This is a genomic window from Shewanella sp. 1CM18E (assembly GCF_023161665.1).
Taxonomy (GTDB): Bacteria; Pseudomonadota; Gammaproteobacteria; order Enterobacterales; family Shewanellaceae; genus Shewanella.
The window spans coordinates 350,732-408,402 of sequence record NZ_JALNTW010000001.1 but is presented as its reverse complement, the minus strand read 5'-3'; the positions used below and the strand labels follow the sequence as shown (position 1 = coordinate 408,402).

The 57,671-nt window shown below is 43.2% G+C and carries 52 protein-coding genes and 1 tRNA gene (2 of these 53 running past the window's edge); 28 read left to right on the top strand and 25 right to left on the bottom strand.

What is annotated here, in order from left to right:
* Nucleotides 1-60: transfer RNA gene (locus MSG37_RS01730), tRNA-Phe, on the bottom strand (it extends 16 nt beyond the left edge of the window).
* 404 nt (nucleotides 61-464) lie between these two features.
* On the opposite strand from MSG37_RS01730, the gene MSG37_RS01725 reads away from it, so the two are divergent.
* Nucleotides 465-1,013 (top strand): cytochrome b, encoded by a 549-nt coding sequence (locus MSG37_RS01725; RefSeq protein ID WP_248468840.1) that lies wholly within the window; start codon nucleotides 465-467, stop codon nucleotides 1,011-1,013.
* A gap of 122 nt (nucleotides 1,014-1,135) precedes the next feature.
* Nucleotides 1,136-1,708 carry a YceI family protein gene (locus tag MSG37_RS01720; RefSeq protein ID WP_248469135.1) on the top strand — a complete coding sequence of 191 codons (573 nt, stop codon included), beginning with the start codon at nucleotides 1,136-1,138 and terminating at the stop codon, nucleotides 1,706-1,708.
* An 89-nt stretch (nucleotides 1,709-1,797) separates the two neighbouring features.
* Here MSG37_RS01720 and MSG37_RS01715 read toward each other — a convergent pair whose 3' ends face one another.
* Entirely contained in the window at nucleotides 1,798-2,076 is a 279-nt protein-coding gene (locus MSG37_RS01715; RefSeq protein WP_248468839.1) for an oxidative damage protection protein, read from the bottom strand.
* A 2-nt stretch (nucleotides 2,077-2,078) separates the two neighbouring features.
* Nucleotides 2,079-3,143 carry an A/G-specific adenine glycosylase gene (gene mutY / locus MSG37_RS01710; protein ID WP_248468838.1) on the bottom strand — a complete coding sequence of 355 codons (1,065 nt, stop codon included), beginning with the start codon at nucleotides 3,141-3,143 and terminating at the stop codon, nucleotides 2,079-2,081.
* Between the two features lie 249 nt (nucleotides 3,144-3,392).
* Here mutY and trmB point away from each other — a divergent pair, with 249 nt between their 5' ends.
* The 5 genes from trmB (at nucleotide 3,393) to MSG37_RS01685 (ending at nucleotide 8,084) form a co-directional block, all read left to right on the top strand.
* Nucleotides 3,393-4,106, top strand: coding sequence for a tRNA (guanosine(46)-N7)-methyltransferase TrmB (gene trmB / locus MSG37_RS01705; RefSeq protein WP_248468837.1), 714 nt, complete (start codon nucleotides 3,393-3,395; stop codon nucleotides 4,104-4,106).
* A gap of 50 nt (nucleotides 4,107-4,156) precedes the next feature.
* Nucleotides 4,157-4,483 (top strand): YggL family protein, encoded by a 327-nt coding sequence (locus MSG37_RS01700; protein WP_248468836.1) that lies wholly within the window; start codon nucleotides 4,157-4,159, stop codon nucleotides 4,481-4,483.
* The gene (gene glsB, locus MSG37_RS01695) at nucleotides 4,483-5,397 is read left to right on the top strand and encodes a glutaminase B (protein ID WP_248468835.1); all 915 of its coding nucleotides are present in this window, start codon (nucleotides 4,483-4,485) and stop codon (nucleotides 5,395-5,397) included. The genes MSG37_RS01700 and glsB overlap by 1 nt, the downstream gene beginning before the upstream one ends.
* 578 nt (nucleotides 5,398-5,975) lie before the next feature.
* Entirely contained in the window at nucleotides 5,976-6,788 is an 813-nt protein-coding gene (locus MSG37_RS01690; RefSeq protein WP_248468834.1) for a YggN family protein, read from the top strand.
* Nucleotides 6,789-7,142: 354 nt separating this feature from the next.
* Nucleotides 7,143-8,084, top strand: coding sequence for a LysR family transcriptional regulator (locus tag MSG37_RS01685; protein WP_220781900.1), 942 nt, complete (start codon nucleotides 7,143-7,145; stop codon nucleotides 8,082-8,084).
* Nucleotides 8,085-8,686: 602 nt separating this feature from the next.
* Here MSG37_RS01685 and MSG37_RS01680 read toward each other — a convergent pair.
* The 8 genes from MSG37_RS01680 to MSG37_RS01645 form a co-directional block, all read right to left on the bottom strand.
* Nucleotides 8,687-10,540 carry a DUF885 domain-containing protein gene (locus MSG37_RS01680; RefSeq protein WP_248468833.1) on the bottom strand — a complete coding sequence of 618 codons (1,854 nt, stop codon included), beginning with the start codon at nucleotides 10,538-10,540 and terminating at the stop codon, nucleotides 8,687-8,689.
* Between the two features lie 165 nt (nucleotides 10,541-10,705).
* Nucleotides 10,706-11,857, bottom strand: a complete 1,152-nt coding sequence (hemW, locus tag MSG37_RS01675; RefSeq protein ID WP_248468832.1) for a radical SAM family heme chaperone HemW — start codon at nucleotides 11,855-11,857, stop codon at nucleotides 10,706-10,708.
* A complete protein-coding gene (rdgB, locus tag MSG37_RS01670; RefSeq protein ID WP_248468831.1) occupies nucleotides 11,857-12,456 on the bottom strand; it encodes an RdgB/HAM1 family non-canonical purine NTP pyrophosphatase in 600 nt (199 codons plus the stop codon). The genes hemW and rdgB overlap by 1 nt, the downstream gene beginning before the upstream one ends.
* A gap of 124 nt (nucleotides 12,457-12,580) precedes the next feature.
* On the bottom strand, nucleotides 12,581-13,015 hold the full coding sequence (locus tag MSG37_RS01665; RefSeq protein ID WP_248468830.1) for a DUF4426 domain-containing protein: 435 nt from the start codon (nucleotides 13,013-13,015) through the stop codon (nucleotides 12,581-12,583).
* A gap of 83 nt (nucleotides 13,016-13,098) precedes the next feature.
* The gene (gene yggU, locus MSG37_RS01660; RefSeq protein ID WP_248468829.1) at nucleotides 13,099-13,386 is read right to left on the bottom strand and encodes a DUF167 family protein YggU; all 288 of its coding nucleotides are present in this window, start codon (nucleotides 13,384-13,386) and stop codon (nucleotides 13,099-13,101) included.
* Nucleotides 13,386-13,934, bottom strand: coding sequence for a YggT family protein (locus MSG37_RS01655; RefSeq protein WP_248468828.1), 549 nt, complete (start codon nucleotides 13,932-13,934; stop codon nucleotides 13,386-13,388). Before MSG37_RS01655 ends, yggU begins: the two co-directional genes overlap by 1 nt.
* 27 nt (nucleotides 13,935-13,961) lie before the next feature.
* Nucleotides 13,962-14,780 (bottom strand): pyrroline-5-carboxylate reductase, encoded by an 819-nt coding sequence (gene proC / locus MSG37_RS01650; protein ID WP_248468827.1) that lies wholly within the window; start codon nucleotides 14,778-14,780, stop codon nucleotides 13,962-13,964.
* Nucleotides 14,781-14,898: 118 nt separating this feature from the next.
* Nucleotides 14,899-15,600 carry a YggS family pyridoxal phosphate-dependent enzyme gene (locus MSG37_RS01645; RefSeq protein WP_248468826.1) on the bottom strand — a complete coding sequence of 234 codons (702 nt, stop codon included), beginning with the start codon at nucleotides 15,598-15,600 and terminating at the stop codon, nucleotides 14,899-14,901.
* Nucleotides 15,601-15,635: 35 nt separating this feature from the next.
* Here MSG37_RS01645 and MSG37_RS01640 point away from each other — a divergent pair, with 35 nt between their 5' ends.
* The 3 genes from MSG37_RS01640 (at nucleotide 15,636) to hemH (ending at nucleotide 18,936) form a co-directional block, all read left to right on the top strand.
* Complete coding sequence (locus tag MSG37_RS01640; protein ID WP_220781891.1) at nucleotides 15,636-16,673, top strand: type IV pilus twitching motility protein PilT; 1,038 nt, start codon at nucleotides 15,636-15,638, stop codon at nucleotides 16,671-16,673.
* A gap of 17 nt (nucleotides 16,674-16,690) precedes the next feature.
* Nucleotides 16,691-17,803 (top strand): PilT/PilU family type 4a pilus ATPase, encoded by a 1,113-nt coding sequence (locus MSG37_RS01635; RefSeq protein ID WP_248468825.1) that lies wholly within the window; start codon nucleotides 16,691-16,693, stop codon nucleotides 17,801-17,803.
* 119 nt (nucleotides 17,804-17,922) lie between these two features.
* The gene (gene hemH / locus MSG37_RS01630) at nucleotides 17,923-18,936 is read left to right on the top strand and encodes a ferrochelatase (RefSeq protein WP_248468824.1); all 1,014 of its coding nucleotides are present in this window, start codon (nucleotides 17,923-17,925) and stop codon (nucleotides 18,934-18,936) included.
* 61 nt (nucleotides 18,937-18,997) lie between these two features.
* Here hemH and ruvX read toward each other — a convergent pair whose 3' ends face one another.
* The 4 genes from ruvX to MSG37_RS01610 form a co-directional block, all read right to left on the bottom strand.
* Nucleotides 18,998-19,423 carry a Holliday junction resolvase RuvX gene (gene ruvX / locus MSG37_RS01625; RefSeq protein ID WP_248468823.1) on the bottom strand — a complete coding sequence of 142 codons (426 nt, stop codon included), beginning with the start codon at nucleotides 19,421-19,423 and terminating at the stop codon, nucleotides 18,998-19,000.
* A gap of 40 nt (nucleotides 19,424-19,463) precedes the next feature.
* Entirely contained in the window at nucleotides 19,464-20,024 is a 561-nt protein-coding gene (locus MSG37_RS01620) for a YqgE/AlgH family protein (RefSeq protein ID WP_248468822.1), read from the bottom strand.
* Between the two features lie 39 nt (nucleotides 20,025-20,063).
* Entirely contained in the window at nucleotides 20,064-20,393 is a 330-nt protein-coding gene (gene yciH, locus MSG37_RS01615; RefSeq protein ID WP_248468821.1) for a stress response translation initiation inhibitor YciH, read from the bottom strand.
* Nucleotides 20,394-20,553: 160 nt separating this feature from the next.
* On the bottom strand, nucleotides 20,554-20,874 hold the full coding sequence (locus MSG37_RS01610) for a hypothetical protein (RefSeq protein WP_248468820.1): 321 nt from the start codon (nucleotides 20,872-20,874) through the stop codon (nucleotides 20,554-20,556).
* Between the two features lie 166 nt (nucleotides 20,875-21,040).
* On the opposite strand from MSG37_RS01610, the gene MSG37_RS01605 reads away from it, so the two are divergent.
* Complete coding sequence (locus MSG37_RS01605; protein ID WP_248468819.1) at nucleotides 21,041-21,604, top strand: DUF4136 domain-containing protein; 564 nt, start codon at nucleotides 21,041-21,043, stop codon at nucleotides 21,602-21,604.
* A 71-nt stretch (nucleotides 21,605-21,675) separates the two neighbouring features.
* Here MSG37_RS01605 and MSG37_RS01600 read toward each other — a convergent pair whose 3' ends face one another.
* Nucleotides 21,676-22,506 (bottom strand): hypothetical protein, encoded by an 831-nt coding sequence (locus MSG37_RS01600; protein WP_248468818.1) that lies wholly within the window; start codon nucleotides 22,504-22,506, stop codon nucleotides 21,676-21,678.
* 17 nt (nucleotides 22,507-22,523) lie between these two features.
* On the bottom strand, nucleotides 22,524-23,405 hold the full coding sequence (locus MSG37_RS01595; RefSeq protein WP_248468817.1) for a LysR family transcriptional regulator: 882 nt from the start codon (nucleotides 23,403-23,405) through the stop codon (nucleotides 22,524-22,526).
* Between the two features lie 84 nt (nucleotides 23,406-23,489).
* Here MSG37_RS01595 and MSG37_RS01590 point away from each other — a divergent pair, with 84 nt between their 5' ends.
* The 3 genes from MSG37_RS01590 to MSG37_RS01580 all read left to right on the top strand — a co-directional run bounded on the left by MSG37_RS01590 (nucleotide 23,490) and on the right by MSG37_RS01580 (nucleotide 26,028).
* A complete protein-coding gene (locus MSG37_RS01590) occupies nucleotides 23,490-23,903 on the top strand; it encodes a PACE efflux transporter (protein WP_248468816.1) in 414 nt (137 codons plus the stop codon).
* Between the two features lie 582 nt (nucleotides 23,904-24,485).
* Nucleotides 24,486-25,175 (top strand): OmpA family protein, encoded by a 690-nt coding sequence (locus MSG37_RS01585; protein ID WP_248468815.1) that lies wholly within the window; start codon nucleotides 24,486-24,488, stop codon nucleotides 25,173-25,175.
* A 28-nt stretch (nucleotides 25,176-25,203) separates the two neighbouring features.
* Nucleotides 25,204-26,028 carry a mechanosensitive ion channel domain-containing protein gene (locus MSG37_RS01580; protein WP_248468814.1) on the top strand — a complete coding sequence of 275 codons (825 nt, stop codon included), beginning with the start codon at nucleotides 25,204-25,206 and terminating at the stop codon, nucleotides 26,026-26,028.
* A gap of 128 nt (nucleotides 26,029-26,156) precedes the next feature.
* On the opposite strand, the gene MSG37_RS01575 is transcribed toward MSG37_RS01580, so the two are convergent.
* Nucleotides 26,157-26,795 carry a trimeric intracellular cation channel family protein gene (locus MSG37_RS01575; RefSeq protein ID WP_248468813.1) on the bottom strand — a complete coding sequence of 213 codons (639 nt, stop codon included), beginning with the start codon at nucleotides 26,793-26,795 and terminating at the stop codon, nucleotides 26,157-26,159.
* Between the two features lie 337 nt (nucleotides 26,796-27,132).
* Here MSG37_RS01575 and ltaE point away from each other — a divergent pair, with 337 nt between their 5' ends.
* A complete protein-coding gene (ltaE, locus tag MSG37_RS01570; protein ID WP_248468812.1) occupies nucleotides 27,133-28,149 on the top strand; it encodes a low-specificity L-threonine aldolase in 1,017 nt (338 codons plus the stop codon).
* A 123-nt stretch (nucleotides 28,150-28,272) separates the two neighbouring features.
* On the opposite strand, the gene MSG37_RS01565 is transcribed toward ltaE, so the two are convergent.
* From MSG37_RS01565 to MSG37_RS01555, 3 genes are all read right to left on the bottom strand, one after another.
* The gene (locus tag MSG37_RS01565) at nucleotides 28,273-29,139 is read right to left on the bottom strand and encodes a hypothetical protein (protein ID WP_248468811.1); all 867 of its coding nucleotides are present in this window, start codon (nucleotides 29,137-29,139) and stop codon (nucleotides 28,273-28,275) included.
* A gap of 136 nt (nucleotides 29,140-29,275) precedes the next feature.
* The gene (locus tag MSG37_RS01560; protein ID WP_248468810.1) at nucleotides 29,276-30,871 is read right to left on the bottom strand and encodes an alkaline phosphatase; all 1,596 of its coding nucleotides are present in this window, start codon (nucleotides 30,869-30,871) and stop codon (nucleotides 29,276-29,278) included.
* A gap of 89 nt (nucleotides 30,872-30,960) precedes the next feature.
* Nucleotides 30,961-32,433 (bottom strand): alkaline phosphatase, encoded by a 1,473-nt coding sequence (locus MSG37_RS01555; RefSeq protein ID WP_248469134.1) that lies wholly within the window; start codon nucleotides 32,431-32,433, stop codon nucleotides 30,961-30,963.
* A gap of 311 nt (nucleotides 32,434-32,744) precedes the next feature.
* Here MSG37_RS01555 and MSG37_RS01550 point away from each other — a divergent pair, with 311 nt between their 5' ends.
* Nucleotides 32,745-33,113, top strand: coding sequence for a hotdog domain-containing protein (locus tag MSG37_RS01550; RefSeq protein ID WP_248468809.1), 369 nt, complete (start codon nucleotides 32,745-32,747; stop codon nucleotides 33,111-33,113).
* A gap of 101 nt (nucleotides 33,114-33,214) precedes the next feature.
* Here MSG37_RS01550 and MSG37_RS01545 read toward each other — a convergent pair whose 3' ends face one another.
* On the bottom strand, nucleotides 33,215-33,439 hold the full coding sequence (locus tag MSG37_RS01545; protein ID WP_248468808.1) for a hypothetical protein: 225 nt from the start codon (nucleotides 33,437-33,439) through the stop codon (nucleotides 33,215-33,217).
* A gap of 532 nt (nucleotides 33,440-33,971) precedes the next feature.
* Here MSG37_RS01545 and MSG37_RS01540 point away from each other — a divergent pair.
* The 3 genes from MSG37_RS01540 (at nucleotide 33,972) to MSG37_RS01530 (ending at nucleotide 36,820) form a co-directional block, all read left to right on the top strand.
* Nucleotides 33,972-34,154: a hypothetical protein gene (locus tag MSG37_RS01540; protein WP_248468807.1), complete on the top strand. Its 183-nt coding sequence runs from the start codon at nucleotides 33,972-33,974 to the stop codon at nucleotides 34,152-34,154.
* A 504-nt stretch (nucleotides 34,155-34,658) separates the two neighbouring features.
* Nucleotides 34,659-35,885, top strand: a complete 1,227-nt coding sequence (locus MSG37_RS01535; protein WP_248468806.1) for a hypothetical protein — start codon at nucleotides 34,659-34,661, stop codon at nucleotides 35,883-35,885.
* A 101-nt stretch (nucleotides 35,886-35,986) separates the two neighbouring features.
* Nucleotides 35,987-36,820, top strand: coding sequence for a nucleotide-binding protein (locus tag MSG37_RS01530; RefSeq protein ID WP_248468805.1), 834 nt, complete (start codon nucleotides 35,987-35,989; stop codon nucleotides 36,818-36,820).
* A gap of 541 nt (nucleotides 36,821-37,361) precedes the next feature.
* Here MSG37_RS01530 and MSG37_RS01525 read toward each other — a convergent pair.
* Together MSG37_RS01525 and MSG37_RS01520 are read right to left on the bottom strand one after the other, a co-directional pair.
* Nucleotides 37,362-38,663: an NAD(P)/FAD-dependent oxidoreductase gene (locus MSG37_RS01525; RefSeq protein ID WP_248468804.1), complete on the bottom strand. Its 1,302-nt coding sequence runs from the start codon at nucleotides 38,661-38,663 to the stop codon at nucleotides 37,362-37,364.
* A gap of 413 nt (nucleotides 38,664-39,076) precedes the next feature.
* Nucleotides 39,077-39,439 carry a cytoplasmic protein gene (locus tag MSG37_RS01520; RefSeq protein WP_248468803.1) on the bottom strand — a complete coding sequence of 121 codons (363 nt, stop codon included), beginning with the start codon at nucleotides 39,437-39,439 and terminating at the stop codon, nucleotides 39,077-39,079.
* Nucleotides 39,440-39,896: 457 nt separating this feature from the next.
* Here MSG37_RS01520 and MSG37_RS01515 point away from each other — a divergent pair, with 457 nt between their 5' ends.
* From MSG37_RS01515 to MSG37_RS01505, 3 genes are all read left to right on the top strand, one after another.
* Complete coding sequence (locus MSG37_RS01515) at nucleotides 39,897-41,054, top strand: efflux RND transporter periplasmic adaptor subunit (protein ID WP_248468802.1); 1,158 nt, start codon at nucleotides 39,897-39,899, stop codon at nucleotides 41,052-41,054.
* Between the two features lie 93 nt (nucleotides 41,055-41,147).
* A complete protein-coding gene (locus MSG37_RS01510; protein ID WP_248468801.1) occupies nucleotides 41,148-44,282 on the top strand; it encodes a multidrug efflux RND transporter permease subunit in 3,135 nt (1,044 codons plus the stop codon).
* A gap of 153 nt (nucleotides 44,283-44,435) precedes the next feature.
* Nucleotides 44,436-44,696 (top strand): hypothetical protein, encoded by a 261-nt coding sequence (locus MSG37_RS01505; protein WP_248468800.1) that lies wholly within the window; start codon nucleotides 44,436-44,438, stop codon nucleotides 44,694-44,696.
* Nucleotides 44,697-45,089: 393 nt separating this feature from the next.
* On the opposite strand, the gene yiaY is transcribed toward MSG37_RS01505, so the two are convergent.
* On the bottom strand, nucleotides 45,090-46,238 hold the full coding sequence (yiaY, locus tag MSG37_RS01500) for an L-threonine dehydrogenase (protein WP_248468799.1): 1,149 nt from the start codon (nucleotides 46,236-46,238) through the stop codon (nucleotides 45,090-45,092).
* Between the two features lie 508 nt (nucleotides 46,239-46,746).
* Between yiaY and malQ the strand changes: the two genes are divergently transcribed.
* From malQ to MSG37_RS01470, 6 genes are all read left to right on the top strand, one after another.
* Nucleotides 46,747-48,984, top strand: a complete 2,238-nt coding sequence (gene malQ / locus MSG37_RS01495) for a 4-alpha-glucanotransferase (RefSeq protein ID WP_248468798.1) — start codon at nucleotides 46,747-46,749, stop codon at nucleotides 48,982-48,984.
* An 82-nt stretch (nucleotides 48,985-49,066) separates the two neighbouring features.
* Nucleotides 49,067-51,292: a 1,4-alpha-glucan branching protein GlgB gene (glgB, locus tag MSG37_RS01490; RefSeq protein ID WP_248469133.1), complete on the top strand. Its 2,226-nt coding sequence runs from the start codon at nucleotides 49,067-49,069 to the stop codon at nucleotides 51,290-51,292.
* A gap of 3 nt (nucleotides 51,293-51,295) precedes the next feature.
* A complete protein-coding gene (glgX, locus tag MSG37_RS01485) occupies nucleotides 51,296-53,482 on the top strand; it encodes a glycogen debranching protein GlgX (protein WP_248468797.1) in 2,187 nt (728 codons plus the stop codon).
* Nucleotides 53,479-55,956 carry a glycogen/starch/alpha-glucan phosphorylase gene (locus tag MSG37_RS01480; protein ID WP_248468796.1) on the top strand — a complete coding sequence of 826 codons (2,478 nt, stop codon included), beginning with the start codon at nucleotides 53,479-53,481 and terminating at the stop codon, nucleotides 55,954-55,956. The genes glgX and MSG37_RS01480 overlap by 4 nt, the downstream gene beginning before the upstream one ends.
* A 68-nt stretch (nucleotides 55,957-56,024) precedes the next feature.
* Nucleotides 56,025-57,287, top strand: a complete 1,263-nt coding sequence (glgC, locus tag MSG37_RS01475; protein ID WP_248469132.1) for a glucose-1-phosphate adenylyltransferase — start codon at nucleotides 56,025-56,027, stop codon at nucleotides 57,285-57,287.
* A 3-nt stretch (nucleotides 57,288-57,290) separates the two neighbouring features.
* Nucleotides 57,291-57,671, top strand: partial view of a glycogen/starch synthase gene (locus MSG37_RS01470; protein ID WP_248468795.1) — the 5' end (the start) only. 1,341 nt of this gene lie beyond the right edge of the window; the window shows 381 of its 1,722 coding nt (coding positions 1-381); the start codon lies at nucleotides 57,291-57,293; the stop codon falls past the right edge of the window.

The window sequence follows — 57,671 nt, the reverse complement described above, 5'->3', positions numbered from 1 at the left end:
AATCGAACCAGGGACACGAGGATTTTCAATCCTCTGCTCTACCGACTGAGCTATTCGGGCAACTAAGTATTACATTAAGTAAATCTTAGATTTGCTACTGCAAACTTCTTGGCTTTAAAGCCTGTCTCGTTTGGAGTGCGCGTATCTTATAGCGACTCAAAAAATCCTGCAAGTGCTTTTTTAGTTCATTTTGATTGTTCGGCTAGTTTGTGTTCAGTACGCTTTCAAATAACAATTAACTTCCTCCTTGTGTATCTGCATTTTGTTTGAAAAATCTTCATTTACAGCAGCTCTATGCCCGCTAATCGTTTTTGTTACTACAGCTAAACCCAAAATAATCATTGTTTGATGAGGCTTAAATGTCAGCCTTTCTAAAAAATCGAATAAATGTGTCTATATTTGCTGATTTTATATCCAAAAAGTTGTTTGTATGATGAATGCATTAAATAGATGCAAGGAAAGATATGTTACGCAATACAGAAAGGTCTTATGGGCTGCTAGCCATTTTTATGCATTGGGGATCAGCTGCCGCCGTTATTGGTTTGTTTGCGGTAGGTTTTTGGATGGTCGATTTAACCTATTACAGCAGTTGGTATAGAACAGCACCTCATCTCCATAAAAGTATCGGCCTAATTCTCTTATTGCTAACCATATTCAGGCTTGCTTGGCGTTTTTATTCAACAAAACCTGTTGAATTAGCAACCCATAAAAGCTGGGAAAAACGAGCAGGACGCTTAGCTCACAATATGCTGTATTTGCTTATGCTGCTGATTATGTTGAGTGGTTACTTTATTTCAACGGCTGATGGCAGAGGCATTTGGGTATTTGATTGGTTTGAGATCCCGGGTTTTGGCGAGTTAATTAGCAATCAAGCGGATATCGCTGGTGCAATTCATCAATATTTCGCATACGGGCTTATTGCTTTGGTTGTTATTCACGCTCTTGGTGCATTAAAGCATCACTTTATCGATAAAGATCAAACCTTGAGCAGAATGCTCAAGGTTAGGCGCTAATTTGATCTAACTACTCATTATCAGCAATTTATTCAAACACTTATTAAAAGCAATTATTCAAGCACTCATTTAAAAATTAAAATGAAATCATCAACAAAGGATAGAACATGAACACAAAATTTATGGCTGTTGCATTAGCTGCTTCACTTACCACTTCTCTGAGTATGACTAATTTAGTGCAAGCTGCAGACTATAAAATAGATACAGAAGGTGCCCACGCATCAATTGAATTTAAAGTTAGTCATTTGGGCTATAGCTTTGTTGTCGGGCGATTCAATCAATTTGAAGGTGAGTTTAGCTTTGACGCTGACAAGATTGCAGACGCTAAAGTTAACGTAACTATTGATACCGCGAGTGTAGACTCAAATCATGCCGAGAGAGATAAGCATTTACGCAGTAGTGACTTTTTAAATACTGGAAAATTCCCTAAGGCTAGCTTTGTGTCGACTTCAGCGATAGATAAAGGTGACGGAAATTTTGTTATTAATGGTGAGTTTACCTTTAATGGGGTGACCAAACCGCTAGCCATTGATGCGCAAATGATCGGAGAGGGACAAGATCCCTGGGGCGGTTATCGCTCAGGTTTTGTTGGCAGCACTGAATTTGCGTTAAAGGATTATGATGTAAAAGTCGATTTAGGCCCTGCATCGGCCAATGTTATTTTAGATCTTGTGGTTGAAGGGATCCGTTTATAGCGAATATAGCGAAATTATAGATACAAAAATGCCGCTTGTTTCGTAAGCGGCATTTTCAATTAGTACTTAGGTTAAAACTAATCGACTAATTACTCGTCGTCTTTTTGCGGCACGTAGCCTTCAATTTCAACGTCTTTACCTTCAAATAGGAAGTTGACCATCTGCTCTTCAAGAAACTTACGGTCATCAACGTTCATCATGTTCAATTTCTTTTCGTTGATAAGCATGGTTTGCTTTGATTGCCATAGCGCCCAAGCTTCTTTACTCACATTGTCAAAAATACGCTTACCTAACTCACCTGGGTAAAGCTGGAAACCAAGGCCTTCAGCCTCTTTGTTCAAATACACGCAATTTACTGTGCGAGCCATGATTACTCCTTATTTAATACTGAACCTAAGTCGGCTAACACTCGCTCTGTTGCTGCGGCTAAACCAACTTTAGGTGGATGGGGTAAGTTATACCAGACAGTCGCGGCTTGTTCCATGATCTGGTTATCGCTAAATTCACTAACTCGTACCAGTACCGGCTGAATATCAAGGTGAAAATGGCTAAATGTGTGTCTAAAGCCTAACAGTTCTTGCTGTGAATTAACCTTTAGTTGTTTATCTACTATATAAGCATCAAGTTCTTTTCTGTTATCAAACTGCGGAAAACACCATAGACCGCCCCAAATTCCTGCTGGTGGGCGTTTTTCTAAATGAACTTGTTGCTCTTGCTCTATAACGAGTAACCAAGCTGACTTTTCTGGGATCGCTTTTTTAGGTTTTTTGCCGGGATAATCAGTTTGGCGACCACTAAGTTGCGCCTTACAGTCGATAGCAACCGGGCAAGCAGCGCAGTTGGGTTTTGAACGGGTGCAAACTGTTGCACCAATATCCATCATTGCTTGGTTGTATTTTTGAATGTCTTTGACTGGGGTTAAGCTTTCGGTCAACTGCCAAAGCTGCTGCTCTACCGGCTTTTTTCCCGGCCATCCATCAATAGCACCGTGACGAGCAAGTACTCGTTTTACATTGCCATCAAGAATGGGGAAGTTGAGTCCAAGAGAAAGAGACAGCACTGCGCCCGCAGTTGAGCGGCCAATACCCGGTAGTGCTAATACATCATCAAAGTCAGTTGGAAACTCACTATCGAACCTGTCCTGCATAATTTGTGCGGCTTTATGCAGATTACGCGCACGGGCATAGTAACCAAGGCCAGTCCAATGATGCAGAACTTCATCTTGGTCTGCTTTAGCTAAGGTTTCAATATCAGGAAAGCGGGCAATAAACTTTTCAAAGTAAGGGATAACAGTTGCAACTTGAGTTTGCTGCAGCATGATTTCAGAAATCCATACTTTATATGGGGTTTTAGCCTGTTGCCATGGAAGTTGTTTACGACCGAAGTTGTCGTACCATTGGATAATGCGAGTCGAAAAAGTAGCAGTAGTTTTCATCGGCGCAGTGTACCGTTAGGCAAGCGCTTAAACAAGGCGAGAAAGCGGCTTTATCTATGAGAAAGTCGATAGTGATGAGCTTTAAAAGCAGCTAATTTATGGCAAAGCAAATGCACTACTCGCACAAACTGAGATTCTTGGTATAATTTTGCCACAATAAGGCTTGCACTGAAGGTTTAACTTTGGATAATGCCTTTCTTTTTTAAATAATAGCTGTCTAATGCTAGCGCAGCCTTAAGCGAGGGCAAAATGAGCGACGTAACAACCGCTGAATTCAATGAAGAAGGTAAATACCTTCGTAAAGTCAGAAGCTTTGTATTGCGTGAGGGCCGCCTGACTAAAGGCCAAGCTCAAGCAATGGAGCAACAATGGCCAATCATGGGTCTTGATTACACTCCAGAAGCTATCGACTTAGTTGAAGTATTTGGCCGTGAAGCTGATACCGTTTTAGAAATTGGTTTTGGTATGGGCGCGTCATTAGTTGAAATGGCAAAAGCCTCTCCAGAGCTAAACTTCATTGGTATTGAAGTACACAAACCTGGTGTTGGTGCGTGTTTAGCTGAAGCCGCTGAAGCTGGCGTGACTAACCTACGTGTTTACCACCATGATGCCATTGAAGTGCTAGAAAACAGCATTGCAGAAGGTAGCTTGTCACGTGTACAACTATTCTTCCCAGATCCTTGGCACAAGAAGCGTCATCATAAGCGCCGTATCGTGCAAGCACCGTTTGCTGAACTTATCCGCAGCAAGCTTAAAGTTGGCGGTGTATTCCATCTTGCAACAGATTGGGAAAACTACAGCGAGCATATGCTTGAAGTGATGACTGCTGCACCTGGTTATAAAAACCAATCTGCAACAGGCGATGTAGTTGAGCGTCCAGATCATCGTCCGTTGACAAAATTCGAAGCGCGTGGCCACCGTTTAGGTCATGGTGTTTGGGATCTTATGTTTGAGCGCGTTTAAGCACTCAGCAAAACATATACTTTAAAAATAAGTTACCTAGGAGAACAACCATGGCAGCAAATCGTAGCCGTCGCTTACGTAAGAAATTACGCGTAGATGAGTTCCAAGAGTTTGGATTTGATGTTAACTGGACTTTCAATGATTCAGTAACTGAAGAGCAAATTGATGCAATCGTTGATAAGTTTATTGATGAAGTGATTGAGCCTGCTGATCTTGGTTACCACGGTGGTGGTCACAAAGAGTGGGAAGGTATTATTGCAACTCAAGGTATTGGTAAATGTACTGAAGAAAACCGCGCTGCGGTTAAAGCTTTCTTCGACGCACAGCCAGTGTCAGATCTTGAAGTTGGTGAGCTTTACGATATTTGGTGGGGCTAATGCCTGAATTGGCATTACTTGAAGAGATCATCGACAAAGTTCGACCTCTTCTAGGACAGGGCAAAGTAGCTGACTATATTCCAGCTCTTGCCCAAGTCGATGCTAATAAGCTAGGTATTGCGGTGACAACATCTGATGGTGTCACCATAGGGGCTGGAGATTATCTCGAGCCCTTTTCAATTCAGAGTATATCTAAGGTATTTAGCCTAACTTTAGCGCTAATGCTGTATGAAGAAGATGAAATTTGGTCTCGGGTTGGTAAAGAACCATCAGGGCACTCTTTTAACTCCTTAGTACAGGTTGAGCTAGAAAAAGGCGTACCGCGTAACCCGTTTATTAATGCTGGTGCATTAATTATTGCCGACCTACTCCAAAGTCGACTGGGCGCTCCTAAGCACAGAATGCTTGAGATTGTCCGAGGCTTAAGCGAAAACCATCGGGTAGGTTACGACAAAGTTGTGGCTGCATCAGAGTATCAGCACAGTGCACGTAATGCTGCGATTGCCTATTTGATGAAGTCGTTCGGCAACTTTAATAACGATGTCGATACTGTTCTGCATAGTTATTTTCATTACTGCTCTTTGCGTATGAGCTGCGCAGATCTTTCTCGAGCAATGTTTTACCTCGCTAATTCAGGCAAAAGTCTTGCCGGTAAGCAGTTAATTAGCCCAGTGCAAAACAGGCAACTTAACGCGCTGCTCGCTACTTCTGGTTTGTACGACGGTGCGGGCGAGTTTGCTTATCGAGTTGGCATGCCGGGTAAAAGTGGCGTTGGCGGTGGCATTATTGCGGTTATCCCGGGTGACATGTCTGTTTGTGTATGGTCGCCAGAGCTTGATGCAAATGGCAACTCATTAGCAGGCACTGCCGTGCTTGAGGCTTTAAGCCAAACTTTAGGTCGCTCAATATTTTAATCATACCCTGTTAGCTTGTTTATCTGTTGCTTCTGCAAATTATACCAATCAGTATAAGAATTTGATCAGCTCAGAACGATTTTTGGCAAACTAATTCAAGACGAATAGCTGCAATAATGGTTATTCCCTTATAAAGCTATTCAACGCAGAAGTAGGCAGCCAAAAACGTTCCAGAATGGCGAGTTTTAGCGATTCTGATGCAGTGGCTCTTAATCAACAAGAGGGAGCTCGAACCTAGTTCAACTATGTTCTTCACTCGTTGCAAACCACATGGATGTGGTGAATGTCATTAAAGCAAGGAGCACTTAATGACCTTGCCTCAAAATCGCTAAACTCTCGCTGAGTGACTAAATGTTTATACTGATTGGTATTAGTACTCAGCTCGACAAATGTAATATTTGGCTAATTGTTAGGTTAATTGGCTAAATATTACATTCTCCTTAAGACCTCCAAAATAGAAATATTCCTCAATAAATAAGTAAAACCACATATAAACAACACGTTGTAATATTTGGCATGGCTTGTGCTTTATCTTGTTCAAGATTAAAAATTATATAAAGCGATAAAGGATTGATGCGATGAAAAAGTTACTTACCTCTGTAGGGATCTCCGCGGTACTATTTTCTGCCACAGGTTTACAAACTGTTGCAGCCCACGATACTCACTATGACTCAAATGAATGCGAAGTTTCATTAAATTACGATGTAACTGTAGAGCCTAAAAAGCTGATTGTTAGTGAAGTCGGCGATGAGAAGTATCGCATCGAAATGGATAAGCTATTTGTTAACGGTCAACAAGTCAGCTTGAATAGTCAGCAACAAGCGCTAGTCAGCCAATACTCTGAAAGTGTTTCAGCCCAAGTACCAGAAGTCATCACTTTAGTAAATGATGCGGTTTCTATCGCCTCTACTGCGGTTAGTCTTGCATTAACGCCACTGCTAGGTGATAGCGCTGGGGCACAAATTGATGAAATGTTAGCGGGTCTTGAAGAGCGAATTGAAAAGGTTGCTTATCAGCATGGTGATACTTTCTATCTTGGCGCTACAGAATCATCTCTTGAAGATGCATTTGGCGAAGAGTTTGAAAAAGAGATGGAAGAACTTGTGCAGAACTCACTCGGTAGCATGATGATGTCATTGGGCGCGCAAATGATGTCGGGCGACGGTGACAGTTTTGAACAAAAGATGGAGTCTTTTTCTACAAAAATGGACTCCGTCGGTGAAGAGATTGAAATGCAAATCGAACAACAAGCCAATGATCTTGAAGCTCGTGGCGAGGTTCTGTGCGACAACTTTAAATCTTTAGTGGTATTAGAAAGTCAGCTACGTAAAGAGATCCCTGAGTTAGCGAATTATCCCCTAGTTGAAACTAACAGCAAACTACTTGAATAAGTAATTTGCTCATATTGACCTCTCTGGACCGATACCTATAGGTATTGACTGTTGCCTTTGACTGTCTTGCAACATCCCCTGCATCCACCCTTTGTGCAGGGGCTTTTCTGTTATTTATCATCTAAATTGTTCTAATCCTACGTGATTACCATTACTTCACATGACATATTTGATGAGTTATGAGGAATTTTTGGTATACTTCTAATAATAAAAGCAAAACCATTAAATGGTTACATAATAAAAACCCTACTCTAGCGTACATATATTCACTTAAGATATTGTTTTTATAATGAAAACAGCATGTCTTAGCGATGGAAGTACTATTACTGTCGTAAACACCTTAAGGCGATTTACATGTTAGAACTTTTAGAACCAATCGCGATTTTCACCCATGTGGCTCGAGCGGGCAGTTTTAGCTCTGCGGCGAGAAAGTTAGGCATATCAAAGTCTAAAGTCAGTACCCAAGTAGCAGACTTAGAGCATAAACTTGGTGTTCAATTGATCCAACGTACAACCCGTAGTTTAAGCTTAACTGAAGCGGGTCAGTTACTTTATGCCCAAGGTGAAGAGTTATTAAGAGATGCAGATCAAGCTGTTGCCAGCGTTCATAATCTTAATGATGCAACACGTGGTGTATTGAAAGTCGGTATTTCTCAGTCTTTCGGTACTATGCATATCATTCCTGCATTGCCTGAATTTATGGCAAAGCATCCAGAGCTTGAATTACAAGTTAGCCTACTTGACCATAAAGTCGATGTAGTAAGCGAAGGCTTAGATCTATTGCTGACTATGTCAGAGCAGCTACCACTTGGCATGGTTGCAAGACCATTAATGAAGTGTCAGTTCCTGCTTGCTGCTTCACCATCTTATGTTGAAAAACACGGTGTACCGAATCGTCCTGAGCAGTTGGTTGATCATAACTGTTTGGTTTACCAAGGTGAGTGGCACGAGCACAGCATTTGGCAATTTAAGCAAGGTGATGATTATTGTGAAATTGGCGTAACAGGTAATTTCAGAGTCGATAACGCCCCCGCGCTAAAATCTGCTGCTGTAAGTGGTTTAGGTGTTGTATATCTTGCAAGTTACTTGCTTGAAGATGAGTTAGAAAAGGGCACATTAGTACCTATACTAGAAGATTGGCAATTAACTCATCACTTGCCTTTACAGGCAGTATATCCAAGACGTAAACATCTTGCGCCAAAGGTCAGTGCCTTCATTGATTTCATAAAAGATCATATCGGCACACCGCCATATTGGGACACGCCATTAAAAGAGTTGTATGCAAAACGTAAGTAAAATGGGGAAACATTGTTTCATAGTAAGGACAATGTAAATCCATACTAAAGTAGAAAAGACTTATAAGTATATAATTCAGTTGGTTACCTCTATAAAATACTTGTTTAGTTAAGGTGAAATTAAGCCTTAGCTAAACAAGTGTAAATCATTTTATTTGCACTTTGTTCTCAATTTAATACAATTGCTCGCAGTTGATTCAAAAGCTCTGAGTCCTAAACTGTAATCGAGAATGACCCCTCTCTATTGTGTTTACAGAGCCGCTATAAGCAGTTTTGATTCAATGCTGACAGAGCTTTACGAACTAAAACAATGTCGGCCTTAAAACCATCATCCTAATTTTGGTTTTACCCCGGCTTTAACCGGGGTATTTTTCTTTCTGGGGGTTACTAAAGATAATCTGCTAGTTTGTTTTGTATCTAAAACAATTTACCAGCACGATTGCTAATCGTTGTTTGCCACTTCTTGCCACTCTTCTTCGTTTTAGGCCTCTCTGCACAAGTATTCATTTCTTAGTCGCTAACATGTAGCTCTGTAGTCAAAAATAAAAAGCCTCGCTAACTTGTGGTTAACGAGGCTTCATACTGATTGGTAAACGCTAGGCTTTAGCTGCTTTGCTTAATCCAAAGGTCAATTTCACTTTCTAGTACATCAAGTGGTACTGGGCCATTTTTCAGTACAATAGTATGGAAATCGCGAATATCAAACTTATCACCAAGGGCTTGTTGCGCTTTGTCTCTTAGCGCTAGTAGCTTAATCATTCCCACTTTGTAGGCAGTTGCTTGTGATGGCATAACGATATGACGTTCTACCATTTTAACCGCATCAGATTTAGCATTTGGCGTGTTTGATACGTAGTATTCAATTGATTCTTCACGGGTCCACTTTTTAGCGTGAATACCGGTATCAACCACTAAACGACATGCACGCCATAGTTCCATAGCTAGACGACCGAAGTCTGAGTAGGGATCTGAATACATTCCCATCTCTTTCGGGAAATATTCACTATAGAGACCCCAGCCTTCAATGTAAGCTGTATAACCGCCAAACTTACGGAACTTTGGTACACCTTCAAGTTCTTGAGCAATAGCGATTTGCATATGGTGACCTGGCGTACCTTCATGGTAAGCCAGTGCTTCCATTTGGTATTTAGGCATGGCTTTCATATCGTATAGGTTAGCGTAGTAAGTACCTGGTCGGCTGCCATCTGGTGATGGATTGCTATAAAAGGCCTTACCTGCAGATTTTTCTCTAAAGGCTTCAACCTGTTTAACAATCATTGGCGCTTTAGGTTTGATTTTAAATACTTCATCGAGTCTGCCACTCATAGTATCAATAAGCGCTGTCGCTTCGCTTAAATAGGCTTGGCGTCCTTCAGCTGTGTTGGAGTAGTAGAATTGCTCATCCTCACGCATAAATTTAAAGAACTCGTTTAAAGAGCCTTTAAAGTTAACCTTTTGCATAATTGCGCGCATTTCACTTTGAATACGAGCAACTTCTGATAATCCAAGTTCATGAATTTCAGTTGCTGTCATATCAGTTGTTGTGGTGCGTGCGAGTGCATTGTTGTAGAAGGTATCACCTTGAGGAAACTTCCATGCACCGTCGCGGGTATCAGCCTTAGTTTCCAGCTTAGTCATATAGGCAATTAACTTGTCGTATGCTGGTTTTACATCGTTAATTAATGCAGTTTTGGCTTCTCGAAGTAAGCTTTCTTTGTCACTATCGCTTATTTCAAGTTTAGATACTTTACGTTTAAAGTCGCTCCAAAGAGCGCTGTCGTCACTGTTTGAGCTGGTGTTAAATGGCGCGCCATTAATAATGTTTTTGCTGTCGTTAATCACATAAGGAAATACAAACTTAGGCGCGATAATACCTTTATCTTCGCGGATCTCCAGTGCGGTTTGTAACTGAGCTAGACGCTTAGGCACACCTTGTAAGCGACTGATATAGGCCTTTGCATCTGCTACGCTACCAATTTGATGCTGGTTGATTAGAAACGATGCGATTTGCGAGTGGCCGCCATACATCTGATTAACCGGGTAGTTATGGTAACGCCATTTATCATCTTTGATGCTTTGTTCTAGCTTTTGGGTTAATAGCTGATAGCTAAGCAGAGTTTGTCTATCTAACTTGCTAGTGTTTATTTGCTTTAATTGCGCAAGGTGTTTCTTGTCACGTGCGAGTGCAGCATCGGTGGCTGCATCGCTCATCTCATCCCACTTGTCGTAGTCGGTTTTGATCCCTAAATGAGTTTGTGAAATAGGACTAGCCATCACATTTTCCATGAAAATGCTTTCAAATAGGGCATTGGCTTTTTCTGATTCACTTTGTGCCTTGTGAGCAACACTCTCACTTGGGCTTAATTGGGCAATAGAAGTCGGGGCGGCAATGGCTGTTGCGCTAAGCGCCATTGAGAGCGAGAGGGTAATAAAGCTAATATTTGTTTTTATAGACATTTTTTAGGCTTCCTTAGAATTATGATTGTTATCCTAAAGAAGCCGTCAGTTAATTTTTTGATCTAAGTGTTACTAAATGTGTATTTAAGAGGTGTGAATAAATAATTAGCTAATTAATTCAAATGTTTATTGTACTAATAACGCATTGGTATGATTTAACCCACATTATAGAAACTGTGACAGTAGCTCATTGACGAATAGGTGACCTTTGCTAGTGAGTTGCCAATGCTCATCAGACTCAGTCATTAAGCCTTTTACGCAAGCTTGCTTAATTCCTTCGCTGATGGTGTCACGGCTCAGTCCAGTACGTTGCTCAAACTCAAGCTTTGGAATTGGGCTCATTAAGCGCAGGCGATTCATCAGATATTCTAAAGGTCTATCTTCTTGTTCAACTTCTGTAGTTTCATAACAGTAATCATCAGCAGTTAAGTAGCCTTTAGGGTGCTTGATCTTGACGGTGCGAACAATTTTACTGTCGTTAATATTATTGTGGTTAATCTGAGTTATTTTGCCATGAGCGCCACAACCTATACCCAGATAATCACCAAACTGCCAATAGTTAAGATTATGACGGCATTGATAGCCTTCTTTGGCGTAAGCGGAGATCTCGTATTGCTGGTAGCCAAGCTCAGCTAAACGCTTTTGACCTTGCTCGTAGATCTGCCATAAGTTCTCATCATCAGGTAACTGAGGCGGCTTAGAGTGGAACAGGGTATTTGGCTCAATGGTCAGCTGATACCAAGACAGATGTGGCGGCGCTAGTTCTGCTGCAGTTTCAATATCAGCCAGTGCTTCATCAAAACTCTGGTTTGGTAAGCCGTGCATTAAGTCTAAGTTAAAGCTCTGATAACCCGATACCTTTGCTTTTTGCGCTGCGACTTGTGCTTCACATTTGTCGTGAATACGTCCAAGCAGATTTAGCTTGTCAGTTGAAAAGCTCTGCACGCCAATTGATAGGCGGGTTACACCTGCTTGGCAATAGGCTGCAAAATCATCATGTTCTAATGTGCCAGGGTTGGCTTCCATCGTGATTTCAATGTTATCGCTAAATGGAATGAGCGCATCGACTTCAGTGAGTAAGCGCCCAATTTGCTTAGCATCGAACAAAGAGGGCGTGCCGCCACCGATAAAGATTGTGTGTAGCTTGCGGCCTTGCACATAATGTAGATCATGTTTGAGATCGTTAATCAGTGCATCAACATATTCAGTTTGCGGTAACTCTCCATGCTGACCATGGGAATTAAAGTCGCAATAGGGGCACTTTTGTACGCACCAAGGAATATGTATATAAAGGCTTAACGGTGGCAGGGTTAACATTATTTAAAAATACCTTGTTGCTTCATAGCATCAATCAGTAACACGAGTGCTTTACCGCGATGACTGAGTTTGTTCTTTTCATCAGAGCTCAGCTCTGCTGCTGCGCATTCATGCTCAGCAGGGATAAAGATAGGATCGTAGCCGTGGCCATTATCGCCTTGTGGAGCAAAACCTATAGTGCCTTCCCATGATGCTTGGCAAATGATTGGTGTTGGATCTTTAGCATGACGCATGTAAACCAGTACACACTGAAAACGAGCATTACGTTCAGTTTGACCTTCAAGCGCCGTCAGCAATTTAGTGTAGTTTTGCTCATCTTTAGCGCCTTCACCAGCGTAACGTGCAGAGTAAATGCCCGGCGCACCTTGTAAAAAGTCAACTTCAAGTCCTGAGTCATCTGCAATTGCAGCGTGGCCTGTTACTTCTGCAGCGTGTCTTGCCTTGATGATGGCATTCTCAACAAATGTTGTGCCTGTTTCAGGAACTTCTACAACATTAAATTCGCTCTGAGCTAAGATCTCGACGCCGAAACCAGCCATCAATTCAGAAAATTCTTTGAGTTTACCTTTGTTACCGCTAGCTAAGACGATTTGATTCATGAGAAGCCTTTAGATGAGACGTAAAATAATGGCGGCAATAATAGCTGAGATAGGCCAATTTCGATAGTAGACAAGGCAATAAAAAACAGGGGCTCTAGGCCCCTGATTTTTAGTGTAATCGCGATTATTCGACGTAAAACTTTTGCTTGAAGGTTAATATAGTATTGAGCTTTTTATCGTACTTGACCGCAATCTTAAAGTTTATTTCTTGGTCATCACGGTAAGGCACTTCAGCAATGTAGTAAATAGAGTCACCTTCTCGGATCTCTCTAAATTTCAGGTCTATTCTGGCGTCGAGTAAGTTGTTAGCAACACCAGATAATTCAACAGGCACTGCCGGATTGCCGTCAACGCTAGTATCAAGTACGGCAATATTAATAATGCCAGTGTAGCTACTGCGCTTAATGCCATATGACTTAGCGATACTTGGGGTTAAAAAGGTACTGCTAAGGGCAACGTAATGGATATCGAAGTTACCCACTTTTTGTTTCTGTTCGGCAAACGCATTACTGCTTAGGCAAAAAAACAGCACAAGCATAGTGGTTAGTGAGCGGATCATATTGGCTTTCCTTAGGGAGATATCTTGTTAACAGTATAGAGCTTTGTAACCACTAATGCCTTATCCAAATGATAACTCTAAGGTTACAAAAGGTGTTGTATTGCATCCGGAATGAGTTTTGGTGCCACAATTTTTACTTGCTTATGGCGACCCATTTGACCTTTAAGGATCTCAATATCGCCTTTAGGTACTTTAAACGCCTTAGACAAATATTTAGTTAAATGGGCATTGGCTTTACCATCAACTGGCGGTGCGGTAATAGCAATTTTGATTTCTTCGCCATGTAAGCCGACTATTTGATCGCGACTCGCTTTAGGCTGTATATAGAGTTGTAGCAGCAGGTTACCCTGCTGCATAAGTGCTGGAGCCACTACACGCTAGCCCAGAAAGGCACGTATTGCGCTAGCAAAATGTTTAGGAAGTTTAGGATAATCATCATTACCAGTAGTGATAAATCCAAGCCACCCATTGGCGGTAGAATGCGGCGGATCGGTGCAAGTAGTGGTTCAGTTAATTGGCCCATTACCATTTCAATTGGATTACTTCCTTGACTAACCCAGCTTAAAATCGCGCGTAAAATCAGCATCCAGAATAGCAATACACCCGCTTCTTTAATCACTGATACGAGTGAGATAAGCAATAACGTTGGTACGTTAATCGCGGCGCCAGCCATCAAGCTTAAAATAACAAACTTAAGCACAACAACGGTTATAGCCAATACAAACGATGCCGTATCAAAGCTACCAAATGATGGAATTATGCGGCGCATTGGGCCAACAATAGGGTGAGTCGCTTTTACAATAAATTGGCTAAATGGATTATAAAAATCTGCTCTAGCTAGCTGTAGCCAAATGCGTAACACCACGACCATAAGGTATAAATCGAATACCGTACTTACCAGAAAACTAAATGCATTCATCTGTTTACTCTACTTGTTCAAGTTAAATTAGTATTGCTTTGCCATTTCTTGTGCACGGGCGATACAGTTGCTCATAGCGCTATCGACCAAGGTGCGTAAATTGCCTTTCTCAAAGGTTTCAACCGCTTGTGCTGTTGTTCCGCCTTTTGAGGTTACGTTCGTTCTAAGTTGAGCTAGGCTTAGCTCTGGATTTTGCTTAGCCATTAAAGCGGCACCAAGCGCTGCTTGCTGCGCCATTTCACGGGCTGCAGTTTCAGGCATCCCACCTTTGACCGCACTTTCTACCATAGATTCTAAAAACAGGAAGAAATAAGCCGGTGAGCTACCCGCTAGTGCTATCACTTGGTTTAAATCATCTTCAGTGTCGACCCAAACAACTTCGCCGCCGGTTGCCATTAAGGTTTCGCAAATGGCTTTTTGCTCTGTTGAAATATCATCACCCGCATAAAGCCCTGTTAAGCCTACACCTATTTGCGTTGGAGTATTAGGCATTGTGCGTATTAGTTTGATCTCTTGCTTAAAATAATCGCTGTAGCGTTTGGCGGTAACACCCGCTGCAATGGTAATAATCAGTTTGTTTGATAAATCTAAACCGCTAAGTTCTTCACCAACAACTTCCATAAAGTGGGGTTTAACACCGAGTACGATAACATCGGCATTTTGCGCAGCAGTGACATTGTTGTTTGACACATTAATGCCAAAATCGCTAACCATAGCGTCAAGCTTAGGTTGGCTTGGGTTTGTGGCTTCAATAAGCGCTGGGTTATAACCACTTTTTACCAGGCCGCTTACGATACTACGGGTCATATTCCCTGCGCCGATAAAGCATACTTTTTGTTGTGTCATGAAGATCTCGTTTGTTTTAGTTAGTATTTGGCTACTTTAGCTATTAATGTTTGGGCGAAGCGCGCTAATTACAAGGTGCAACAATGCTTGGTATTAGCATGAATTGCTTAAATTTCCATTAAGTCTTACTGTAATCTCGCTCACCAAAAATCGCGCTACCTATGCGCACCATAGTAGAGCCGTGATTAACAGCTAGCTCTAAATCGTTGCTCATACCTACAGATAAGGTATCTACACAGCTATGACGCTCTGCAAGCTGGTTAAATAGTGCCTGAAGAGCTGCAAGTTCAGCACTGGCTGTTTGCTCATCAACATCGGCAGATGGAATAGCCATTAAGCCGCGTAGTTTAATGTTTGGCAGTAACGCTATTTTATCTGCCAGTCCGAGTACGTCTGCCGCTAACGCGCCTGACTTACTCTCTTCTAGGCTGATATTAACTTGAATACAGATATTGAGCGCTGGCATATCGTCAGGACGTTGATCATTTAAACGCTGGGCAATTTTCTCTCTATCAACCGTATGCATCCAATCAAACAGGCTAGCGACCACTTTGGTTTTGTTCGATTGCAATGGGCCGATAAAGTGCCATTCAATATCTGGGAACGCTTGGCTTAGCGAATTGATCTTAGTTTCACCCTCTTGAACATAATTTTCACCGAAGCGGCGTTGACCTGCTTGATAAGCTTCTATTATGTATTCATTCGGCTTAGTTTTGCTAACCGCTAAAAGTTGTACATCTTCTGGCCGACGTGAGGCATTTTGCGCCGCTTGGGTGATTCGATGCTGGGCGATTGCGAGTCTGTCTGTTATTGTTGTCATCTTGTAAGTTTTTGGTTGAATGGATATCCCAAACTATGGAAATCACAGAGTTACTAGCCTTTAGTGTAAAACACAATGCGTCAGATCTACACCTTTCTGCGGGTGTTTCTCCCATGATCCGTGTTGATGGTGAAGTGAGGAAGATAAACCTACCAGCTTTAGATCATCAAGGAGTGCATAGCCTAGTCTATGACATCATGAATGATAAGCAGCGCAAAGATTATGAAGAACATTTAGAGATAGATTTCTCGTTTGAAGTACCGGGTCTTGCACGTTTTCGTGTTAACGCTTTTAACCAGTCTCGTGGCGCGGCAGCGGTATTTCGTACCATTCCAAGTGATATTTTAAGTTTGGAGCAGTTAGGCGCGCCTGAGATCTTCAAAAAAATCTCCAGTTTTCCGCGTGGCCTAGTGCTAGTTACAGGCCCTACTGGTTCGGGTAAAAGTACCACCTTGGCGGCAATGATTGATTACGTGAATGAAAACCGCCATGACCACATTCTAACGATTGAAGATCCGATAGAATTTGTGCATCAAAATAAACAGTGCTTGATTAACCAACGTGAAGTGCACCGTCATACCCATAGCTTTAACGCCGCACTACGTAGCGCATTGCGTGAAGATCCGGATGTTATCTTAGTCGGTGAGATGCGTGACTTGGAAACCATTCGCTTAGCTATGACGGCAGCTGAAACAGGTCACTTGGTATTTGGTACCTTGCATACCACCTCAGCGGCCAAAACCATTGACCGTGTGGTAGACGTATTCCCTGAAGGTGAAAAGGGCATGGTCAGAACCATGTTATCAGAGTCCTTACAGGCTGTTATTTCGCAAACCTTGATTAAGAAAGTGGGTGGCGGTCGTGTTGCTGCACATGAAATTATGATGGGCACGCCAGCTATTCGTAATCTTATTCGTGAAGACAAAGTCGCGCAGATGTATTCGGCGATTCAAACGGGTATGGCCCATGGCATGCAAACGCTAGATCAGTGTTTGCAAAACTTAGTTAATCGCGGTCAGATCTCTCGAGAAGATGCGATGGCTAAAAGCTCAAATAAACAAGCTAACTTTTAACAGGGATTAGTTAACCTATGGATGTTACTCCTTTTCTAAAAGTAATGATTGAACGTAAAGCCTCTGATTTATTTATTACAGCAGGCTTTCCGCCCAGTGCCAAAATCGACGGTGAATTGCGCCAATTGGGTGAAAATCCATTTACACCCGCGCAGTCGTTAGCCTTTGTTGAGTCGTTAATGACCGATGCACAAAAACAAGAGTTTCATGAATCACGGGAATGTAACTTTGCATTTTCGGCGAAAGATTATGGCCGTTTTCGTGTGAGTGCGTTTTGGCAGCGTGAGTCGCCAGGTTGCGTAATGCGCCGTATTGAAACCCAAATCCCAGATGTCGATGACTTAATGTTACCGCCAATTCTTAAAGACTTGGTGATGAGCAAGCGTGGCTTGGTCATTATGGTCGGTGGTACCGGCACCGGTAAATCAACCTCTTTGGCGGCACTTGTTGGTTATCGTAATAACCACGCGCGCGGACATATTCTTACCATTGAAGATCCGGTTGAATTTGTGCATGACCATAGACAAAGCATTATCACTCAGCGTGAAGTCGGAATTGATACAGAGTCGTTTGATGCTGCGTTAAAAAGCTCACTGCGTCAGGCACCTGATGTGATCTTAATTGGTGAGATCCGTAGTCAAGAAACCATGGAATTTGCTCTGTCGTTTGCCGAGACTGGCCACTTATGTATGGCAACTTTACACGCGAACAATGCTAACCAAGCACTTGATCGTATTATGCATTTAGTGCCTGAGAGTAAACATCATCAGTTACTGTTTGATTTGTCATTGAACTTACGCGGTATTGTGGCGCAGCAATTAGTGCCCAAAAGCGATGGCACCGGCAGACGTGCGGCTATTGAGGTATTAATCAATACTCCACGTGTTGCCAGCTTAATTGCTAAGAATGAGCTGCACTCATTAAAAGAGGCGATGGCCAAGTCGAATGAGCAAGGTATGCAGACTTTCGACCAAGCATTATTAAAGCTATATACCGATGGTGAAATCAGCTACGCCGATGCGCTGCACCATGCTGACTCGCCAAATGACTTACGCTTAATGATTAAGTTGCAAAGTTCAGATCCTACCAGCAGTAGCTCAATGGATGGCGTTACCCTCAATCTAGATTAATCGTAAAGCTTGCAGACATAACGCTGGCAGTACTTTGTATTGCCAGCTTTAAACTGGATTGATCTTAATTTAAGTTTAAACGTATCTGCAGTTAATATTTTGAACCTTAAGGAGTTATCTTGGCTAAGTTTTCGGGGTTAACTAAAGAGATTGGTCATAAAAAACGTGGTAAAACCGGCATATTATTGGTTAATTTAGGCACGCCGGACGAGCCAACAGCGTCAGCTGTTAGGCGCTACCTTGCTGAGTTTTTAGCTGATCCGCGTGTGGTTGAAATACCTAAGTTAATTTGGATGATGATTTTACACGGGATTATTCTACGAGTTCGTCCAGCAAAGTCTGCAGCGCTTTATCAGCAGGTATGGACTGAGCAGGGCTCGCCATTAATGGATATCACTCGTCGTCAAACACAAAAGTTAGCTAGCCATTTTGAACAGGCTGGCGAAGATGTTTCGGTAGAGTTTTGTATGCGTTACGGTGAGCCGTCAGTCGCTTCAACGCTTAAAAGAATGCATCAAGATGGCATTGATAAAATGGTGGTGTTGCCGCTGTATCCGCAATACGCCGCGCCAACCACTGCGTCTGCTTTTGACGCCATAGCTAAAGAGCTAACCAGCTGGCGTTATCTGCCTGCTTTGCACTTTATCAATACCTATCATGACCACCCAGACTTTATTGACGCTTTAGCGGCATCAATTGCCAAAGACTTTGAGTTAAATGGTCAGCCGCAAAAGTTAGTATTGTCCTACCACGGTATGCCAGAGCGTAATTTACACTTGGGCGATCCTTATTATTGCTTCTGCATGAAAACCACTAAGCTGGTGGTTGAAAAACTCGGGCTTAGCGAAGATCAATATATCACTACGTTCCAGTCGCGCTTCGGTAAAGCTAAGTGGCTAACGCCATATACAGATGCAACGATGGAGTCGCTCCCTAAAGAGGGGGTTAAAGATATCGCTGTTGTGTGCCCGGCATTTAGCGCCGACTGTTTAGAAACACTGGAGGAGATTGCCGGTGAAAACCGTGAGATCTTTGAAGAGGCGGGTGGTGAAAACTATCGCTATATTGCCGCGCTAAACGATGATGATGCCCACATTAAGATGATGGCGAATATTGTTAAGCCACATATTTAGATTTTTTAAGGGTTACAGAAAGCAAAAGGGAGGCTAAGCCTCCCTTTTTTACAGATATTTTTTACTCGCCGTATTGATTTTCAAAGTAGCTTTCAACAATCAATACTGCTGACATGGCATCTACTTGGCCTTTGGTCAGCGCTTTATAGCCGCCCATTTCAAACAGTCGTGCTTTGGCATCTGCAGTCGTAAGACGTTCATCTTGAGTCGCAACCTTAACACCAAAACGGCCACTTAAGCGATTAGCAAATTTGCGCGCTCTTTGGGTCATCTCTTGCTCAGTGCCATCCATGTTGAGTGGCAAGCCGACAACAATTAGGTCGGGTTTCCATTCAGTGATAAGTGCGCCAATTTCTTCCCATTTAGGAATACCATCAACTGCCTTTATTGATAATAGAGGTCTTGCTGTCGCTGTGATCTCTTGGCCTATCGCGATGCCTATACTTTTAGTGCCGTAATCAAAACCTAAGACGCTTTTATCGCCCATCTCAATCTGTTCCTATTAAAGTGTATATAACACGTTGTTTTTACGCATGGCCTGCAAGGTTAGACAATTGCCAAATATCAAAGCCAAGGGATTCTGTCGCTTGTTGCCAGCGAGCATCATGGTCAACATCAAACAATAGCTCTGCGGTAGCTGGGATTGAAAGCCAAGTGTTTTCAATAATCTCTTGCTCTAGCTGACCACGAGTCCAACCGGCATAACCGAGTGCGATTAAAAACTTCTCAGGTGCTTGTTCTGAGCCTAAGCTAGCTAGCACATCTTGCGAGGTGGTAAGCATTATTTGCTCTGTAACCGCATCGCTGTTATTCCAGCAATCTTGAGTAGTATGTAATACAAAGCCGCGCTCAGGATTCACTGGGCCACCAAGTAATACTTCGCCAGCTAACGAGGTCACAGGCGCAGGCTCTTCAGTTAATTCCATTTGCTGCAGTAACTCATCAACAATAATGCCACTTGGCTTATTGACTACTATGCCCATCGCGCCTTTTTCATCATGTTCACAGATGTAGATCAGTGAGCGTTCAAAATAGGTGTCCTGCAAAGAGGGCATAGCGATTAAGAAGTGGTTTTGTAAACTGTCCATAGACTTTTCCATATAAGGCTAATACTAATCAAAATGTGATTAGCCGCCCGCCAATTTGACAGTATAATTAAGTTTTTCGAGTAGGGTCTTAATCTGCTCTCTATTGTCGGTTTGTACTTCAATAGTGAAGTCTTTTACTGTACCGCCGCAGCCACATTGCTTTTTGAGTTTTTGCGCAAGGGCTTTAAGTTCTTTTTCTTGCAGGCCTAAACCCTTAATTACTGAAACGCCTTTGCCTTTACGCCCTTTACTGTCTTTATGAATTCTAACTATACCGTCGCCTTCTGGAGCCGATTGGGTTTGTTTTTCAGGCGCAATACGTCCTACGTCTGTGCTATAGACTAAAGATACGTTTGGATCGGATTTCATATATATGGTCGTTGATGAACTTATGTCTGCAGTTTAACAAAGTTACTAAGGTTAAGGGAGAGGGCTGTGAGGAGAAACTTATGGTAAAGGAGGCAGGCTGAGGATCAACCTGACTCGCTATCTCTATTGGTGCGTGTCTATTGGCGACTAGAGCTAAGTGCTACAAATAAAGCGCTAGCTCTATCAGCAGTGATGCAAATGTGAGGCTTGCTAATAAGGCGATATATTTGTGAGTGCTTGGCAGCGCAATAGCGCAAGAGGTCAATACAAAACCGATTGCGGTACCTGCAAAGTGAGTTACAGGCGCACTAGCAATGGCAATAATCAGCCAGCTAAGCACTAGTATTGGCAAAATAACTAAAGAATGTTGACTGAGCTTATCGACTGCAGACGGCTTAGAATCTTGATGACTAGAGACTTTTTCTGGAGTGATAATAAATACAACACTAGCGATTGCAAACGCTGCGATAAACCAAAACATAACGACACTCTCAACGGGTTAATTGATAATCATTATCATTAAGTGGTTTTCTTAAGTCAAGCTTAACAACACAGAGATTTACCAAAATTGAGTTGTAGATTAATAAATTGCTCTGTAAGCTGAATAATAAGCAGTCAAAATATATAAGATTATTGTTGGAGAGAACATGAATAAGTTATTGGTGATTATTGCTGCGTTAGCATTAAGTGCATGTAGCTCACTTAAGACAAGCTCGGATTATGATCCAGGGGTAAACTTTAATGAAGTGAAAACCTACGCCTGGGTAGAGAAGAAAACCGAAGATGCGACTTATCATTTAGACGGGCTAATGGATCAACGTGTGCGTAAGGCTGTTGACGATCAGTTGCAACTAAAAGGACTGGCTAAGGGCGATGCTGCAACAGCAGATATTTTGGTTAATTATCTAACGAAAGTGGATAAGAAGATTAATGTAGATACCTTTAATACTAACTATGGTTATAACCCATATTATGGTCCTGGTTGGGGCTGGGGTGGTGGTGTAGGTCATACACAAACTACCGTTCGTGAATATGAAGTGGGTACCTTAATCTTAGATATGGTAAACACTAAAACGGGCAAGCTTATCTGGAGAGGCTCAGTAGCTGATACGATGCGCGATAAAGACACACCTGAAGAGCGTGTTGAAGTCGTTAATGAAGCGGTTGGTGCATTACTACTTAACTATCCGCCTAAGCCTGAAGGCAAGTAATTTACTTAAGTTATTTATAAAAAACGGCCTATTGGCCGTTTTTTTATGTCTTGAATTTAGATCTTAAGCGTCTAAGCCAAATGAGCTAGTGACTTGGGTATATTGGATAACTGTAAATCCCTTAAACCAAGAGACTGCAACGCGGTTAAGTTTTCTATTTCATCAGGCAATTCGGTTAGCAAGGAGTAGCTTAAATCTAGCTTTATTAGGTTAGTGAGCTTGCCGATCTCTTTTGGTAATACCTCAAGTTCACAGCAGTATAGGTTTAGCTCTTTTAACTGGCTCAAGTCGCCGATTTCTGTTGGTAACTGATTGAGGCAGACATTATCTGATAAATCTAGCGTTTCTAAGGACGCGAGTTTGCCTATCTCTATTGGTAACTCCTGCAAACAGCAGCCATTTAGGATTAATTGCTTTAAGTTAATTAAATTACCTATCTCTTTAGATAAGGTTTCAATCTCATGACATGTGCTAGATAGATCGAGCTTCTCGAGGGATGTAATCTGCCAGATCTGTTCTGGTAAAGCATCGTTTTCACAACTGGTAAAATTTAATTGTTTTAAATTAGGTAGCGCAGTAATTTGCGTTGGTAGTGTTGTCATGGCGGGATAGTCAATACTGAGCGTTTCTAAACAGACTAGATTGCCGATTTCTGCTGGAAGTCGCTTTGTGCCAGACATATCAAGTTCAAGCTTTGTTAACTTTGTTAATTGTCCTAGCTCTTTAGGTAGCTCGATGACTTCGGTCCCTGATAAACGCAAGGTTTCTAGTGAGCTTAAGTTGGCGATCTCGGCAGGTAGACTGCTAATTTCTCGCCCTCTCAATTCAAGCTCTTTGAGATTTGCGCATTGCTGTTTATCGCTGAGCAATGCTGTCAAAGCTGCGGCTGTACAGATTTCCATTATGATCCCTTTAAACTTTATTTATGCAACAAGCCACGCATTAACGCTCTAACTTGTTTATTAAATTCATTTTCACAGCGACTTTTGTGCTGAATCACATCAACGTTAGCCTGCCAACCAAGTTGCTCGAAATCAATCTTAAGCTTGCAAAGTTGTTGGTTAGCTAACGCTTCTTCACAAAGGTGAAGTGGCAATAAGGCCCAGCCAAAGCCTGCTTTAGCCAGCTCAAACAACATGTAATAGTTATCGGCATGCCAAACATCAGGAGAGTGTGGCGTGTTGAACCAACCTTGATGATTACCTTTAGAGCCAATCAGCAGTTGGCGATGCAATTTCAGCACGTCGATATGTGATGAGGTCTCTTGCGCCAGAGGATGCTCTGGGCTGACTAAAAGCTCAAACTGCACAGTGCCAAGAGACTCAAAATCTATGCTTTCAGGATAAGTGAGTTCGCTAAATACAATCCCTAAGTTCGCGCGTTTACTATCAACCAGATGAATGATATCCATACTCGAGGCACACAGTAGCTCAATCTCAAGCTGCGGATATTGGCTTGATAAGGTTTTTAACAGTGCGGTGAACTTGTTATAGGGGATTGCTTCATCAACAGCGAGAGTCAGTTTTAGCTCATCTTGCTTGTCTAGCGCCAGCACTTGTAGATTCAATCGTTGGTGCTGGGCGATAACCGCTTTAGCTTGGGGCAGTAATTGTTCTCCCGCCTTGGTGAGAATGGGGTAACGGCTGCTTCTGTCAAATAGAGCTTGGTTAGTATCGATCTCTAAATTGATGATGTGCTGGCTTATCGCTGATTGCACTTTACCTAACTTTCTTGCAGCAGCAGAGAAAGAGCCTGTTTCAACGGTAGTGACGAAAGAAAGCAATTGTTCGATAGTTAACATATCAGTAAAAGCGATGGTATCTAATTTTTATCTATCGTAGTTAAAGATGATAATGACTGCAACTTAACTGTAGAGTGATTTGTAATGACATTTAAAGATAGAGTAATTCACGCCATTCTTTTTGAAGCGGTAGCACTGGCTATCATAGTACCTGCTGCATCATTGTTTTCTGGCAAGCAGGCTAGCTCAATGTTGGCCGTGGGCGTGGGACTGAGTCTCTACACGGTAGTATGGAACTATTTTTACAACATATGGTTCGATAAGCAATTTGGTGCAGACAGAGCAAACAGAACATTAAAGACTCGAATTGGCCATACCTTTGGTTTTGAGGGCGGGATTGTCTTTATCACTGTACCAGTGGTTGCATGGTTCTTAGAGATTACGCTACTGCAGTCGTTAGCGTTAGAAGCTGTATTTTTAATTTTCTTCTTCTTTTATGCGATTGCATTTAACTGGTGTTACGACAATATTCGTCTTAGATTAAAGCCGGCGCAATAAGGTTTCTACCTAACTTAAAAAGTAATACAAAGTTTTGTATTGTTTGAAAGGGGCTGAAATTGAAAACCAATGCATGACACCTATACTGATTGGTATTAGTTCAATTGCTAACTTGCCGCTGTTACTGTGTAGCAGCGGCATTTTTATAGCAAAAATTCTAATCGCAATTGCCATTGATTTGGTCATTTCAATGACCAATCTTATTCTCGATTGCTGCAGCATTATTTATTGCTACTTTTCACCACAGCTATTCTCTACAGCTCATCATCACCACTTTTCGCTACGACTATTCTCCACAACAACTCTCCACAACAACTCTCTACAAGCATCCTCCACAACAATAAGTACTACTGATTGGCATACAAAAGGTTTGTACTGCAGATAAAAATCGAAAATTAGAAGATATTAACTATGCTTGTAATGCATAAGTTAATTATTTGACTGTGTTTTTGTGTTTCTTGGGTTAAAATGTTGTCGCTTGATGGTTGGGGCTTTAAGCTGAGGCTAGCGGTTGGGTTTTATCTTCAAGGTTATACATATTGCCTATCACAATATTAAGTCGCACTGAGTAAAGGCGGATAAATGAAGATAGCAACAACGGCGAGTGGGATTAGCTCTAGCATGACTTTGAATAGCGCTGGTTGGCTTCGTAATGTTTTATATAAAACAGCTTTGCTTTTAATTTGCTTGTTAAGCTCAACGATAAACAGCGCAATGGCTGCTGATGCACCTATTCGGCAATGGCAAGATACTGATGTTGACGGCGTGCCAGATAGAAAAGATGCCTGCGCCAAAACAGTCGCAAATCAAAGGGTCGATGCCAGCGGCTGTAGTCATGAGCAACAAGCATTGAGGTTAACACCAAGTTTGGCTGTGATGCCAAACTATTGTTTTAACACCAGTAACGGGCAACTTTTTCCGAGTTCGTGCTCAGAAATGTCATCAATTGCTGTTAGGTTTGAGTTTGCTAAAGCGCAAGTACTGATGTCGCAGCAACAAGTATTTGTAGGCTTGTCTCGCTGGCTGAACGCAACGAATGTGCCTTTAGTGCTAATTGGTCATACAGATTCGATTGGCGAAGCGCGCTTTAATCAGCATTTATCTGTTGAGCGGGCACAACAAGTGAAAAAGGTGTTAGTGCAGCAATTTGGGTTTGCAGCAGACAGATTTCAGGTTAAGGGCATGGGTAGTGTTTACCCTGCTGCTAGTAACCAAACCGCGTATGGTCGAGAAAAGAATCGACGCGTTGAGTTTTTAGTAAACGTTCAATAGTTTGTTTTTAATTTAAGGGAGTATATACATGGATAACTTGCAAGGGTTAATGGACCAAGCACCAGAACTCATTGTCACTTATGGCATGAAGATCTTGTTTGCCATTATCATTTTTATAATCGGTAAATTCTTATCGAATGTCGCTAAAAATCTCACGACCAAATTGCTCGAAAAGCGCAAGGTCGACAACACAGTTGTTTCGTTTGTCGCTAACATTGCTTGGGCACTGGTGTTTGTATTTACCATTGTGGCAACGCTTGGGCAGATTGGGGTGCAAACAGCGTCACTCGTCGCTGTAATCGGTGCCGCGGGTTTAGCCGTTGGTTTGGCGCTGCAAGGCTCACTTTCAAACTTTGCGGCGGGCGTTTTGATGGTGCTATTTAGACCATGCCGTGTGGGTGACTATGTAGAAGCAGCCGGCATTGCGGGTACAGTTGATGAAATCACTATCTTCTCAACTAAACTACTAACACCGGATAATAAAGCGATTATCGCGCCAAACTCAGCAATGATGGACGGCACAATTATCAACTACTCAGCGATGGCCACGCGTCGTTTAGATTTAGTTATCGGTGTTTCTTACGATGCTAACTTGGCAGAAACTAAGAAAGTGCTAACTTCGATTTTAGATAACAATCAGTATGTACTTAAAGATCCTGCTTATACGGTTGCGGTTGCTGAGCTTGCTGATTCATCAGTTAACTTTGTTGTTCGCCCTTGGGTTAAAGGCTCTGACTACTGGCCTGCGCACTTTGAAATTCTTGAGCAAATTAAGATTGCACTTGATGAAGCAGGCATCGGTATTCCTTATCCGCAAATGGATTTGTATGTAAAAGAAACCCCTGCAGCTTAATAGCCACTATGCTGACAGGCTTTAGATAGCTTAAGTTAGATAGCTTGAGTCAGTCAGCTCGTGTTAGTTAGATGGGGATAGATAATAAAAAGGTCGGCTTATGCCGACCTTTTTTAATTTTAATAGTATTAATGCGCGTTATCAGACTGATACTGATAATCAAATTTTGGCATTGACCATTTATAATGGATCGCAAGCATGCGAAAACTAAAGCCAAAGGCTAATGAAATCGATAAGTTAATCCACTCTGGCACACCATAGCTCTTCATCGCTACATAAGCGGCGGCAGTTAACAGAGCCACCAGCGCATAAAGCTCTTTCTTAAAAATTAGCGGTACCTGGTTACACAAAATGTCGCGGATCACCCCACCAAAAACCCCAGTTACCACGCCCATAACAATCGCAATTTCAGGGCTAAAACCTAAGGTTAAGGTTTTTTGAGCGCCAATAATCGAAAACACAGCTAAGCCAACGGCATCGATAGCTAAAAATAACTTAGATAAATGACGCATTACCGGGGCTATCATTACCGTGAGTAATGATGCGGCGGCAATCGCAATAAGATAATGGACGTTTTCAATCCAGATCAATGGATAGTTGCCAAGCAATATGTCGCGCAAGGTGCCACCACCAATAGCTGTTACACAGCCAATAATAACTACGCCAAACAGGTCCATCTGTTTTTTACCCGCAGCCAGTGCGCCGGTCATGGCTTCGGCTAATATGCCGATAAGCCACAAAAAGCTGATAATTTTAACTTCTAACATGATTTGCACGAGCTAAATAAAAGGGAGACGATTTTGCCTGTTTTTACGGCTTAAATACAATGATAAAAGTTGAATTGTTGCATTACATTTTCTAATGCATTCTTTTTCTGGTGTGAGCTGTGTCGCATAATATACGGTGTTTTGTTTATTTTATGATTAGATTTATATTTTAGTTATGTTCATAGTTGTTGAATATGCAGGCTAATTTATCAATCAGTAGTTTTGGTGGTGTTTATTACGGTTTGTAAACTTTGGATTTTTGCTGGTAGTTGTTTGCTTGGCGCAGTAATATTGGCCACTATTTGATAAAACTAGATTTATAGACTTGAGGTTCACAATGATTGATTTTCGCAGTGATACGGTCACTAAGCCAACAGCTGCAATGCGCAGCGCCATTAGCCAGGCTGAAGTTGGTGATGATGTTTATGGCGATGATCCAAGTGTTAACTACCTTGAAGACATGGCCGCAGAGATGTTTGGTTATGACAATGCATTGTTCACCTCTTCAGGTACTCAAGCTAACTTACTGGCGTTAATGGCACATTGTGAGCGTGGTGACGAATACTTATGTGGTCAGCAAGCACATAACTATAAGTTTGAAGGCGGCGGGGCGGCAGTATTAGGCAGTATTCAGCCACAACCACTAACTAACCAAGCAGATGGCAGTATTTTACTGAGTGACATTGAAGCGGCAATTAAACCAGACGATATTCATTTTGCTCGTACTCGTTTATTAAGCCTTGAAAATACCATCGGCGGTAAAGTTGTACCGCAAGCCTACTTAGCGCAAGCACAAGCTTTGGCATTTGAGCGTGGTTTGAAAATTCATCTAGATGGTGCCCGTGTTGCTAACGCTGCCGTTGCACAAAATATTCCGATGACAGACATTACCCAGTATTTTGACTCGGTTTCAATCTGTTTGTCTAAAGGTTTGTGTGCACCAGTTGGCTCGATTTTATTGGGCGACGAGCGTTTAATCACTAAAGCAAGACGCTGGCGTAAAGTGCTAGGTGGCGGTATGCGTCAAGCGGGTATTTTAGCTTCAGCTGCAACATTGGCTTTAACAGAGCAGGTTGAACGCTTAGCGGAAGATCATGACAACGCAGCGTTTTTAGCAAATGAACTCGCAAACATTGATGGCTTTAGTGTTGATATGTCGCAAGTGCAAACCAATATGGTGTTTGCTCAGGTGAGTGATGATATTAATGTCAAAGAGTTAGCCGTTGACCTAAAGGCAAAAGGCATTTTATTAAGCCCGGGCAAAACCATCCGTTTGGTTACCCATGCTGATATTTCAAGAGCTGATATTGTTCGCTTTATCGCTGAGCTAAAAGGCTTATTAAGCCGCAGCTAGCAAACAGCGTATATTTAGCAGCAAATACTCATAATAAAAAACCTAGGCGATTGCCTAGGTTTTTTGTTTTCCGCCATATGCTAACGACTTTAGTCGGTGGTTATCATTTTTGGCCAAGATTATTCAATGCTGGTGGTCTGCGCCACTTGATAATGCATTGCCGTGGCTGTCGTAAAAGCCTGAGCTACCATGCTGAATAAAACCTTGGTGGATCATTTGTGCAATAAAAGGATCTGACTCATTGTCACCCACATCGGCAAAATCCATATCACGGTAGTTCGCAATATGCTCGGCAAACTCAGCTGAGCTTAGTGGAGCCAACTCAACCAGCTGGACATTGAGCTGCTGCTTGCCTTGCAGCATGATCATGTTTGCAGGTAGCGCTAGCTCAGATAACCATGCAAGTTTCAGTTGCTGATTGTGCAGCGCGCCTTGGTAGTGAGTCACTTGCTGGCAAGTTAAATCAATATTGCCAGCTGCTTGCAGTTGGTCTGTTTTAGCTGGTTGTGTGCTATTTACTGCCGTTAGCTGCTGAATAGTGCTTGGGGCTACAATTTGCGATAGCTGTTGATAATCAAAGTGCATGTTTAACGACAGTAAGTCGCCTTTGCGATATGAAATAGAGCGTTGTTGTTTAGGGAAATAACGCACATACTCGCCTTGTTTATTCCACAACTCAAAGCTCACATCGTTACGCTGATAAATCACTTGGTCGGCACTACGTAGCAAAGTTAAGCTTTGCTGTCCACCTTGGCTGGTGGTTATTGAATAAGTCGCGCGCAGATGTTCAGGGCTCATGTTGCCAGAGCTTATGTTATTAGCGCTTATGTTATTAGTGCTTATGTTATTAGAGCTTAGGCTTTCACAGCTTGCAGCACTAGCATTAAAGGCTATGCCCGCTAATAAGCTGATGCTAACCACAGTGTTGATAGCTGCTTTATAAAATAGATTGTGTGAGCGCCATGATTGGCCAAAATATGAAACTAGCATGTTGACTCCTACAGCAAAAATGGCACATGCCTAAGTTTTGCATTAATAAAAATGACCACATAATCTGTTTACTAAAATAACGATGTGGCCAAGATTGTTTGTAAAACGGAGCTAGTGTTCGCTAGCTCCCATTCCTTTATTGCGCAGCTTCAGCTTTGCTCACAAGGTTGCCAGCATGATTCATTACGTGGAACAAGTGGTTTTGCTCAACGGTGCCCTGAACAAGGTGTGAACCTGGGCCGCGGGCAAAGATGCCAACGTCTTCACCTGCGTGAGTTTCACTACTTAGCGGAACCAGCGCTTCTTGGTGAAAGCCTGCACTTTGGGTATCAACATAGTTAAGGTCAAAGCGCCCCGGAGCAACTTCAAAGCCGTAACGTTCATCACCACCAGTCTCAAGGTTGGCGTAGCCACGGCCATTGGTGTAACCCACTGTGGTATAAGGCATGCCGTTAGCATCAGTTGCATTGGTTACAGCTGGTTGGCCGTCTGAGCCATTACCTTTAACTAGGCCAAGAATCGGGTTACCACGAGTTGGGTAGCCAGCAATGGTAAATACATGGCTGTGATCTGCTGTCACCATTAACAGGGTATCGTCAGCCGATGTTTTTTCCATCGCCACGCGTACCGCCTCAGATAATGCAATGGTGTCGTGTAAAGCGCGAGCAGCGTTACCCGCGTGGTGAGCATGGTCAATTCGGCCAGCTTCAACAATTAACACAAAGCCTTTGGTGTTTTTCTGCAAAATATCGATGGATTTAGCCGTCATTTCAGCAAGCGAAGGCTCACCGTTAACGCCATCTGTACTGCGGTCTAACTCATACTCCATGTGAGATGAGTTAAATAGCCCAAGTGCATGGTCTGTTGTCATAGGATCTAGCGCTAAAAACTCATCTCTGTCTGCCACATAGGCTGAGTTGTCATACTTAGTTAACCACTCATTAGTTAAATCGCGGTTATCTAAACGTCGGCCAGACTTGCCTTCAGGATCGGTGACTGTGGTTGGAATAAACGAACGGCGACCGCCGCCCATCACTACGTTTAAGCCTGAGCCATAATCAAATGCGAGTAGCTGAGAGGCGATATCTGCGCAGCCATTAGTCACTGCTTCTTCTGGTAAATCAGCATCGTTTTCCCAGTTACGCTCAGGTGCATGGGCATAAGTTGCAGCTGGCGTTGCATGAGTTATACGCGCTGTTGATACCACACCAGTAGATAATCCGGCCATGGCGGCAAGCTCTAAAGATGTCACTAAGTTTTGACCTTCGGTTGAGGCACAGTTACCACGAATCACGCCTTCTGCTTGACCAATTACACCCACATCGGTTTTAACCCCTGTGACCATAGCCGTCATGGTGCCAGCTGAATCTGGCGTTTGGCCGTCAACATTATAAGTTTTTGCTAAGCCAACATAAGGCAAGGTTTCAAACGATAGCGAGTTTTCCTCACCGGTTTGGCCTTTAAGTTGTCCCTCTAAAATGCGCGCGGCGGTAACCGTTGATACGCCCATACCATCGCCAACAAATAGAATGATATTTTTTGCAGCACCAGCTTCGTTATTAACCGTCATCTCTTGCGCCTTAGCTACGCGAGACTGCCCGTCTACATACCATTGATTTACGGCTGTCCAGTCTTTGCCGTTATCGCCAGTTTCACCTTTATCACCATCATCACTACAAGCGGCAAGTCCCAGCATTGCAGAAACTGATAATACGAGTAATTTCTTGTTCATTTTAAAACTCCATAAATGGGTACAGTTGCAGGCGCAATCTCCGTTGAGCCAAGCATGATTTGGTACAATTATTTGCTTGTACCCATCGTTTAGTATTTGGTTCCACCAAGCGCTTGCGCTTGATTGATGACGTGATAAATAACGTTTTGCTCGATAACCCCTTGCACAAGATCAGAGCCTGGGCCTGTGGCATGCAAAGTAATATCTTCACCAGCGTGAGTTTCGCTGCTTGTTGGAATAAGTGCTTGCTGCTTAAACTCTTTATCTTGGGTATCAACAGAGCTTAAATCGTCACGTACGCCCACTACTGCGCCAGGGCCATTGGTGTAGCCGACAGTCGTGTATGGTTTGCCATCTTTAGCAATAGAGACATTGCCGTCGATGCCATGAACTAAACCTAGAATTGGATTACCGCGTTTTGGGTAACCTGCAATAGTAAATACATGGCTGTGATCAGCCGTAACCATAATGAGGGTTTCTTCTGGATTGGTATTTTCAACTGCAGTGCGCACAGCGTTTGACAGCTCAACGGTATCCATCATGGCGCGGTAAGCGTTGCCCGCATGGTGAGCGTGGTCGATACGGCCAGACTCAACAATTAACAGATAACCTTGTTCATTCTTGTTAAGCAGCTCAATGGATTTTGCGGTCATTTCAGTCAATGATGGCTCGCCTGCAGTGTCATCTAATCGGTCTGCCTCATACTCCATATGAGATGAGTTAAATAAGCCAAGTAGATGATCGGTAGCATCGACATTAATCGCATCAAAACCTGCTTTATCCCATACATAGGCAGCATTGCTGTGGTTTTCAGTCCATGCTTGGGTTAAATCAACGCCATCAGCACGGCGACCTGATTTGCCCTCACCATCGGTCATATCGTTAGGGATAAAGTTGCGGCGACCACCACCAAGGGCAACGGTGAGCGCATCGGCTTCATCACGCATTACAAGCTGGTAAGCAATATCTTTGCATTCATTGGTGACAGCTTCTTCAGGCAGATTTGAGTCCGCTTCCCAGTTACGTTCAGGCGAGCGTGCATAAGTTGCCGCCGGAGTGGCGTGAGTAATACGGGCTGTACTTACCACACCAGTTGATAAGCCCTTAGCGTTGGCTAAGTCGACTAAGGTGATTAGCTCATTACCTTTTGATGACAGGCAGTTGGCGCGTAAGCTAGTGTCAGACACTGACAAGACGCCAGCTTTTGACTTAACCCCGGTAGCCATTGCCGTCATGGTGCCAGCAGAATCTGGAGTTTGTTGGTTAGTGTTGTAGGTTTTAACTAAAGCGGTTCTAGGGAATTGCTCAAAGCTTAAAAAGTTTTCTTCACCGCCTTGATTGTCTGCTTGTTGCTGACCTTCAAAAATACGTGCGGCAGTAAGGGTTGATACGCCCATGCCATCACCCAAAAACAAGATAACGTTTTTAGCTTTTGTTGCAGTTGTTTGATTTATTTTATCACTGACGAGTTGGGCGCTATCTTTGTACCATTGGCTGTCTGTTTGGCTGCTGGGTAAAACAGAAGCATTTGCCGCGACAGTTGCGAGACTACAAGAGATCATCACAGCTATTCTTTTGATATTATTCACTATTGTCACCGTAAATTAGTTAGGTTTATATAAGGTTCCTTGTGGCGAACAGATTGTCAGGTAATTGCGTGACGTTATTGAGTCGGATTTATGTCGGTTTTATTGCGGCAATAAGATTGATGATCCACTAAGCGCATAAATAGCGCATAGCAGCACCAAATGAGTGCGATGCTTTAGATGTTGAGGTTACATGTTTATTGTAAGAGTATGATTTTATTGGCGATGGTTTGTTGGTATTCGATTTGCTACCACTAATTAAGTATTTAACTTTTGAGGTGTAGATAATGAAATATTACAGCCGTCGTTTTATTAAACCTGAACATCTAAATCCGGCCAACTTTCTATTTGGAGGACAATTGTTAAGTTGGATCGATGAGGAGGCCGCTATATTTGCTGGCTGCCAAATGAAGAGTCAGCGCCATGTGACTAAGTTAATGTCGGAAGTTAATTTTATGGCACCTGCCAAGCAAGGGGATGTCATCGAGTTTGGCTTAGAGCTAATTAGCGCAGGGGCTACATCGATTACCGTCAGTTGTAAGGTGCGCAACAAGCTAACTCAATTACCTATTGTGAGTATCGACAAAATTGTGTTTGTACACGTGAACGAGAAAGGCCAGCCAGCTGAGCATGGCATGCGCGCCAATGCGGCCTAGTGTGTAATAGATTAATAATCACTAAAAACAAAGGCTCAATGATGAGCCTTTGTTTATAACTGAACTTTACAGCTTAATTTTATAGGGAGTAGAGTAGAGCGCTAGTCTTCGCTAAGATCTTGTTTTACTGAATTAACCGCATCTCTTGAAGCGTGGCCGATTGCGCGAGTGGTATCTCGAGTTGCATGGCCAATATCTGTGGTGACTTCTTTAGTGGTACTGCCAATTTGACGACCGGCTTCTTTTAAGTCGGCACAACCGCTAATGGCCAAGCTGCACAATAATGCGTTGATTAAAGCTAACTGTTTCACTGAATGATATTCCATTTCTTATTAGATGGCGGGCATATTGCCAGCAATGTTAAAACTGCGCTAGGGCAGTGTGTCACGTTATCAGACTAGCCTTGGAATGAAGGCTGGTTATATTTTTGTTTGTGTTCGGTGTTACCAATTAGATTGTTTGAACTTTTAGTTCCGTAGCTATCAATCGCCTGCAACGGGAGAATAGTAGCCTTGGAATTAAGGCTGGTTACATTAATTTAGGTTGGTGCTACCAAGTAGACTGTTTGAACTTCTAGTTCGGTAGTTATCAATCGCCTGCAGCGGGCGTATGTGCAGATACTGCCGTGACACGCTATAAATACATCCCTGTAAGCTCGGCATGACAAATAGCATCCCTGCTAAAAGGCCAGTTCGGCATCCTGCCTCTCGTTCGAAAGCTTGGTAACTTCGTTACCTCTCACCTTGTCATGGACGGTCATGGCCGCATCTACACTTGATAATCGGAGTAATCATTAGGTTATAGGGTTTGGTTTCTAACTAGGAAATGCCCCAAAGTTACTTAGCTTTAGAATGAAGCTTGATTACATTTTTTGGAGAGCGCTATCTGATAGAAAGTTATGAGTTTCAGTTTCATAGTTATCAATCGCTTGCAGCGGGCGCATGTGCAGGCACTGCTGAAGCTCGCCTCAAGTACTTCCGTGTAGGCTCAACGAAAACATCCGTGTTTTCGACGGCTTCAGCCGCATCTGCACTAGGTTAAACAAGCACAATTCTGATGATTCGGAGTTATGGCTGTAAGGTTAGTTAACTATCCGTATCTGTGCCTAATTCGCTCCACCCTTTTCTTTTTCTTTATTGAAGCCCGCAGCAGTATCCACACCTAGTAATTGGTGTACTCATTATGTCTTAGTGGTTTGAAATCTAGCTGCGAAGAAGTAGGTTTCTGTACTGTTATATCGTCATAGCTATGGCTTTACTGCTTACTTTGTCCTGTGTAATGGGCGTTTTGCCGTTGGGTTATGTAGAAATAATGGTGAAAAACTATAAAGGTGTAATTGTGCATTCTCGTTCATTGCTGGATAACAGGTAAGCAAAGTGCTCGAGCGTACTTTTACCAAAGATTTATCGGATATAACTCCCAAAATCGACGCTTAATTAATTGTTATTATTTGATTTTAATTTAATAATTCTGTGCGCGCTTTTCCGGGGTTCACCGAAAAAACGCGCGAGCGTCATATTAAAATGTTATGTTTTTGGATTATTTATGAAAAAAATTCTTTTAGTCTTGATTGTGCTCTTCTCTGCTAATTCTTGGTCGCAAGGTATTCCGGTTAATGCTTCTAAAAATTCATATGGTGATGGGTGGAAGTGCAACAAAGGCTTTTATAAGTCAGGCAGCCAGTGCCAAAAAGTTCAAATCCCTGAAAATGCCAGCTTAGATGTCTATGGCAGCGGCTGGAAGTGTAACAAAGGCTTTTATAAATCAGGCAACCAGTGCCAGAAAGTTCAAATCCCTGAAAATGCCGGCTTAGATGTCTATGGCAGCGGCTGGAAGTGTAACAAAGGCTTTTATAAGTCAGGCAGCCAGTGCCAGAAAGTTCAAATTCCTGAAAATGCCGGTTTAGATGTCTATGGCAGTGGCTGGAAGTGCAACAAAGGCTTTTATAAGTCAGGCAGCCAGTGCCAGAAAGTTCAAATTCCTGAAAATGCCGGCTTAGATGTCTATGGCAGCGGCTGGAAGTGCAATAAAGGTTTTTATAAGTCAGGCAACCATTGCCAGAAAGTTCTAATCCCTGAAAATGCAGGCTTAGATGTCTATGGCAGTGACTGGAAGTGTAATGCTGGATTTAAACGGGGTGGTGACTCATGCCTTGCCATGTCCAATGATGAATTAGAAAAGCAACTTGAACTAGAGCACAAGTTGGAAAATACAATGCAATGTCCAAATCAAGCGACATGTAAGTATAGTTCAAATGGATCAGGTGTTTACTGTGGAAGTGAGTCCGCAACATGTGCTTATAGTGCAGATGGTTCAAGTGTTTCTTGTGGTGGAAAGTCTGCAACATGCGCCTATAGTGCAGATGGTTCAAGTGTTTCTTGTGGTGGCGAGTCTGCAACATGCGCCTATAGTGCAGATGGCTCAAGTGTTTCTTGTGGCGGTGAGTCTGCAACATGTGCCTATAGTGCAGATGGTTCAGGTGTTTCTTGTGGCGGTGAGTCTGCAACATGCGCCTATAGTGCAGATGGCTCAAGTGTTTCTTGTGGCGGCGAGTCTGCAACATGTGCCTATAGTGCAGATGGCTCAAGTGTTTCTTGTGGCGGCGAGTCTGCAACATGTGCCTATAGTGCAGATGGTTCAGGTGTTTCTTGTGGCGGTGAGTCTGCAACATGCGCCTATAGTGCAGATGGCTCAAATGTTTCTTGTGGTGGTCAGTCTCAAACGTGTGCCTACAGCGCAGATGGTAAACAAATGTCATGTGGTTGCGACTGAAACATAACAATAAAAATCAGGCGGAGGCATGAATGCGTCGCTGTCTTAAGCGTTATCCAAAACTAAAAGTTAGATTATCTTTTACATATTCAGGAATTTAAATGAGTATTGAATTTTTAACCAGTAATGCAGAAAAAGTGAACTACCTATGTGCATTGTTAAAATCAAGGGCAACTGGTAAAGAGTCATCAAACAGTGAATACCAACAGTTGAGGCACGAGCTTTTAAGTAATAATACGTTGTCATCACACCTGCCTAGTTGGTTAAAGCTTGCTCGTGATTTAGACTCGTTTTGGGACTTTATCCAGCCCAAGTTTGGCACTTATCTAGAGCGTCGGGCATTTCTAGATAAAGAGTTTGCAGATCTATTGAGTCATTTGGAATTTGGCACACAATTAGCCTGTCAACAACCAGCAGTCTTTCAATCTCCAGCTCAACAGAATGTCCATCCTCAACATGTAGTATCAGCAACTCCGATTTTCTCTGTTCCTCAAGAACCCAAGAAAAACAAGGTATTTATTGTTCATGGGCGTGACAATGAAGCTAAGCAAGAAGCAGCAAGACATATCGAAAGTATCGGTCTTGAAGCCATTATATTGCACGAACAAGCAAGTAGTGGGATGACAATAATTGAAAAAATTGAGCACTACGCAGGTGAAGCGGATTTTGCAATCGTAATATATACACCTTGTGATAAAGGGCGTGGAGCTTTCGAAACAACTGTACCAGCTCGTGATCGTGCAAGACAAAATGTTGTTTTCGAGCATGGTTACCTAATGGCTAAGCTTGGACGAAAAAATGTGTGTGCTTTAGTTAAAGGGCAAATAGAAACACCTAATGATATTAGTGGTGTTGTGTATGTTTCAATGGATCAAGCTGGTGCGTGGAAAAATGACGTAAACCTTGAGCTTAAAGCTTGCGGCTATAGCTTATAGCTTACCGCAGGTTTTGTATAACAAAGCCATTAAGGTGATGCTTTACACTCGGCGATTTTGGTATGAAGTTTGGTGTGCTTTGTGAGTTTATCGTGGCGAACCCTATGTTAAGCGTTACTGAATGAGCGAACACCATAGATTTACTAACCCAACGACTCTAATTTAGAGCCTGAGTTTTAGCTCGTTTCTGTCCAAAAACGAGCTAGGCCTTTAATCCTTACTGTATGTGCCAAAGGTTGTGTTGTTCTAACCTAGTGTAGATGCGGCCGTGACCGTCCATGACATGGACGTCATGGCCGAGCTTACAGGGATGGACTTGCTGCGTGTCACGGCAGTGTCTGCACATGCGCTGGCCGCAGGCCATTGGAACCACTTGAGTTAAATGTCACACTCAGCTTGAAGATAAATAAAGTCTTTGTTATCAAACGAAGTTTGATTTCCAAGTGTCGCAAGACTGAGAAAGCCAACTTAATTTGGCAGAAAATGTTGCTGGTGCTAAAGCAAAATAAAAGCAAAATACCAGCAACATTCAAAAAGCTTATTAGTGCAACTTCAAGTGTGGGTGTACGATGCGGCTAATGCCTTTCGCGAACATCAACAAGGTGCCTTTAATTGGGCCGTGTAGCTCAATCAAGTGTCTGCGGTATAGTGAGGTGTAAACAAAACGTGCAATCTTGCCTTCTACCATTACGCCGCCACCAATGAATGACATCAAGTTACCTACAGTGTGGAACTTAGATAGGTTCACTAATGCACCCAAATCTTTATATACGTAATTGTTTGATGCTGGCTTGCCATTTAACAATAACTTGATGTTGTCTGCTGTCATCAGTGCCATTTGGCGGGCTGATTGACCACGTGGTGGTACCCAGCTGCCATCTTCTTGTGGGCAAGCTGCGCAGTCACCAATCGCAAAAATCGCAGGATCGCGGGTAGTTTGCATATTTTGATTAACCATCACTTGGTTAATGTGGTTGCTCTCTAGGCCGCCAATCTCTTTCAAGAAGTCTGGTGCTTTTACGCCAGTAGACCAAATCACCATATCAGAGGGAATAAATTCATCTTCAGAAGTATGTAAGCCTTCTTTAGTGACTTGGTTAATACGAGTGTTGGTCATTACCTTAACACCAATGGCTGTTAGCTCTTTGGCGACAGACGCTGATATCTCGGCTTTCTCTACCTTAGGCAGAATGCGGTCATCGGCTTCAATAAGGGTGATTTCAAGTAAGCTGCTATCGATTTTGTAGCCAAAGCCGCGAAGCTGATCAACTGCGTGGTGCATTTCTGCAGACATCTCAACCCCAGTTGCACCGGCGCCAACAACGGCAATTTTAATTTTGTCGTCAAGTTGGTGATGGCTAGCGTAGCGCATGAACTTGTTTAGTAGCATGCTACGAATTTCCATCGCTTGTTCTGTGCTATCTAAAAATACGCAATTATCACGCACGCCAGTAATATTAAAGTCATTGGCGATGCTGCCGATTGCGATCACTAGGTAGTCGTAATCGATGCGGCGGGCAGGTAAGAGCTCATTGCCTTTTTCATCATTAATAGGTGCTAAAATCACTTGTTTAGCTTCTCTATCAATATCTGTCATTGCACCTTGTTGAAAGTGATAACCATGGTTAGCAGCGTGACCACGGTAGCTAATAGCATCAATACCAATATCTAAGGCGCCTGTGGCAACCTCATGCAGAAGGGGCTTCCAAACATGGCTTTCGGCACAATCAATCAGTGTGACTCTGGCTTTGCCTTTTCGGCCAAGTTGGTGACCGAGTTTAGTTGCGATCTCCATACCACCAGCGCCGCCACCTACGATGACAATATTAGCCATTTCATGCATGAGTTCTTTAATCCTTAATTAGATAAAAATGTAAATTAAATATAGGTTTAACTTATGGCCGAGTAAGCAAAAAGGCGGATTGAGCCTAAAGATTTTACTTGGTTATAACTTGGGCTATATCGAAATTTTGACGATAATTTAGGTTAAAAAGTGTAGCAGTAGATATGAAAAACGGCAATTTAGCAGTAAATCTGGGTTAAATTGTGTTTTTTAATGGGTTATGTTTTTTAATTCTTTGTATTTTAATGCTTTATTGTTTTTATGGACGTTGTTTTGTAGCGGTTTTAAACTGTGGTTTACGCTTTAGGATAAGAGAAAGTTTTACTAGAAAGTTAGAATTGTGATCTTGCTCGTTATTTAACAGGTTGGTCAAAAATCGGCATGTCTCGATAACGGAAACATGCCGATAATGATTAGAGTTTGCTTAAGCGAGACTTATAATCTTCGATAACATGTTCCATGATCTCTTGTACTGAGGTGTCTTTGGTTTTGTTATCCATAAATACTTTGAATGTTACCAAAGCATGTTTGTCATCTTTGAGGCGGTCATTTTGCATGGCAAAGTAGGCTTGCTCTTGCTCACATTCTCTAACCACAAAGCCTTCATGTTCAAAAAGTCGGTTGCCTGAATGGCCGTGCCACTTAGTAATTCTGTCTAATGCGATTTCACATGAGCGATTAAGCTCAATATGGTTACGCCAGCTGGTTGGGTGAGCGGGATCCTTGATGTGTGGGCATCGGACTGTGTAGTTGTATACATGAGAGATTGCTGTCATAAATTACCTACCTGTTCGCTGTGACTAATGCCATCTTAGGCATCGTTTTTTATCATGGTCAACCACTTGCGTGGTTTGAGCGTACTTTCTGTGTAGTTCGAGCAAATTGAGCTAACTAAATATTGATCATTTCTATCGCGCAAAATCTTAGCGCCTAGTTAACACTCTAGTTGCTGTATCTATTGTTTACCATGACACTTTACTGAATAACCTTGCTTGATCTCTCACTTTTATCGATGAAGTTAAATTTGGCGCGGCTTTGGCTAATAAAGCATCAGTTAAATTGCAGGCTTGAATAGTAATACCCGTCTATATTCACCTTTTATGTTAATCAGACTTTTGCGGTGGCAGACAAAGTGTTGAGCGTTTGTTGGTAAAAGGTTTCTTTTGTCTAGGCTTTAAGCATATAATTTCTGCATAAAAATAAAGCACATATCCTATTTCTTTGGAGGCTTGAATGGCTAGCTCAACAGTTTCAAAACTTGCGTTGTGGATTATCGTATTAGGTTCCACAATAACTTCAGGCTGTGGCGAGGCTCCAAAACCACAACAAGCCATGTTACCCAGCGTGATTGTTAACGTTGCACATCAAAAAGATATTATTCCTAAAACTGAAATTGTCGGCCGTACCCAAGCATCGGAAGACGTGGTAATTAAATCGCAAATTCAAGGCCAGTTGCTTAAACGCTCTTTTGTAGAAGGTGACGATGTAACAGCAGGTGACTTGCTGTTTGAAATCGATCCCGCAGCTTTTATCGCAGAGCTTGCGCAGCAAAACGCCGTGCTTAAACAAGCTGTTGCCTCACGAGATGTGGCGGTAATGAACTGGGAGCGTGGCCGCCGCTTGCTGCCCGATGGCATGATAAGCGCCCAAGATATGGATGAGCTAACCAGCCGTAAATTAACCACTGCAGCAGGTGTTGTGCAAGCGGAAGCTGCAGTGCAAGCCGCTGAGCTGCAATTAAGTTATACCAAGGTTTATGCGCCAATATCGGGTCGTATAAGTAACGCTAAAGTCAGTACGGGTGACATCATTACCCCTCAGTCTGAGATGGCAAGCTTAGTACAGCTTCAGCCTATGTGGGTGAGTTTCCAAGTTCCGGAAAAGGGACTCATTACCGCCCAGCAGAATTTTTCTAAGGCGGAGCAACGTGAAGTTAAAATCAGCGATATCGTTATGCGTTTACGTTTACCTAACGGCACCATGTTTGATGAGGTTGGTTTTATCGACTTTGTTGGCAACCGCGTTGATGCCGCAACGGGTACCTTACCTGTGCGCGCCAGCTTTAAAAATGACGATAAGCTGATGTTGCCTGGCTTGTTTGTTACCTTAATTGTCGAATCTCCTATTAAAGAAACAGCACTGTTAATCCCACAAGCTGCTGTGCAAGAAGATCAGCAAGGCCGCTTTGTTATGGTGCTGAATCAACAAGATGAAGTACAAAAGCGCGTAGTTGAGCTTGGCGAGCGTTTTGGCGTGGAGTGGCGTGTGTTAAAAGGCCTTGAAGATGGTGAGCGTATTGTGGTTGAAGGACTACAAAAAATTCGTCCGGGGATCAAGGTTAACCCTGTAGAGCAAGAAGTTATCCCTTTTAAAGAAGACGAAACTAAATAGGAGCGGTGCTGATGAACACATCTTATTTTGTCTACTCAAGGGTCGCTTACGCCTATGGTAATGGGCGTGTTTTAACGCTGACAGGGGAACACCATGATTAGTGATTTTTTTATTAACAGGCCCAAGTTTGCCTTTGTTATTTCAACCGTATTAACCCTTGTTGGTTTAATTTCTATTCCTGTGCTGTCGGTTGCCGAATTTCCTGAGATAGCACCGCCTCAAGTGAGCGTGTCGACCAGTTACTCTGGCGCCAGTGCCGATATTGTTAAAGACACCATTGCCCAGCCGTTAGAAGCTGAAGTTAACGGTGTTGAAGGCATGCTCTACATGGAGTCTAAAAGTGCCAACGATGGCAGTTACTCGCTCAATGTGACTTTTGAAGTGGGCACCGACGCCGATATGGCGCAGGTTAAAGTGCAAAACCGGGTGCAGCAGGCGATGCCGCGATTACCCGAAGAGGTGAAACGCCAAGGGGTTAAAGTAGAAAAGCAAAGCCCTAACATGTTGATGGTGGTTAACCTGGTTTCGCCAAATGAAACCTTTGATTCGCTGTTTATTACTAACTATGCCGGACTTAATGTAAAAGATGCATTGGCGCGCCAATATGGTGTGTCTAAAGTGCAGGTGATTGGTGCGCTAGATTACGCTATGCGTATTTGGCTCGACCCAGACAAAATGGCCAGCCTTGGTGTGACGGCTACCGATGTGATTGCTGCCTTGCAAGAACAAAATATTCAGGTTGCTGCTGGGCGTATTGGTGCTGCGCCAGTAGATCCTGATCAGCAATTTCAGTATACCCTACAAACTAAAGGCCGCCTTAAAGATCCGCAAGAGTTTCATGATGTGATGATCCGAGCCAATAACGACGGCTCCAAAGTTGTTGTGGGCGATGTAGCTAGGGTCGAGCTGGGCTCACAAACCTATGATGCGCAGGGTAAATTAAATAATAAACCGTCGGCAATTATTGCGATTTACCAGTCACCTGATGCCAATGCGTTAGAGGTGGGGCAAGCGATTAAAGCTGAGATGGAAAAGCTATCTCAGCGCTTCCCTAACGATCTTGAATATGAAGTGCTGTACGACACCACAGAGTTTGTTGAAACCTCTATTGCAGAGGTGGTGCAAACCCTGTTTATCTCAATCGCACTGGTTGTATTTGTGGTGTTTATCTTCTTACAAGATGCGCGTTCAACCTTAGTACCGGGTATTGCTATTCCTGTGTCACTTATCGGTACGTTTGCCTTTTTGCTCGCCTTTGGTATGAGCATCAATACGGTTTCTTTATTCGCGCTTATTTTGGCGATTGGTATTGTAGTGGACGACGCCATTGTTGTGGTCGAGAACGTGACTCGTTTAATGCAAGATGAGGGCTTATCACCAAAAGAAGCCACATCTAAAGCGATGAAAGAGGTGACAGGGCCGATTATCGCTACAACATTAGTATTGTTAGCGGTATTTGCGCCAACGGCGGTTATGCCGGGGATCACTGGCCAAATGTACGCGCAGTTCTCGGTAACCATCTGTATCTCGGTCTTAATCTCATCGATTAACGCATTAACCTTAAGCCCTGCGTTATGTGCTTCACTGCTGCGCCCGCCTAAGACTCACACTAAAGGCTTCCATGCTGCCTTTAACCGCAATTTTGAGCGCTTTACTGGTAAGTATATGAAGTTGGTGTCTTCGCTGACTCGAAAGCTAGTATTGGTTGGTGTGGTTTATGGCTGCTTAATCTTGCTAACGGGCGGCGTGGCTAAAATCTTGCCATCAGGCTTTGTGCCGATGGAAGATAAAAAAGCCTTTATGGTTGATATTCAGCTACCCGATGGTGCATCACTTAACCGTACTGAAGATGTAATGCGCGACTTGGTTGAGCTTACATTAGCTGAGCCTGGGGTTGAGAATGTGATCCACGCCAGTGGTTTCAGTATTCTTACTGGTTCTGTTTCATCCAACGGTGGCTTGATGATTGTGACGCTATCTACTTGGAGTGAGCGTGAATCACCAGATATGGTTGAATCGGCTATTGTGGCTAAGCTGCAGGCCAAATATGCTGCGAACCCATCAGTGAAAGCTATGGCGTTCTCTCTGCCACCCATTCCTGGGGTAGGTAGCGTGGGCGGTTTTGAGTTTGTGCTGCAAGACACCCAAGGGCGAACGCCTCAAGAGCTCGCAGCTGTGATGCGCGCCTTGATTATGAAAGCCAATGAGCAACCAGAAATTGCCATGGCATTTAGTAACTTCCGCGCCGATGTGCCGCAAATGTTTGTTGATGTTGATAGAGATAAAGCCAAGGCGCTTGGTATATCGCTCAATGAAATCTTCTCAACCATGCAAACCATGCTTGGCTCTATGTACGTCAACGACTTTAACCGCTTTGGTAAGGTGTTTAGAGTTATTTTGCAAGCGGAAGGCGACTTTAGGGATTCTGACCAAGATATCTCTCGATTCTATGTGCGCTCAAATACCGGTGAAATGGTGCCGCTCAGTACTTTAGTCACTGTAACGCCAATACTCGGGCCGGATGTGATGAACAACTACAACATGTTCAGCTCAACCACCATTAACGGTTTCCCGGCGCCTGGTTATAGCTCGGGTGACTCAATTACTGCGATGGAACGTGCGGCGAATGAGTCATTGCCAGCGGGTTATACCTTTGAGTGGACCGGGCAAACCTATCAAGAAATTAAAGCGGGTAACCTTGCGCCGCTAATTTTCTCATTAGCGTTAGTGTTTACTTACTTATTCTTGGTGGCTCAATACGAGAGTTGGACCATTCCGTTTGCGGTTATTTTAGCAGTCCCCATTGCGGTGTTAGGTGCGTTCCTAAATATCCTCTTGGTCGGTTCAGATCTAAACCTTTATGCGCAGATTGGTCTGGTGCTACTTATTGGTCTTGCCTGTAAGAACGCGATTTTAATTGTCGAGTTTGCTAAACAACTTAGAGAAGAGGGCAAGAGCATTATTGAAGCCGGCGAGACCGCAGCTAGATTGCGTTTTCGTGCGGTATTAATGACGGCGTTCTCTTTCTTACTCGGCGTATTACCTTTAGTTGTGGCATCAGGAGCGGGGGCGGGTAGTCGCCGCGCCTTAGGTTATTCGGTATTTGGCGGTATGTTAGCGGCCACTATCGTGGGTACCTTATTAGTGCCAGTATTTTATGTGATTATGCAAAAAATGCGTGAGAAAGCGAAAGGCAAAAAAACTGAGCTGGAAACGAAACAAGCATAAGCGCTAATACAGAGAGCGATAAATACTGTTAACTAGAAATATGGTTAACGCTAAAATGTAGCTAGGCCTGAGTTTATTAAGGTCTGGCTATTTTTTGGGTAAGGTTTAGCCCGACTCATTGGCTTTACCTGTAGTAGTACAAGGAGGTTTCAAATGTCATTCTTTTCTAAACTTGGTAAAGGACTTCAAGGCGCTATAAACGCCGTTAACTCCGATGAATATCAGATCAATGGAGTAAAGGCTAAATGTATTCATTGCGGCCATAGTCATTTTGAATTGGGAAGCGCTCAATTAAACACGGCTGGTATGACTCTTCTCAATTTAGATTGGGCAAATGATAGCGCATCATTATTATCCTGTAAGAGTTGCAGTTTCATAATGTGGTTTGCTGCCGAGCCTAAGAAAATTCTTTAGCAAAATGATATATAACAAGGCAATCAAAGAGGATTATTAGTCGTCGATTGCATTATAAGCAACTGTCTAAAGGCCTGTTATTTTTACGGGGATTAGCGCCAGAAAGAAGAAACCCACTCCGAGGAGTGGGCTTCAAAGCTTGCTTTAACTTTTGCAGGGAAAAAGCGAACCCCTCAATTATACCAAATATGTATCCCTTTGTATCGCCATTAGCAGGATAAAATAACGTCAAAGAGTTTAGTTAATTGTTTTATTTACAGTTAGTCACTAAGAAAGATACAAAAATGCTCGCCTATAGCGAGCATTTTTTATTGAGTTTTTTATAAGAGGCTGCTTTATAAGCCGAAAGCCTAGTTAAAGCTCTGGGTTTAAGTTCTGGGTTTAAGCTCAGGATTAAAGCGCATTAGTAAAGATTTGGCAGATCTCTTCGTGAGTTGCTTGCTTAGGGTTAGTAAAACCACAAGCATCTTTAAGTGCATTATCAGCAAGTGTTGGGATATCTTCTGCTTTTACGCCTAGTTCAGTTAGGTTCGCAGGGATATTGACCGCAACAGATAGCTGCTTTATTGCCTCAATTGCAGCTTGTGCACCTTGCTCGTCTGTAAGCGCTGTTACATCAACACCCATAGCTTTTGCCACATCTTTTAGGCGACCTGGCACAACTTGCGCGTTGTAAGCTTGTACATGTGGCAGTAATAGTGCGTTACAAACACCGTGTGGTAGGTCGTAGAAGCCACCAAGTTGATGCGCCATTGCATGCACATAGCCAAGGCTTGCGTTGTTAAATGCCATACCTGCTAGGAACTGGGCGTATGCCATTTGGTCACGAGCTTCAATGCTTTGGCCATTATCCACAGCTTCTACTAAGTTACCTTTAATTAGCTCAATGGCTTTAATTGCACATGCATCGGTAATTGGGTTTGCAGCAATAGAAACATAAGCTTCAACTGCGTGAGTGAGCGCGTCCATACCTGTAGCTGCAGTGAGCCCTGCAGGTTTAAGGAGCATAAGCTCAGGATCGTTGACTGATAAAATTGGCGTGGTGTTCTTATCTACAATGGCCATTTTGATGTGACGTTCTTCATCGGTAATGATGCAAAAACGGGTCATCTCACTTGCAGTACCCGCTGTGGTGTTGATTGCTACTAGTGGCAGTTGAGGCTTAGTTGAAACATCTAAACCTTCATAATCCTTAATGCTGCCGCCATTGGTGGCAACCAGTGCGATACCTTTAGCGCAATCGTGAGGTGAGCCACCACCTAGAGAAATAACAAAATCACAGTTGTTGGCGGTTAAGATCTCAAGGCCTGCTTCAACATTACCGACTGTTGGGTTAGGTTGCACTCCATCAAAGACTACGGCGTTAATTTCGTTGCTAGCTAACTTATCTACGACTTGAGCGACAAGGCCAATTTCAACTAGAGGTTTATCTGTAACAATTAATGCATTTTTAAAGCCAAGAGACTTAATGTCACCAATCGCTTCTGTAACAGCATTTTGCCCTAAGATATTGACAGATGGGATAAAAAATTTAGCAGCCATAAGAATCACCTATTACGCTTAATGTTAAAAGTTGTTATCTTTTCTGGTAATTAAAGTACCAATACTGCGACTTTAAAGGTGTGATCTAGCTCAAGAAAAACACCGACTTAGCTAAATATAGAGCGAAAGTTGGATCTGTATTACTAATTCTGTAATTTTATGACATAAACAAGGTGTTTTTAGCTGCCCGCACTGTTTTGGTTAGTTAAATAGTGAAATAAACTAATAAATTAGCTGTTAACTAGTACTAAATAATGAGTTTATCCGCCAATGTAAATTCTCATGCACTATCATGGGTTTAGTTTGCGCTAATTTAGTGCAAGCGGCTAAGGTTTTTACTTGTTTGTTTTAAACGCTTGATAATTTACATTCTGGTTTAGCCTCTTGATTTTAAAGGGGTAAAATATTTAATAATTTTGAAATAAAACTGTCTCTATATTGTTATTTGTAATTGGCATGGTAACTGCTCTATTCAGGGCTGGAATAGCCAAGTGCAAGGGTGACGGATATGGGATTAGATAAGTTACTGTATTTGCAAGGCGTTGCCATTGAGTTTAACGATTGCAATGGTGAGTATGTTCGCATCAGTGACGCTGACAGGTTAGGAGTGCTAACCTGCATGTTAACCCAAGTTGATGCAAACCAGCCCGACAGTTTAAGCACTGCTACCGAGTTATTACAGTCTGAAGAATCCATCGCTAAGCGCAATTTTCAGCTTGATGCTATGCCATGGACTCAAGCACTGCCTCCGTTTCAGCATTGTAATATCGAGCAGTTAACCCTTGATTTTTACCTCCCCGATAATTTACAGCAGCAAGTTGAGATTAAGCTGCAGCTTGAAAGCGGCGAGTGCTATCAGTTTGCTATTAATGCAAGTCATCACTCTCACTGCCGAGTTGTGGGTGATTATCGAATCGATGCTCAAATCTACCTGCACTATCAATTGCAGATCTCTGCCGATGTTTGCGGCTCAGAGCTGCCGCATATTGGTTTTGGTTATCATCAAGTTTCAATCAGTGGCTATAGCAAAGAAAGCACCGATAAACAGATAAGCGGAACTTGGTTGGTTGCACCTAGTAAAACCTACCAAAGAGTGCTCCCAAATCAACAAGCCACTAAAGAATGGGGAATAAGTGTACAGCTTTATAGTTTGCGCAGTGAAAACCAGTGGGGGATAGGTGATTTTGGTGACTTGCTGCAATTAATTGATCTAGCCGCCACTCAAAAAGCGGCGTTTATCTTATTAAATCCGTTACATGCGCTCAGTATCAGTACTCCAGAGGAGGCTAGCCCTTATAGCCCTGATGACAGACGGCGGCTAAACCCACTGTATATCAATTTAGAGCAAGTCGCCGAGTTTAACGATATTGACCTACCGCAGTTACTTAGCAGTTTGTCAAAGTTTGACGGCATTTTATCTCAGCTTGAAAATAGCGATTTGGAGGCTATTGATTCATTATCAGCACTCAAAAAGCTCCTCAATCAATCAGATTGGCTAAATTACACTGAGGTGAGTTTTTGTAAGTACCATGTGTTGCAACAGCTCTATCTGCAATTTTGCTTAAAGCAGCTTAATTGCAATAGCCAAAGAGCGCAGCAGTTTAAAGATTTTATTGCAGAGCAGGGTGAGCCGCTGACTCAGTTTTGTTTGCAGCAAGTAAAAGCTAGCGCCAATTTAAACAGTTTTGATAATCCTCCTGCAGAGTTTTTTGCTTATTTGCAGTTTGTTGCCGAGCAGCAATTGGCAAAGTGCCAACTGCATGCAAAGCAGCAACAGATGTCGATTGGTTTAGTGCGAGATCTTGCTGTCGGTGTATCTGCTAGCGGTAGTGAAGTGGCAAGTCATCCAGAGCTGTTTTGCACCCATGCAAGTATTGGTGCACCGCCAGATAGATTTGCGCCACAAGGTCAAAATTGGGGCTTAGTACCACTTGACCCAATAGCCCTCAAACAACATAGCTATCAGTATTTTATCAATCTACTTAGACGCAATATGCAGTCCTGCGGGGCGCTGCGTATCGATCATGTTATGTCGCTATTACGCCTTTGGTGGTGGCCTAATAATCCTGAGTTGGGTGGCGGTGCTTATGTTTATTATCCGCTTGATAGTTTGATGGCAATTTTATGCATTGAAAGCCAGCGTGCACGCTGCCGAATTATTGGCGAAGATCTTGGCATTATTCCAGCTGAAATCGTTACTTGCCTCGAGTCTGCTGGGGTGCTGTCGAATCAGCTGTTTTATTTCAATAAGCAGCAACAGCAGTTCACCGAGCCAAAACAATACAAGCCACACTGCTTAATGATGTTAGCCAATCATGACGTGCCCACACTTGCTGCCTGGTGGACAGGAGCTGATCTTACTTTGCGTCGCAGCCTTGAGCTTATTGCTGATGAGCAGACGTTATCTCAGTTGCAGGCTGAGCGTGCTGAAGACAAACAGCAGCTATTGAACCTAGTTATTGCCCATAACCAGCTTGATGCGACTAGCACTCTAGACAATGTTGATTATCAGGCCTTGTTGTCGGCATGGATACAGGTATGTGCCACAGGCAAGGCTGAGCTATTTAGCGTGCAGCTTTGCGATCTCATTCAAGAGCGTTTAAGCGTGAATGTGCCGGGGACTTGGCACGAATACCCCAATTGGCAGCGACGGTTACCGAAAACGCTCACACAAATCATCAATGATGATGAAGTGAAGTTGCTGATGCAGCAGTTAGCAGCCAGCCGCGCAGAAGTAGACAGATAAAAATTTGGCGAGCGCTAGGAAGATTGGCGCTCATAACACCATCACGGACTGATATGGATAAACTTTTATGGACTCGATAGCAATGACTCAAAATGCTCCGGAATTTCAAAACGGTGTCGATATAGCGCTGCTTAACAGTGAATATATTGATGTGTTTGGGCTACTTGGTATGCACTCGATTAATCAAGGTAAAGCATTGAGTGTGAGATGCTTTTTGCGCGGTGCACTTAAGGTTGATGTGATTTGTTATAAAACCGGTCGCAAAATTGCCAGCTTAGAGCAAAGTAACGAGCAAGGTTTATTCAGTGGCATTATGGGGCGCCGAGTCAAACCTTTTTTATATAAGCTAAGGGTTGAATATCCATTAAGTCAGCAAGATATTGTTGATCCATACCAGTTCGCAAGTCTGTTATCTGAAGATGATACCTACCTGTTTAATGAAGGTCTGCAACTGCAGGCTTACCAGTTTTTAGGCGCTAATTGGCGCGAGACTCAAGGTGTTACAGGAGTACATTTTTGTGTGTGGGCACCCAATGCTAAACGGGTTTCATTGCTAGGAGATTTTAACCATTGGGATGGCGCCGCCCATGTTATGCGTCAGCATTTAGCGAGTGGCTTATGGGAAATATTTTTACCCAATGCAGAGGCTAATCAGCACTATAAGTTTGAAATTATTACCGCTAATAATCAGCGGTTAGAAAAGTCAGACCCTTATGCTAAAGCCATGCAAGAGGCGCCGAGTAATGCTTCGCTAGTACCTTATCCTAATGAGTATCAATGGCAAGATAGCAAGTGGCTTAGCGCACGTAAAAAAGTGCAATGGCACCAAGCTCCCATGTCTATCTACGAAGTGCATTTAGCATCGTGGCGTCGCAAAGGTGATAACGGTGAGCAGTACTTAAATTATCAAGATTTAATCGAGCAGTTAGTGCCTTATGTTGTCGAAATGGGCTTTACCCATCTGCAATTAATGCCTATTAGCGAGTATCCATTTGATGGCTCTTGGGGATATCAGCCTGTCGGTTTATACGCACCGAGTCATCGCTTTGGTGATGCGAATGGCCTTAAAGCCTTTATCGATGCTTGCCACCAAGCGGGCATCGCGGTGATTTTAGATTGGGTGGCAGCGCATTTTCCTAAAGACCCCCATGGGCTTACTCAGTTTGATGGCAGTTGCTTATATGAGCATAACGATCCGCGCCAAGGTGAACATCCTGATTGGGATACCTTGATCTACAACTATGGTCGCGGAGAAGTGCAAAGCTATTTGTTAAGTAATGCTCATTACTGGCTTAGTGAGTTTCATTTTGACGGCTTAAGGCTTGATGCCGTATCTTCGATGCTTTATCTCGATTACAGCCGTGAGCCGGGTCAATGGTTACCGAATCAATATGGTGGCCGCGAAAACCTCGCAGCAATTAGCTTTTTACAAACGCTTAATCAGCGTATGTACCAAGCTTTTCCCGGCGTTTGTATCATCGCCGAGGAGTCAACCGCTTGGCCGGGTGTGACCCATATGATTGGCGATAATGAACATCAATCGTCACAAAACCTGGGTTTTGGTTTTAAGTGGAATATGGGCTGGATGAATGACAGCTTAGGTTACCTTAAACGCGACCCTATCTATCGAAGCCATCATCACCAAGAGCTGACTTTTAGCTTGGTGTATCAATATACCGAGCAATTTATCCTGTCTTTAAGCCATGATGAAGTGGTGCATGGCAAGGGCTCGCTGCTACATAAAATACCTAATGATGATTGGCAGAAGTTTGCCACACTCAGAGCTTATTACGGCTTTATGTGGGGACACCCAGGTAAGAAATTGCTGTTTATGGGTAATGAGTTTGCCCAGCGAGACGAGTGGGATCACAACAAGAGCTTAGATTGGCACTTACTGCAATATGCACCCCATCAAGGCATGCAATTATGGCTTAAAGATCTCAATAAACTTTATCAGTCAACGCCAGAGCTTTGGCTAGAAGATGGCGAGCCATCAGGTTTTCAGTGGTTAGATTGCAATAATGATAAAGCCTGCATTTTAAGCTTTATGCGCAAATCTACTGATAGCGATACACCGGTGATTTTCATTATTAATATGACGCCAGAGGTGCATCAGGGTTTTCGTATCGGCCTGCCAGATGGTGATGATTATATTGAGCTATTAAATAGCGACAGTGAAGCTTATAGTGGCAGCAATGTGGGCAACAATGGCGTGATTTGTTCACAAAAACAGTCTTATCAAGGCTTTGATTACAGCGCAGAGATCACCGTCGCGCCACTATCATGCCTAGTGCTAGGTAAAGGCTAACTAATGCGGGTACTAGCTGGCAAGCCTTACCCATTAGGGGCAACTGTTGAAGGTGGCGGAGTTAATTTTGCGCTGTTTTCAGCTAATGCCACTAAGGTGACTTTGTGTTTATTTGACCGTAGCGGCCATTTTGAAACCCAGCAAATTGTGCTTGAGCAAAACACGCAGCAGGTTTGGCATGGGTTTTTAACAGGCATCGAAGCAGGCCAAGTATACGGTTATCGCGTCGATGGTCTATATGAGCCGCATTCTGGCCATCGTTTTAATCCACATAAATTGTTACTCGACCCTTATGCTAAGCAGTGGGTTGGACAATTTGTAGAGCACGATAGTCACTATGCATATGATAAGACCAGTAGCGATGGGGACCTATCACTGGATCTGCGTGATAACAGTGAGTTCATGCCTAAATGTAAAGTCGTCGATGTTAGTCACTTAACCCCAATCGTGCCTTTGCAAAGAGGGCAATTTACCGAGAACCCAAGTCAATCTGCTAACTTGGCTAATGCGACGTTAGCGCCAATGCCTACACCAATAGCTGAGAGCATTATTTATGAGCTGCATGTAAAAGGGTTTACCCAGCAACATCCTAAAGTTGCACCGCGGTATCAAGGCACTTTTTTAGGCCTAGTAGAGCAACAGTCGCTTGAATATTTAATCCAGCTTGGGGTTACTGCTGTTGAATTACTACCTGTTCACAGTTTTATCTCTGAAGCATTTTTACAAAACAAAGACTTAAGCAATTACTGGGGCTACAACAGTCTAGGTTTTTTTGCGCCTCATAGCGGCTATTTAAGCCACGCCAATATCGATGAGTTTCGCCAAATGGTAAGTAAACTGCATCAGGCTGGCATCGAAGTCATATTAGATGTTGTTTATAACCATACTGCTGAAGGCAATCATTTTGGGCCAAGTTTGAGTTTTAAAGGCATTGATAACCTGAGTTATTACCGCCTGCAAAGTAATGATAAACGCTTTTATATCAATGATACTGGCTGTGGCAATACCTTAAACATTAGTCACCCTCGCGTGTTGCAGTTAGTGATGGACTCACTACGCTACTGGGTTGAAGTGATGGGCGTAGATGGTTTCCGCTTTGATTTAGCCAGTACGCTTGGGCGCGAGTCTTATGGTTTTGACGCTGGCGCAGGCTTTTTTGATGCAATAGCTCAAGACCCGATATTAAGCCGAGTGAAGTTAATTGCCGAGCCTTGGGATATTGGCCCTGGAGGTTATCAACTTGGTGCTTATCCGCAGGGCTGGAGTGAGTGGAATGATAGATACCGTGATACATTAAGGCGCTTTTGGCGCGGTGACTTTGGCATGTTGCCAGAGTTTGCTCGTAGAATTCATGGCTCTAGCGATCTGTTTGAACATTCCGGCCGAAGCCCGAGTGCTAGCATCAACTTTATCACCAGTCATGACGGCTTTACCTTGTATGATTTGCTCAGCTTTAGCGAGCGACATAACTTAGCCAATGGTGAAGATAACCGCGACGGTCACCAAGAGAATTTTAGCCATAACCATGGCGTTGAAGGGCCAACCGAGCAGGCGGATATTATTCGTTTGCGGCAACGGCAATCTCGAAATTTACTCACCACTTTATTGTTATCTCAAGGCGTGCCTATGTTGCTGGCAGGCGATGAGTTTGCTCATAGTCAGCAAGGTAATAATAATGCTTACTGTCAAGATAATCCGCTGACTTGGCTAAATTGGCAACACAGTGCAGAGCAGCAACAACTCGTTAAGTTCACCCAGAATCTGATTAGTCTAAGAAAGCGTTTTAAGGCGCTTTGTTATCCGCGTTACATTCATAACAATACTCAAGATAACTCACCGTTATTAGATTGGTTTTGCCGCCAAGGCGAGCCGATGAGCAAGGTGTTATGGGCTGAGGGGCAAACTCGCAGCTTAAGTCTTGTGCTGCGCGGAGAGTTAGATGCAATTGAGACTGGTGAGCAAGCACTGCTACTAATGCTTAACAGCGATGAACAAGCGCTAGAGTTCACCGCGCCGCCGTTAAATGGGTTTTCTGCTTGGCAACAGCTTATCGACACCCATGCTGAAGAACTTGATGCTCAAATTTGCCTCAATGATGAGGCTCCCACGCTGAAAGCTAATCAAACCCTAGTGTTACCAGACCGAAGCTTAATGTTGTTTTACGCCAAATCACAAGGAGTGACTGCATGACAACGCCAGTAAAACCGAATGTTAAAAGTACAGCCAAAAAGGCTGCTACAAACAGTTTACCGCAAGATTTAGACGCCTCATTAGCCAAGCGAATGCAGCGCCACGTTAGCCATGGATTAGGCCGTGATAAGCACAATAAACAAGAGCTGTTTCAAGCATTAGCGATGAGTATTAAAGAGGATATGCTTGCACGCTGGCGGGCAACTCGTCAGCTAGATAGTCAGTTTGAGCGTAAACAGGTGGCGTATTTATCGCTGGAGTTCTTAATGGGCAGAGCCATGGGCAACGCGATTATGAATTTGGACTTGTTGCCTGAAACCAAAGCACTTATGCAAGATTACGCCGTTGAGCTAGAAGATCTCGAAGAAGAAGAGCATGACGCTGGGCTTGGTAATGGTGGACTTGGCCGGCTAGCAGCGTGTTTTCTTGATAGCTGCGCCAGCCTTGATTTGAGCGTGACAGGTTACGGCATTCGTTATGAATATGGCATGTTTGCCCAAAAGCTGGTGGATGGTTTTCAAGTAGAGCGGCCAGATCGTTGGCTTAGAGAAGGAAATCCGTGGGAAGTGCGCGTCTCTGAGCATAATGTCACTGTGCCATTTTTCGGCCACACCAGCAGTTATGTTGATCCTAATGGTCGCCGTAATGTGGTTTGGTTAGACACTCAAGATGTGTTGGCCGTTGCTTATGATATGCCTGTGCCGGGTTATAAAAACGATCGCATCAATACTTTAAGACTTTGGAAGTCAGAAGCGACGGATGATTTTGACTTAGAAGAGTTTAACCAAGGTGATTACACCGAAGCGGTAGCTAGAAAGAACCTTGCTGAGCAGATCACTATGGTGCTTTATCCCAATGATGCCAGTGAAAACGGCAAAGAGCTGCGTTTACGTCAACAGTACTTTTTAAGCTCGGCAAGCTTGCAAGATCTGCTCAATAACTGGGTGCGCAAGCACGGTAACGATTTTAGTCAGTTTGCTAAATACAATGTGATGCAACTTAACGATACTCACCCGAGTATTGCCATTCCAGAGCTAATGCGTTTACTCATTGATGAACATTTTCTTGAGTGGGACGATGCGTGGCAAGTCGTCAGCCAGACAATGGCTTACACCAATCATACCTTGCTACCTGAAGCGTTGGAGCGCTGGCCTGTAAGAATGCTGGGGCATATGTTGCCGCGTATTTTAGAAATCATTTTTGAAATTAATGCCCGTTACTTAGAGCTTGTTGCCCATCAGTGGCCGGGAGACGAACAAAAGTTAGCAGCTATGTCGATTATTGAAGAAGGCCAACAGCCGCATGTGCGCATGGCATATTTAGCCATAGTCGCCAGCTTTTCAGTTAATGGTGTTGCGGGGCTGCATAGCAAGTTATTGACCTCAGGTTTATTTAAAGACTTCTATCAATTGTGGCCAGAGAAATTCAATAACAAGACCAATGGCGTAACCCCAAGGCGCTGGCTTGCTCATTGTAATCCAGAGCTTGCAGCATTGTTAACCAAGCGTTTGGGCACAGATTGGGTAAGTGATTTAAGCCATCTTAATGCGCTTAATGCATTTACCGACGACAAAGCATTTTTGCGTGATTGGCAGCAAGTAAAGCTAAACAATAAAGCGATACTACAGCAGCTTATTAAAGCTGAATGTGACGTTGATTTTGATGTCAACATGTTGTTTGACGTGCAAGTAAAGCGCATTCACGAATACAAACGTCAATTACTCAATATTCTGCACATCATCCACCTTTATCACCAAATTCAGCAAGGCAACACCAGTAATATGGTGCCGCGCTGTATCTTAATTGGTGGTAAAGCCGCGCCTGGTTATGCCATGGCCAAGCTGATTATTAAATTAGCCAGCAATGTGGCGCACATGGTTAACTCTGACGCTGAGGTGGCTAAGTACCTAAGAGTCGCCTTCCTGCCAAATTATAACGTTAGTGCGATGGAAAAAATCTGTCCAGCGACAGATGTTTCCGAGCAGATCTCAACAGCAGGTAAAGAAGCGTCTGGCACCGGTAACATGAAGTTTATGATGAATGGCGCGGTCACCATAGGCACCTTAGATGGCGCGAATGTGGAGATGCTAGAAGAAGTCGGTGAAGACAACTTTTTCTTATTTGGCCTAACTGCTGAGCAAGTGATGGAGCAGCGTGTTAACTATCAACCACAGCAATTTATCAATGCCTCACCCGCACTTACCGAGGTATTAAGCCTGATTGAAAGTGGCCACTTTAGTTTATTAGAACCGGGGATTTTCACGCCGTTATTAGCCGCGATTACTAGCCCAGATGATCCTTGGATGACGGCGGCTGATTTTGAGTCTTACCGTTTGGCGCAAGAGCGCGTGGCTAAGGCATACAAAGATCCTATCACTTGGACGCAAATGAGTATCCGTAATACCGCGGCAAGTGGCCGTTTCTCTAGCGATGTCACCATTGCTCAATATCGTGATGAAATTTGGAGGGCGTAATAGATGGATCAGACCAATTTAATTCAAATCAATTTAGTAGCTAGTTCAAGGAGTGAACGTACATGACCATAACCAACCCGCGCTATATTAGTAATTTAACCCGTGACACCTACGCGATTATTCTGGCTGGTGGCCGAGGCTCTCGCTTGCATGAATTAACGGACTGGCGAGCCAAGCCTTCTCTGTATTTTGGCGGTAAGTTTCGTATTATCGATTTCCCATTATCAAACTGTATTAATTCAGGGATCCGCCGCATTGGTGTCGTTACCCAATACAAGTCTCACTCATTAATTCGTCACGTTATGCGCGGCTGGGGTCACTTTAAAAAAGAGCTAGGTGAGTCGGTAGAAATTTTGCCTGCATCGCAGCGTTACTCTGATAACTGGTATCAAGGCACGGCGGATGCTGTGTTTCAAAATATTGATATTATTCGCCACGAGCTGCCTAAATACGTGATGATTTTGTCTGGCGATCATGTGTACCGCATGGATTATGCAGGCCTTTTAGCGACTCATGCTGAATCTGGCGCCGATATGACAGTATCTTGTCTAGAGGTACCGGTTGCTGAAGCGACTGGAGCGTTTGGTGTGGTTGAAGTGGATGAGTCTAAGCGTATTCTTGGTTTTGAAGAAAAACCAGCGTTGCCAAAGCATCTGCCAGAAGATCCTGAAATGTGTTTAGCCTCAATGGGTAACTATGTATTTAATACTGAGTTTTTATTTGATCAGCTAAAGCGCGATGCGCAAAATGAAGATTCAGACCGCGACTTTGGTAAGGATATTATTCCCGCAATTATTAAAGAACATAAAGTCTACGCCCATCGTTTCCGTAGCGCCTTTCCAAATGAAGAAGCCTATTGGCGCGATGTGGGCACTTTAGATTCTTTTTGGCAGTCGAATATGGAGCTGCTTTCTCCAACTCCAGCGCTTAACCTTTACGATGCTAAGTGGCCTATTTGGACCTACCAAGAGCAACTACCACCAGCAAAATTTGTGTTTGATGACGATGATCGCCGCGGTATGGCGTTAGACTCAATTATTTCTGGTGGCTGCATTATTTCGGGCTCCACCGTGCGTCGCAGTGTGCTGTTTAATGAAGTGCGAGTTTGCTCTTATTCAAGTGTTGAAGACTCAGTGATATTGCCAGATGTGGTTATCTTGCGTAATTGTAAAATCAAGAATGCCATCATCGACCGAGGTTGTATTATCCCCGAGGGCAGCGTGATTGGTTATAACCATGAACAGGATAAAGCTAAAGGCTTTAGAGTGTCTGAAAAGGGCAAAGTGTTAGTTACGCGCGACATGCTAGGTTTACCTGTGGGGTACGAGTAATTTATGTCGATATTGGATAATCAATATAATCGCCCTCAGCCAAGAGTGTTAATGCTTGCGGCTGAAAACGGTGCCATCCCCGGCGCTAAAGTAGGGGGCATGGCTGATGTGCTACATGATCTGCCGCTTGCGCTGGCAAAACTCAATATCGCTGTTGATGTAATAATGCCAAGCTTCGGCTCATTAATCGCCTCGGCAAATGCCCATTGGGAGGCTAACATTGACGTTGATTTTCAAGGGCAACATCAGCGCGTAGCGGTTTACCGCGCTGCGAACCCAAAGCTTGAAAACAGCCACTTTTACCTTCTTGAACATGGGCTGTTTAATGGCAGCCTTGGCGCTTATTCACAAGGGGATGCGCAGCGTCCTTTTGCTGAAGATGCG

Coding starts and splice junctions, on each gene's coding strand:
- MSG37_RS01725 (WP_248468840.1), top strand. CDS start 465: ATGTTACGCAATACAGAAAGGTCTTATGGGCTGCTAGCCATTTTTATG.
- MSG37_RS01720 (WP_248469135.1), top strand. CDS start 1,136: ATGGCTGTTGCATTAGCTGCTTCACTTACCACTTCTCTGAGTATGACT.
- MSG37_RS01715 (WP_248468839.1), bottom strand. CDS start 2,076: ATGGCTCGCACAGTAAATTGCGTGTATTTGAACAAAGAGGCTGAAGGC.
- mutY (WP_248468838.1), bottom strand. CDS start 3,143: ATGAAAACTACTGCTACTTTTTCGACTCGCATTATCCAATGGTACGAC.
- trmB (WP_248468837.1), top strand. CDS start 3,393: ATGAGCGACGTAACAACCGCTGAATTCAATGAAGAAGGTAAATACCTT.
- MSG37_RS01700 (WP_248468836.1), top strand. CDS start 4,157: ATGGCAGCAAATCGTAGCCGTCGCTTACGTAAGAAATTACGCGTAGAT.
- glsB (WP_248468835.1), top strand. CDS start 4,483: ATGCCTGAATTGGCATTACTTGAAGAGATCATCGACAAAGTTCGACCT.
- MSG37_RS01690 (WP_248468834.1), top strand. CDS start 5,976: ATGAAAAAGTTACTTACCTCTGTAGGGATCTCCGCGGTACTATTTTCT.
- MSG37_RS01685 (WP_220781900.1), top strand. CDS start 7,143: ATGTTAGAACTTTTAGAACCAATCGCGATTTTCACCCATGTGGCTCGA.
- MSG37_RS01680 (WP_248468833.1), bottom strand. CDS start 10,540: ATGTCTATAAAAACAAATATTAGCTTTATTACCCTCTCGCTCTCAATG.
- hemW (WP_248468832.1), bottom strand. CDS start 11,857: ATGTTAACCCTGCCACCGTTAAGCCTTTATATACATATTCCTTGGTGC.
- rdgB (WP_248468831.1), bottom strand. CDS start 12,456: ATGAATCAAATCGTCTTAGCTAGCGGTAACAAAGGTAAACTCAAAGAA.
- MSG37_RS01665 (WP_248468830.1), bottom strand. CDS start 13,015: ATGATCCGCTCACTAACCACTATGCTTGTGCTGTTTTTTTGCCTAAGC.
- MSG37_RS01655 (WP_248468828.1), bottom strand. CDS start 13,934: ATGAATGCATTTAGTTTTCTGGTAAGTACGGTATTCGATTTATACCTT.
- proC (WP_248468827.1), bottom strand. CDS start 14,780: ATGACACAACAAAAAGTATGCTTTATCGGCGCAGGGAATATGACCCGT.
- MSG37_RS01645 (WP_248468826.1), bottom strand. CDS start 15,600: ATGACAACAATAACAGACAGACTCGCAATCGCCCAGCATCGAATCACC.
- MSG37_RS01640 (WP_220781891.1), top strand. CDS start 15,636: ATGGAAATCACAGAGTTACTAGCCTTTAGTGTAAAACACAATGCGTCA.
- MSG37_RS01635 (WP_248468825.1), top strand. CDS start 16,691: ATGGATGTTACTCCTTTTCTAAAAGTAATGATTGAACGTAAAGCCTCT.
- ruvX (WP_248468823.1), bottom strand. CDS start 19,423: ATGGGCGATAAAAGCGTCTTAGGTTTTGATTACGGCACTAAAAGTATA.
- MSG37_RS01620 (WP_248468822.1), bottom strand. CDS start 20,024: ATGGACAGTTTACAAAACCACTTCTTAATCGCTATGCCCTCTTTGCAG.
- yciH (WP_248468821.1), bottom strand. CDS start 20,393: ATGAAATCCGATCCAAACGTATCTTTAGTCTATAGCACAGACGTAGGA.
- MSG37_RS01610 (WP_248468820.1), bottom strand. CDS start 20,874: ATGTTTTGGTTTATCGCAGCGTTTGCAATCGCTAGTGTTGTATTTATT.
- MSG37_RS01605 (WP_248468819.1), top strand. CDS start 21,041: ATGAATAAGTTATTGGTGATTATTGCTGCGTTAGCATTAAGTGCATGT.
- MSG37_RS01600 (WP_248468818.1), bottom strand. CDS start 22,506: ATGGAAATCTGTACAGCCGCAGCTTTGACAGCATTGCTCAGCGATAAA.
- MSG37_RS01595 (WP_248468817.1), bottom strand. CDS start 23,405: ATGTTAACTATCGAACAATTGCTTTCTTTCGTCACTACCGTTGAAACA.
- MSG37_RS01590 (WP_248468816.1), top strand. CDS start 23,490: ATGACATTTAAAGATAGAGTAATTCACGCCATTCTTTTTGAAGCGGTA.
- MSG37_RS01585 (WP_248468815.1), top strand. CDS start 24,486: ATGAAGATAGCAACAACGGCGAGTGGGATTAGCTCTAGCATGACTTTG.
- MSG37_RS01580 (WP_248468814.1), top strand. CDS start 25,204: ATGGATAACTTGCAAGGGTTAATGGACCAAGCACCAGAACTCATTGTC.
- MSG37_RS01575 (WP_248468813.1), bottom strand. CDS start 26,795: ATGTTAGAAGTTAAAATTATCAGCTTTTTGTGGCTTATCGGCATATTA.
- ltaE (WP_248468812.1), top strand. CDS start 27,133: ATGATTGATTTTCGCAGTGATACGGTCACTAAGCCAACAGCTGCAATG.
- MSG37_RS01565 (WP_248468811.1), bottom strand. CDS start 29,139: ATGCTAGTTTCATATTTTGGCCAATCATGGCGCTCACACAATCTATTT.
- MSG37_RS01560 (WP_248468810.1), bottom strand. CDS start 30,871: ATGAACAAGAAATTACTCGTATTATCAGTTTCTGCAATGCTGGGACTT.
- MSG37_RS01555 (WP_248469134.1), bottom strand. CDS start 32,433: ATGATCTCTTGTAGTCTCGCAACTGTCGCGGCAAATGCTTCTGTTTTA.
- MSG37_RS01550 (WP_248468809.1), top strand. CDS start 32,745: ATGAAATATTACAGCCGTCGTTTTATTAAACCTGAACATCTAAATCCG.
- MSG37_RS01545 (WP_248468808.1), bottom strand. CDS start 33,439: ATGGAATATCATTCAGTGAAACAGTTAGCTTTAATCAACGCATTATTG.
- MSG37_RS01535 (WP_248468806.1), top strand. CDS start 34,659: ATGAAAAAAATTCTTTTAGTCTTGATTGTGCTCTTCTCTGCTAATTCT.
- MSG37_RS01530 (WP_248468805.1), top strand. CDS start 35,987: ATGAGTATTGAATTTTTAACCAGTAATGCAGAAAAAGTGAACTACCTA.
- MSG37_RS01525 (WP_248468804.1), bottom strand. CDS start 38,663: ATGCATGAAATGGCTAATATTGTCATCGTAGGTGGCGGCGCTGGTGGT.
- MSG37_RS01520 (WP_248468803.1), bottom strand. CDS start 39,439: ATGACAGCAATCTCTCATGTATACAACTACACAGTCCGATGCCCACAC.
- MSG37_RS01515 (WP_248468802.1), top strand. CDS start 39,897: ATGGCTAGCTCAACAGTTTCAAAACTTGCGTTGTGGATTATCGTATTA.
- MSG37_RS01510 (WP_248468801.1), top strand. CDS start 41,148: ATGATTAGTGATTTTTTTATTAACAGGCCCAAGTTTGCCTTTGTTATT.
- MSG37_RS01505 (WP_248468800.1), top strand. CDS start 44,436: ATGTCATTCTTTTCTAAACTTGGTAAAGGACTTCAAGGCGCTATAAAC.
- yiaY (WP_248468799.1), bottom strand. CDS start 46,238: ATGGCTGCTAAATTTTTTATCCCATCTGTCAATATCTTAGGGCAAAAT.
- malQ (WP_248468798.1), top strand. CDS start 46,747: ATGGGATTAGATAAGTTACTGTATTTGCAAGGCGTTGCCATTGAGTTT.
- glgB (WP_248469133.1), top strand. CDS start 49,067: ATGACTCAAAATGCTCCGGAATTTCAAAACGGTGTCGATATAGCGCTG.
- glgX (WP_248468797.1), top strand. CDS start 51,296: ATGCGGGTACTAGCTGGCAAGCCTTACCCATTAGGGGCAACTGTTGAA.
- MSG37_RS01480 (WP_248468796.1), top strand. CDS start 53,479: ATGACAACGCCAGTAAAACCGAATGTTAAAAGTACAGCCAAAAAGGCT.